The following is a 55,983-nucleotide window of genomic DNA, read 5'->3' as shown; positions in this document are numbered from 1 at the left end:
GCGGCCGGCGACCAGCCGGGCGGCGTCCAGCGTGTGGATCGCCATGTCCAGCAGCAGCACATGCCGCATCTCCTCGCGGAAGCCGCCGAAATGCGGGCCGACGAAGAAGTCGCAATGCACGCCGGTGATGTCGCCGATCAGGCCGCCGGATGCCGCCCGCTGCAGCCGGCGGATGCCAGGATGGTAGCGCCGGTTCTGCACCACCGCGTGCACCCGCCCGGCCGCCTTCGCCGCCGCCACCAGCTCGCGCGCAGCGTCCAGGCTGTCGGCCATCGGCTTCTCGCTCAGCACGTGGCAGCCGCGGGCCAGGCCGGCCAGCACCACGTCGCGGCGCGCGTCCGGCACCACCACGTCGAACAGGATGTCGGGCTGCAGCCGGTCCAGCAGGGCCGGGACGTCGGTGCCGATCTCGGCGCCAGCCAGCTCGAACTCGGCGGCGCGGCCCCGTGCCCGCTCCGAGTCCAGGTCGGCCAGGCCGACGACCTCCAGCCCCTCGATCTGGCGGGCGGCTTCGAGCCAGGCCCGGCTCATGGCGCCGCATCCGGCAAGCACAGCTCGCACTTGGGTTTCGCTCCTCGACTGCCGGCAGATTGTTCGATTGTGTCGCCGTAAACGTTTACGATATTGATGTCGGCGATATCGGGCTGTCAATCCGGTTCTGGCATTGGCGATGCGTTCGGTTGCACTCTGTCGCCGCGGAAGGGAGGGCATCGCTTGGGAATCCGCGAGCTCGCGAAGCATCTGGACATCTCGATCGGGACCGTCTCCCGCGCCTTCAACGGCCGAGGCGACGTCAATCCGGAGACACGGCGGCGCGTGCTGGAGGCGGCGGCGGAACTCGGCTATTCGCCGAACCAGTCGGGCCGCAGCCTGCGCCAGGGGTCGACGCGGGCGATCGCCTTCATGCTGCAGGCCTATAGCGGGCCGGAGCCCTATGGCGAGCCGTTCTTCATCGGCCTGTTCGACGGGGTGCAGGAGGTGCTGGCCCGGCACGGGCTCGACCTGATCGTGCTGCTGAACACGCCGGACGGCGACCACGAGGCGCAGCTGCGCCGGGTGGTGGAGCGGCGCCTGGCCGACGGCATCCTGCTGCCCTGGACCCGGCGGATCGACCCGCGGCTCGACTTCCTGGTCCAGCGCCGATTCCCTTTCGCGGCGCTGGGCCGCAGCCTGTCCGGCGGCGGCCATCCCTGGCTCGATCTCGATTTCAGCCAGGCGGCGGAGACCGCGGTCGGCCGGCTGGCCGGCTTCGGCCACCGCCGCATCGCCCTCGGCAATGCCGGGCACGACCTGATGCAGGGTCACGTGCTGCTGGACGGCTACCGCCAGGCCCTGGCCAGGCACGGCATCGGCTTCGACGAGGCGCTGGTGCAGGCGGAGGAAATGACCGAGGCCGGCGGCTACCGGCTGGTCGACGCGCTGCTGCAGCGCGGGCCGCCGCCCACCGCGCTGTTCGTGGTCAACGAGCGCATGGTGGTCGGCGCCTATCGCCGGCTGAACGAGGCCGGCCTCAGGCCCGGCCGGGAGGTCGCGGTGATCGGCGGCATGATCGACAGCCCGTTCAGCCGCTTCCTGTCGCCGGCCCTGACCTGCTTCCGCCTGTCGCTGCACGATCTCGGCGTGAGGCTGGCCGAGGCGCTGCTGGCGACCATGCCGGACCACGCCGGGGAGTATGACGGCCGCCTGGTCCAGGATCTCTGGCCGCTGGAGCTGGTGCCGCGCGAGAGCGACCGGGTGATGCTGGGCGGGTAGGAGGGCGATGTCCCTCTGCAGGAGAATCGATTCCTGCGCTAGGCTGACGTCATGGGAATCGAGTTCGTCAGGCCCTGGGCGCCGGTATCGGAGGGCAAGGTGGCGGTCGCCCTGCAGCGGCGGCTCGAGTTCGAGGTCACACCCCCTCATCCGCTATGGGGCAGACAGGCTCGAGTCATCGGCCGAAGCGATGCGAATGACGATGTTGTCGTCGCGATGCCTGACGGCGGGTTCGCCATCGTTCATCTGGTCTGGGGCGCGTCGCCGGGCGATGTCCGCTGGCCTGCGACCTCCTTCTTCTCGTCTGCCGAGGAGATTTCGCGCGCCATGGCTGAATGGTCGCGCGAGGCCGGCTATCTCGACGAGAAATAGCAAGCTCCTCGGGCCGCTTCCGGCCCTCCCGCCCCGCTGCGGGATGTCGCTGGGCTACTCCGCCGCGACCGCGTCCATCGCTCCCACCGCGGCGGCGAAGCTGGCCAGGCTGGCGGTGCGCAGCGGCACGAAGGGTTTCCGGGCTTCGCGGCACAGGCGCTTCACCTGGCCGGCCGCGTGGTGGCTGACGCAGTCGACCGGGAAGAAGGCGATATCGGCCTGGCTGACCAGGCCCGGCAGCAGCGTCGGGCTGTCCTCGACGCCGCCGTCATGGCTCAGCAGCACGCCGCCGAGCCGCGCGGCCAGGGCCCGCAGCTGCTCGACCTGCTTCGGCCGGCCACCGACATAGAGCAGGGTCTGCCCCTGAAGCGCAGGCGCCGGTCTCTGCGCCTCGCCGGGTTCCGCCCGCTCGGCCAGCGTCGCTTCCAGCGCGGCGAGCTCGCCCTGCAGCACTGCGACCCGCCCCTCCGCCTGCTCCGCCCGCCCGGTGAGCCGGGCGACGGCCTCGCCCTGCGCCGCCAGCCGTTCGGCCAGCAAAGCGGACCGCGCCTGCTCGTCGGTCAGGCGCCGGCGCAGCGCCTCGTCGTCCGCCTGGGCGGCGGGAGCCGGCGCCATGGCCTGGCGCCGCGCCGCCTGCTCCAACTCCGTCCCCCGCCGGGCCAGGGCCTCGCGCGCGGCGCCCAGTTGATGCAGCCGCTCCTCCAGCCGGGCGATCCGATCGTCGCGGGCGCCGAGCTCCTGCTCCAGATGCCGCAGCCGGGCGATGTCGGCGCGGTTCGACATGCCGACGAGATGCGACAGCATGTGCACCTCGCCATACACCTCCTGCGCCAGCGGCCCGTCGGTGGCCGGGTGGCTCAGCACCGCCCAATAGGCGCCGGGGATGTCGCCGCGCTCCAGCGCCTCCTGCCACAGCACCCGCACCTCCGCCGCCGTGCGGGCCTTGGCGAAGCGCCTGATCGCGGCCTCGTGCCGCTTGTCGAGCAGCTTGTTCAGCAGCTTGCCGGCGACCTCCTTCTGCCCGGCCGCCCGCACGGCCCGGCCGTGCAGTGCGTGGTCCGAGGCGGTCCGCGCATCGGGGTCGTTCAGCTTGACGAAGAGCTGCCGCAGGTCGCCGGTCGACAGGCAGGTGCCGACCACCGAGCAGTGCAGGTTCGGCGACAGCTCCCAGATCCGGTCGCGGCCCTTGGCCGGGAGGGCGAGATCCTCACTTGCGATCGGTGGACGCGGGATAGCCACAGGGGGCGGCATCGGCATCGAGGCCGTCCGGAACAGAGGCGCGGAAACCGGCAGGGTCGGCATGCCGGGACTCCTATCGATGTATTCGGTAGGATATCACGATGGGCCGCTGCCGAAAGGTCGTCAACGTTATATTCAATGAGATACATCGACTTTTGGCTGGGACGGCACTCAGGCCGTGGCGCCGGCGGTGGGACCGGCACGCTGTAGTCGTCAGGCGGTCATCGGCCGGGCCGTTTCGCCGACGGGGCTTCGCCGGGCGGTGTCGGCTCCGGCCGGGTGCCCAGCCGGGCCACCGGCGCCGGGGCGTAGCGGACCTGCTCGCCCAGGGCGCCGCAGGCGGCGGCGAAGCTGCCCGCGGCGCCGAGCATGGCGCCGGCGGCGAAGCGGCGGAGGAACGACAGGCTCATGGCGGCCTCCCGGGGTCAGAGCCTGGCGACGTCGAGCACGGCCTGGGCGAAGGCCTCGGGGGCCTCCTGCGGCAGGTTGTGGCCGATGCCGCCGGTGACGGTGCGGTGCTCATACCTGCCCGAGAACTTGCCGCGATAGGCGGCCGGCTCCGGGTGCGGCGCGCCGTTGGCGTCGCCTTCCATGGTGATGGTCGGCACCGTGATCACGGGGCCCTGGGCCAGCTTCTGCTCCAGCTCGTCGTAACGCTTCTCGCCCTCGGCCAGGCCGATCCGCCAGCGGTAGTTGTGGATCACGATGTCGACATGGTCCGGGTTGTCGAAAGCCGCGGCGCTGCGGTCGAAGGTGGCGTCGTCGAACCGCCACTGCGGCGAGGCGAGCTGCCAGATCAGCTTGTTGAAGTCGTGCCGGTTCTGGCTGTAGCCCTCGCGGCCGCGCTCGGTGGCGAAGTAGAACTGATACCACCACTGGAATTCGGCCTTCGGCGGCAGCGGCTTCCTGCCGGCGGCGACGCTGCTGATCAGGTAGCCGCTGACCGAGACCAGCGCCCGGCAGCGCCCCGGCCACAGCGCCGCGACGATGCACGCGGTGCGGGCGCCCCAGTCGAAGCCGCCGATGACCGCCTTCTCGATCTTCAGCGCGTCCATCAGGGCGATGATGTCCACGGCCAGGGCTGCCGGCTCGCCGTTGCGGACCGTCGCCTCCGACCGGATCCGGGTGGTGCCGTAGCCGCGCAGATACGGGATGATCACCCGGTAGCCGGCCTTCGCCAGGACCGGCGCGACGTCGACGAAGCTGTAGATGTCGTAGGGCCAGCCGTGCAGCAGCAGCACCACGGGCCCGTCGGCCGGGCCGGCCTCGGCATAGCCGACGGTCAGGTCGCCGGCGTCGATCTGCTTGATCGGGCCGAAGCTGGCGCCGGACCTGGCCGGGGCGGCCGCGGCCATGGTCTGCGCGGCAGCCGGGCCGATCGCGACGAAGGGGGCGGCGGCCAGGGCCGTCAGCGCGGTGCCGAACAGGCGGCGGCGCGGGAGATCGATGTCTTCGGGCATGGGGACTTCTTCCTTCGGGACCGGCGGAGAGCTGCGGCTCAGGCCACGGTGAGGGTCACGTCGATGTTGCCGCGGGTGGCCTTGGAATAGGGGCAGATCTGATGCGCGGCCTCGACCACCTTTTGGGCGACCTCGCGGTCCAGGCCGGGCAGGCTGACGGTCAGCCGGGCCTGCAGGAAGAAGGCCCCGTCGGTGGTGCCCAGATCGACCTCGGCATCGACGGCCCGGTCGGCCGGCAGGGTGACCTTCATCTCGCTCGCCGCCCGGCCCATCGCGCCGATGAAGCAGGCCGACCAGCCGGCGGCGAACAGCTGCTCCGGGTTGGTGCCGGTGCCCGGGCCGCCCGGGGGCGACAGCTTGATGTCCAGCCGGCCGTCCGAGCTGCGGGCCATGCCGTCGCGGCCGCCGGTGGTGTGGGTCCTGCCGGTGTACAGCACCTTTTCGATGCGGGTCATGATGGGCTCCTTGGTGATGGAAGTGGGGGCGTGACGGCCCCCGTCTGGTTGCGCCGGCGCCAGGCGCTCGGCGTTTCGCCGAGCCAGCGGCGGAACAGCTTCGACAGATGCGACTGGCTGGCCAGGCCGCAGGCCAGGGCGATCTGGCTCAGCGGGTCGCGGGTGGTCAGCATCAGCCGCTGGGCCTGTTCCAGCCGCAGCCGGATGATGTAGCCGTGCGGGGTGGTGCCGAAGCTGTCCTTGAAGGCGCGGGCGAAGTGGCTGATGCTCAGCGCCGCCTGTTCCGCCAGCTCCTCGATCCGCAGCGGCCGGTGCAGGGACCGCCGCAGGTAGCGGTCGACCCGGCGCTTCTGCCACGGGGCCAGCCCGCCGCGGGTGCCTTCCGCCACGCCCGAGAGCGTCAGCAGCGTCACCAGCCGCACCGCGGCGGCGCGAGCGGCGGCCGGGTCCCGCACCAGCCCGCGGCGGACGTCCTCGATCAGCGCCGCGGCGGCCCCCGCCGGATCGCAGGACGCGTCGGCAGGCAAGGCCGCGAGGCTTGTCTCGTCCTTCTCCATCCTTGCGTCCTCCAGGCCGTCGTCGATGCCCGATATCTAGGCGGCGGCCGGGGAGGACGCCCGTTAGGGCTTGTGAGCCGGCGTTAGCGGCTGTCGCGCCGTCAGCGCAGCGAGCGGAAGGCGGCGCGGACCTCGGTGGCGAACAGCTCGGGCTCTTCCCAGGCGGCGAAATGGCCGCCCCTGTCGACCTCGTTGAAGTGGATGAGCGTGTGGTAGGCGCGTTCGACCCAGCTGCGCGGCGCGCGATAGATCTCGCCCGGGAAGATCGTCACGCCCGCGGGCAGGGAGATGTCGACCGCGTTGAAGTTGTTGGAGTGGTCCTCCCAGTAGATCTGCGCCGCGGAGGTGGCGCTGTCGGTGAGCCAGTACAGCGAGATGTCGTCCAGGATCTCGTCCCGGGTCAGGGATTTCTCCGGATCGCCGCCGCTGTAGGTCCATTGCGCGATCTTGTCGTACATCCAGGCGGCTTGGCCGACCGGCGAATCCGCCAGGGCATAGCCCACCGTCTGCGGCCGGGTCACCATCATGGCCGAGTAGCCGGTGTTGTTCCGGTAGAAGTCGTTCAGCTGGTCATAGGCCGCCTTCTCCGGGGCCGGCAGCCCGGCCGGGGCGGGCAGGCCCTGCGCCAGCAGCGGTTGCAGCTCGGCCGGCACGGTGGCGGGCATGTTGACATGGATGCCGATCAGCCCGGGCACCTTCTCCATCGCCATCCGGTGCGAGATCACCGATCCGCAGTCGCCGCCCTGCGACACGAACCGCTTGTAGCCCAGCCGCGCCATCAGCTGACCCCAGGCGCGGGCGATGTGGTCGGAGCCCCAGCCGGTCTTCGTCGGCTTGCCGGAGAAGCCGAAGCCCGGCAGCGACGGCACGACCAGGTGGAACGCGTCCTGCGCGCTGCCGCCATGCGCCGTGGGGTCGGTCAGCGGGCCGATCGCCTTCACCAGCTCCAGGATCGACCCCGGCCAGCCATGCGTCATGATCAGCGGCAGGGCGTCGTCGTGCTTCGAGCGGACATGGATGAACTGGATGTCGAGCCCGTCGATCTCGGTCACGAACATCGGCAGGGCGTTCAGCTTCGCCTCGACCTTGCGCCAGTCGTAGCCGGTGGCCCAGTAGCGCACCAGCGCCTGCAGCCGCTCCAGCTGCACGCCCTGGGACGCGTCGGCGACGGTCTCCCTGCCGGGCCAGCGCGTCGCCGCGAGGCGCCGGCGCAGATCGACGAGCGCGTCCTCCGGAATCTCGACGCGGAACGGGCGGACCGCATCGCCCTGGGCGGCCGCGGCCAGCCGCGCGGGCAGGAAGCTCAGCGCGCCGGCGGCGGCCATTGCGGCCGCGGAGGTCGCCAGGAAGCCGCGCCGGGTGGCGGGCGGCATTGCGTCGGGCATGATCGTTCCTCTGCTGCGGGACGGACGGCCCCGATGGGCCGGTCCGTGGGCGACCCTAGCGTCGTGGCCGCGCCCGTGCTTTCACGCGAGCGCCGGGTTTGCCGCCGATTGCTGGATTCTGCAGCCGCCGGCCGTGGTGCCCCGCCGGCCCTTCCCCTAGGATGCCGCCGATTCGAAGCGTGGCGGAGATTGGCGAATGATGGCGGGGCCGGCGCAGGACGTCTTCTCCTTCGGTCCCTTCCGCCTGGCCGCGGGCGAGCGGCTGCTGACCCGGGGCGGCGTGCCGGTCGAACTCGGCGCGCGGGCGCTGGACATCCTGATCGCCCTGGTCTCCCGCCCGAACGAGCCGGTCGGCAAGCGCGAGCTGATGGCCGAGGTGTGGCCCGACGTGATCGTCGAGGAGGGCAGCCTGCGCTTCCACATCGTCGGGCTGCGCAAGGCCCTCGGCGACGGCCAGGACGGCGCGCGCTACATCGCCACCCTGCCGGGCCGCGGATACTGCTTCGTCGCGCCGGTGCTGCGGTCGGCACCGCCGGCCCAGGCACCGGACGGAGCGGCCGCGGCCCCCATCACAGGCGCCACCTTCCTGCCGGCGCGGCTGGCGCGGATGGTGGGGCGGGAGGAGAGCGTGCGGGCGCTGTCGGCCCAGCTCGTCGCCGCTCGCTTCGTCACCATCACCGGTCCCGGCGGGGTCGGCAAGACCACGGTGGCGGCCGCGGTGGCGCATGAGCTGCTGGACTCCTTCGCCGGGGCCGCCCTGTTCGTCGATCTCGGGCTGCTGACCGACCCGCGGCTGGTGCCGGTCGCGGTGGCCTCGATGCTGGGCCTGCCGATCCGGTCGGAGGATCCGGTCCCCGGTCTGATCGCCCATCTGCGCGACCGGCGCTTCCTGCTGGTGCTCGACAGCTGCGAGCATGTGATCGACGGCGCGGCCGGACTCGCCGCCGATCTCTTCCGGGCCGCGCCCGGGGTCCACATCCTGGCCACCAGCCGGGAGGCGCTGCGGATCGAGGGCGAGCAGGTCCACCCCCTGGCGCCGCTGGCCAGCCCGCCGGACGACCCCGGCCTCACCGCGGCGGCGGCGAGAGAATTCCCCGCCGCCCGGCTGTTCCTGGAACGTGCCGCCGCGGCCGGCGCCCCGCTCGAGCTCGGCGACGCGGATGCCGCGCTGGTGGCCGAGATCTGCCGCAAGCTCGACGGCGTGGCGCTGGCGATCGAGCTGGCGGCCGGGCGGGTCCAGGCCTACGGCCTGCGGCAGACCGCGGCGCTGCTGGACCAGCGCCTGCCCCTGTCCTGGCCCGGACAGCGCAACGCGCCGCCGCGGCAGCGCACCCTGCAGGCGACGCTGGACTGGAGCTACGGCCTGCTGTCGGAGGCGGAGCGCCTGGTGCTGCGCCGGCTGGCCGTGTTCGTCGGGCCGTTCACGATCGAGGCGGCGCTGGGCGTGGCGACCGGCGGGGCCGGGGACGACGCCATGCTGTTCGCCGCCATCGACAGCCTGGTCGCCAAATCCATGGTCGCGACCCGCCCGGTCGGCGCGATGATGCGCTATCGCCTGCTGGACACCACCCGCGCCTATGCCCTGCAGATCGCCGATGCCGCCGAGCGCGCCGATCTGGCCGCGCGTCATGCCGGCTATTACCGGCGCTGGCTGGGCCAGCTCCGGACCGAATGGCCGACCCTGTCGAACGTGGCGGAGCGGGGGCCGCACCTGTCCGCGATGAACAATGTGCGCGCGGCCCTGGAGTGGTGCTTCGGCCCGGGCGGCGATGCCGGTCTCGGCATCGCCCTGGCGGCCGCCGCGGCGCCGGTCTTCCTGGCGATGTCGCTGCTGACCGAATGCCGGCGCTGGTCGGAGCGGGCGATCCTCGCCCTCGACGCCACCACCCGCGGCGGCGGCGAGGAGATGCATCTGCAGGCAGCGCTGGGGATGGCGCTGATGGTCATGCAGGGCGGCAGCGGCGCGGCGCACGCGGCGCTGCAGCGGGCCTTGGCGATCGCCGAGACCCGCGGGGACGCTGCCGGCCAGTTGATGGTGCTGGGGCCGCTGCACATGTTCCATCTGCGCAGCGGGGCGTTCGGCACGGCGCTGGAGCTGGCGAGGCGGGGGCCCGCCCTGGCCGGCGCGGTCGAGGATCCGGCCGCCGCGGCGCTGGCGCAGTTCCTGCTCGGCATCTCGCTGCACCTGGCCGGCGATCTCGGCGGGGCCCGGACGGCGCTCGAGGCGGCGCTGCAGCACCCGCCGGGCCCGCCCTCGGCCGGCATGATCTCGCTCGGCTTCGAGGGGCAGAACCTGGCCGGCGTGATCCTGGCGAGGACCCTGTGGCTGCTGGGCTACCCGGCGCAGGCGGCGGAGCATGCCCGCCGGGCCGTCCGGGACGCGGAGCGGGTGGACCATCCGGTGACGCTGTCCGTCGCCACGCTCTGGGCGATCACCGTGCATCTCTGGACCGGCGACCTGCGCAGCGCGGAGCAGCATGTGGCCTGGTTCGCGGCCCGGGCGGGGTCCCATTCGCTGGGGCCCTTCGTCGCCGTCGGGCAGGCCCTGGCCGGGGCGCTGGCCCTTCGCCGCGGCGATGCCGAGGCCGGGGTCGAGGCCCTGCGCGACGCCCTCGCCTCCCTGCGCGGGGCGCGCTACGAGGTGCTGACCACGGCGCTCGAGATCGCGCTGGCCGAGGGGCTCGCGGCGACCGGCCGGGCGGCCGAGGGCCTGGCGCTGGCCAACGTGACGATCCGGCGGGGCGAGGCCGGAGGCGACCTCGTCTATGGGCCCGAGCTGCTGCGGGTGAAGGGCCGGCTGCTGGCGGCGGTCCCGGGAGCGGGCGGCGCCGAGGCCTGCTTCCGCCAGTCGCTGGACTGGAGCCGCCGCCAGGCCGCGCTGGGGTGGGAGCTGCGGGCCGCCCTCGACCTTGCCTCGCTGCTGGCCGGCCAGGGCCGGTCCGATGAGGCGGGGGCGCTGCTGCGGCCGGTGTTGGACCGCTTCACCGAGGGGGCGGAGACGGCGGATCTGCAGGTCGCCGCCCATCTGCTGGCGGCATTCGGGTAGAGGCATCGGCGGCGGCCGGGACGGAGCCCGGCCGCCGCCGATGCACATCAGGCCCCTGGACGTCAGGCGATGTGCAGCCGGACGTCGACATTGTTGCGGGTGGCGTTGGAGTACGGGCAGACGTGGTGCGCCTTCTCCACCAGCGCCTGCGCCTGGGCTTTGTCCAGGCCGGGCAGCGAAATGGTCAGGTCGACATCGATGCCGAAGCCGCCCGGGATCTCGCCGATGCCGACCTCGGCCTTGACCGAGGCGTCGGGCGAGATCTGCACCTTCTCCTTGCCGGCGACGAACCGGATCGCGCCCAGGAAGCAGGCGGAATAGCCGGAGGCGAACAACTGCTCCGGATTGGTGGCGCCGCCCTTGCCGCCCATCTCCTTCGGCACGGCCAGCGGCAGGTCGATGATGCCGTCGGACGACTTCGCGCGCCCATCGCGGCCGCCGGTCGAGGTGGCGGTGGCCTTGTAGATGATCTTCTCAGGCTTGGTCATGGCAGGCTCCTGGGTTGGGCCGCACCGGCGATGCGGCCAGGGATGACGGTACAGACATGGGGCGGCGGCCTGAAGCCGCCACCCGGACCGGCGCTCCTATTGGTCGAAGCGCCGGGGATCGACCGCGGCGAAGCCGTCGCCGCGGGTGAAGTTGTCGAACCGCACCGCCAGCGGCACCGGCGACGGGTCGCGATAGGGGCCGAACTTGAAGTACTGGTTGCCGCCGCCGGGGAAGCCGACGGGGCCGTGCACCGCGGCGATCGGCCGGCCGTCCGCCCAGACCTCCACCAGATCGTCCGGCCGGCCGGTGACGCGCAGATGCACCACCATGTCGACCCAGGCGCCGAAGGGCGAGGGCAGAGACGCCTTGCGGTCAATGGCGAGGCCGCGGCTGCATTCGGCGCTGCGGTCGGCCGGCAGCTCCGCGCCCAGCTCGTCGGCGCCGCCATGCAGGAAGCTGCGGATGCCGTTGGGGAAGTCCGAGAAGTCGTAGCCGTCCTGCCAGGCCACCAGCACTCGGCACTGCTGGCCCGGCGATGGCCCCGCCTGTTCGACGGTCAGGTGGAAGGCGCCGTTCTTGAAGCGCTGGGCCAGGAACGGGCTGCGGCTGCCGCTCTGCTTCCACTGGCCGATCACCAGACGGTTGCCGTCGGCCGTCGCGGCCGGCCCGTCGATGCGGAAGCTGAAGCCGAACCAGCTTTCGGCGCCCGGCGCCTCGGTCGATTGCAGCCACAGCTCGGCGCGCTGGTCGTCCTCCGGCTCGAACACCGCGCCCGGCGCGGTGTCGAGGCAGCCGCTGCGCCGGCGCTGCACCTCGACCGAGGGAATGGCCGGCGGCATCGTGGCGTCCGGCAGCAGGGCCATGCCGGCGGCGTAGCGGCCGGACCGCACCAGGGACTCCTCGATGAAGAAGCGGTTCTCCGCTCGCGGGCAGGGGGCCCAGATGTCCGGATCGATGCGGCCCGATTCGAATCCATCGGCGATGTCGGCGCCGGCGGGCGCGGCGGCGGTCGGGGCTGTGGCGAGGATCAGGACGGCCGGCAGCAGAAGCCGTCGCGACAGGGCTGCGAGCATGATCGTCCCGGCGGTGTCGGGGCCGCGGGCAGGATAGGCGGCCGGCCGGGCGCAGCCAAGCGGTGCGACCTATTTATCGAACCGCCGGGGGTCGACCTCCTCGAAGCTGCGGCCCAGGCCGAAATTGTCGAGATGCGCCACCACCGGCGTGTCGCCGGGGTCGCGATACGGCCCGATCTTGAAGTACTGCCGGCCGCTGTCGCGATAGCCAAGCCGGCCGCGGACCGTGACGATCTGCCGGCCGTTGGCCCAGACCTCGATCAGGTCGTCCGGCTGCGCATTCACCTTGATGTGGACCACCATGTCGACCCAGGCGCCGTAGGGCGACGGCAGCGACGCCTTGCGGTCGATGCTGAGATTGCTGCCGCAATCGGCGGTGTAGTCGGGCGGCAGCCTAGCGCCGGTCTCGTCGAAGCCGTCATGCAGGAAGCTCAGATGCGGCGGGAAGTCGGAGAAGTCGTAGCCGTCCTCCCAGGCCACCAGCACCCGGCACTGCTGCAGCCGGGCCGGCCCGTCCTGCTCCACGGTCAGGTAGAACTTCCGGTTGCGGAAGCGCTGGCCGAGGAACGGGCTGTACTGCCCGGCCTGCTTCCATTGCCCGACCAGGAGGCGCCGGCCATCGGCCTCGGGCGCCGGCGGCGCGTCGATCCGGAAGCTGAAGCCGTACCAGAGGTCGGCGCCCTTCTCCTCGGTCTCGCGCAGCCACAGCTCGGCCCGCTGGTCGCTGCCGGCCATGAAGTCCATGTCCTTGTCGGAATCGATGCAGCCGCTGCGCCGGTGCTCGGTGTTCACCGCCTCGATCTCAGGCGGCAGGTCCGGCGTCGGCAGCAGCGCCATGCCGGCGGAGTACTTGCCGGAGCGCGCCAGCGCGTCGTCGATGAAGAAGCGCCCCTCGGGCCGGCGGCAGGGCGACCACACCTGCGGCGGAATGCGCCCGCCCTCGAACCCGTCGCTGAGCGGATCGGCGGGAGCCGGGGTGGCGGCCAGCAGGAGGAAAAGGGCTGGCAGGTGCCACCGCAGGAAGGCTGGAAGCATGGATCTGTCGGGCCGCCGAATCGGGAAACGAAGCGGCAGGATAGGTCAACGCGGCGGCCGGGTGGCTCCCAGAAGACGCGGCAGGTCGCCGCGCCAGGCGACCAGCGAGAACACCAGCGCCGCCACCAGCACGAACAGCGCCGTCACCGCCGCCATCACCGGGGTGTAGCCGTAGCGCAGGGCGTTGAAGATCTTGATCGGCAGCGTCTCCACCGTCGACCCCGCCACCATGTAGGCGACGATGTACTCGTTCAGGCTCAGCACGAAGGCGAAGGCGTAGCCGGAGATGATGTAGGGCCTGACCGAGGGCAGCACGATGGTGCGGAACACCGTGCGCTCGTCGGCCCCCAGCGTGCGCGCCGCCTCCACCGCCGCCTTGTCGATCGAGGCCAGGCCGAGGGCGATGTTCACCAGCGGCAGGGTGACGAAGAAGATGCCGTGCGAGACGATGGTGGCGGCGATGTGCCCGTACAGGCCGACGATCTGCCAGAAGATCAGGAAGCCCAGGGCCGAGACCACCGGCGGCAGGATGAAGGGGGCGATGCCGAGGGTGTAGAGGGCGCGGCCCCAGCGCGGGTTCCAGCGCCAGAGATACCAGGCCATCGGCAGCGCGATCGACACCGACAGGGCCGCGGCGAGCACGGCGATGACCACGCTGTTGCTCAGCGCCCCGACCCATTCCGGGTCCTGCAGCATCTCGCCGTACCAGGCGAAGGACAGGCCCTGCGGCGGGAACAGCAGGCGCTTCTTCTCGTTCAGCGACACGCCGATGATGACGATGATCGGCGCCAGCAGCACGGCCCCGATCAGGCCCATATAGAGGCGGGAGAGGGCGCGGCCCATGGTCAGCGCCTCCGCCCTTGGCCGAGCAGCAGGGTCAGGCCGATCAGGGCCAGGCTGACCAGCACCAGGAACACCGCCAGCGCCGCGGCGAAGGGGATGTTCGACTGGTAGATCGCCTGGTCGGTGATCAGCACCGACAGGGTCCAGTGCTCCGGCTTGCCCAGCACCTGCGGCAGCACATAGCAGCCGAGGGTGAAGACGAAGACCAGGATGGCGGTCGCCAGGATCGCCTGGCGCAGCGACGGGATCACCACGGTGAAGAAACCGCGCAGCGGCGAGGCGCCGAGGGTGCGGGCGGCCTCGGTGATCTCGGGGTCGAGGCGGTTCACCGCCGGGTACAGCATCAGCACCGAATAGGGGAAGCCGATGAAGCAGAGGCCCATCAGCAGCGCGCCGAAGCTCGGCGTCCAGGCCTCGGGCGAGGACAGGATGCCGAGCGTGACCAGCAGGTTGGACAGGCCGGCCGAGCGCGACAGCAGGATCGACCAGGCGAAGCCCATGATCACTTCGGACAGCGACAGGATCGACAGGATGCAGACCAGCCAAGCCACCTGCGCCCGCCGCCGGGTGCGGCTGAGGAACCAGGTGAAGGGCACCGCGGCGGTGACGCAGATCACGGCGGCGAGGCCGCAGATCATCAGCGAGAAGCCCAGCACCCGGGTGAACAGCGGCGTCCAGAACCGGGCGTAGTTCTCCAGCTCGAAGGCCGGCTGGTACAGCCCGCCCTCGACCCGGTGATAGAAGCTGAACGCCACCATGATCACGAAGGGGATCAGAAAGAAGACGGCCAGCATCGCCGCCGGCCACAGCGCCGGAAGCCGGGCGAGGAGGCCGCGGGGGGCGGACGGGGCGGGCGCCGGGGCGGCCGATGCCGCGGTCATGGCGGGCGCGGTCATGCGGGCCTCCCGAAAGTGTCGAGGGCGCAGCCTTCCCAATTATGCGGGAGGGGTAGGGAGGGGCTGTCTCAGCCGGATCCCATGCTGCCATATTGGCCCCCGGTTCCAGGCGGCGGGATCCGGAGCATTCGCGCGCGGACGCGCGCAGACCCCTCCCCCACCCTCCCGCAAGGGGAGGGGGAGAGTGGGAAGGCAGCGGCGCCGAGGTCGGGGACATCGCGGTCATGCCGCCAGCACCACGCAGGAGTCGGGCGGCAGCTCGACCGTCACGGTCTGGCCGGCCGCGATCGGGGGCAGATCCTTGCGCGCGGCGGCGGCGACGAGGCGGGTGCCGGCGCAATCGACATAGACTTCGACCGAGTTGCCGACGTCGCGCACGAAGTCGACCGTGCCCGCCACCCGGTTCGGGCCCGCCTCGCCGGCCGGGCGCAGCTGCACCTCCTCCGGCCGGACCAGCAGGGTGGCGCCGGCGCCGGGCTGAAGCCCGTCCAGCCCCTCGCTCGCGGTCAGCACCGCGTCGCCGAGGCGCAGGGCCCCGCCGTCGACCCGGACCGGCAGCAGGTTGCCGGTGCCGATGAAGTCGGCGACGAAGGCGTTGGCCGGGCGGCGATAGATCTCCAGCGGCGCGCCGGCCTGCTGGATCCGCCCGTTGCCCATCACCACGATCAGGTCGGCCATGGTCATGGCCTCGCGCTGGTCGTGGGTGACCAGGATGGTGGTGACGCCCAGGCGCTGCTGCAGCTGCCGCAGCTCGATCTGCATCGCCTCGCGCAGCTTGGCGTCCAGCGCCGACAGCGGCTCGTCCAGGAGGAACAGGCTGGGGTCGATCGCCAGCGCCCGGGCGATGGCGACGCGCTGGCGCTGGCCGCCGGACAGCTGCGAGACGTGGCGGTCGGCCACGCCGGGCAGCTGCACCATGGCCAGCAGCTCCTCCGCCCGCCTGCGCTGCGTCGCCTTGTCGGCGCCGCGGATGCGCAGGGCATAGGCGATGTTCTCGCCGACCGTCAGGTGGTCGAACAGCGCCAGGGACTGGAACACCATGCCGAAGTTGCGCTGGTGCGTCGGCACCGGGGTGACGTCGCGGCCGTCCAGCAGCAGCTGGCCCTTGGTCGGGGATTCCAGGCCGGCGATGATGCGCAGCAGCGTGGTCTTGCCGCAGCCCGAGGGGCCGAGGAAGCAGACCAGCTTGCCGGCCGGGACGGCCAGGTCGACATCGGTGACGGCGGTGACCCGGCCGTAATCCTTGGCGATGCCCTGGAGGCGGAGCTCGTGCATGCGGCGCGGGTCCTGTCTCGGAGGTAAGGCCCCGGCCGCGGGCTCCGCAGCCGGGGCGCGCTCTCTATCAGCCGGTGATCATCGCCGTCCACTTCTCCGCGACCCAGTCGCCGCGTTCGGTGTACAGCTTGTAGTCCGGGATGATCGGCTTGATGTCGCTGGAGACGGCGGCGAACTCCTCCGCCGACAGGGTCAGCATCTCACGCGGCACGATCGGCGCCGTGCCGACCTTGCGCGACAGCAGCTCCTGCTGCGCCGGCTGGCACATGAAGTCGATGAAGACCTGCGCCTCCTCCAGCTTCTTCGACGCCTTGCTGACGGCCCAGGAGCCGCGGTCGGACACGCCGCCCTCCTTCGGGAAGGTCGAGCGCACCGGGAAGCCGTCCTTGATCGCGAGGCCGGTGACGTCGTGATAGTACTCGCCCATCGGGATCTCGCCCGACTGCAGGGCGTTCTGGAACTGGCCCTCGTCGCGGTACCACAGCGACACGTTCGGCTTCAGCTCGGCCAGCTTGGCCAGCACCTTCTCGACGCCCTCATTGGTCGACAGGATGTCGGTGTTGCCGCCGAAGAAGGTGTGGGCGGTGATCTCCAGCAGGAAGGAGTTGCTGGCCAGCGCCATCAGGCCGACCTTGCCCTCGTTCGCCTTGTCCCACAGCGCCGCCCAGCTGGCCGGCGCCTCGGCATAGGTCTCGGTGTTGGTGACGAGGGTGATGAACCAGGCCACCGCCGCGACGCCGGCGATGCGGCCGTCGTCGTATTTGTTGATGAACTCCGGGAACACCTTCTCGGCGCCCGGGATCTTCGCCGGGTCCAGCGCCTGCCACAGACCGGACTTGATGCCGCGCAGCATGGCCACCTGGGCCATCATCGACACGTCGGCCGGGGCCTCGCCGGCATTGGCCGCGGTCTGCAGCTGCACCAGCCAGGCCTCGCCGGTCGGCTCGCCGACGCCCTCGACCTTGATGCCGCTGGCCTTGGTGAACTCCGGGAAGACGTGCTTGCCGAAGCTCTCCTCGAAATAGCCGCCATAGGTGCCGATCTTGATGCTGCGCTCCTGCGCATGCACGAAGGGCGCGCGGCCGACCGTGGCCAGGGCGGCGCCGGCGGCGGACAGCTTCAGGAGCGTCCGCCGGCTCGGGGAATAGCGATAGATCTCGCGGGTCATGAAACCTCCTCGTGTTTTCTTATGACGACGCCAGGGCGGCCGTCAGCCGGTCCGCGACGACAGGGGCCGCGTCGCTGCCGACATTGGCGAAGGCGACGCGCAGGAACCGGTCCTGCCCCGGCCCGAACATGCTGCCCGGCAGGGTCAGCAGATTGTGCTCCAGCGCCAGGCCGCGGGCCACCGCGACGGCATCGCGGCTCGGGAACGGATGCTCGAGATAGGCGAAGAAGGCGCCCAGGCTGACCAGGCGCCAGCCCTGCAGCTGCGACAGGGCGGCGCGGAACACGGTCGCGCGCTCGCGCATCGACGCGGTGTTGCCCTGCACCCAGCCGCCCAGCCGCTCCAGGCCGAACAGCGCCGCCTCCTGGCCGATCCGCGGCGCGCAGATGGCGACGCAGTCCATCGCCTTCTCGACCTGCGCCATCAGCGCCGGCCCGGCGGTGATGGACCCGACGCGGTGCCCGGTGATCGCGAAGACCTTGGAGAAGCTGTAGAGGTGCACCACCGTCGAGCCCCAGTCCGGATCCTCGAACAGGTCGTGCGGCCGGGCGTCGGTCGGCAGGAAGTCGATATAGGTCTCGTCCAGCACCAGGGCGATGCCGCGGCGCTTCGCCAGGTCGTAGAAGGCGCGCAGCGTCCCGGCGGGATAGATCGCGCCGGTCGGGTTGTTCGGCGTCACCAGCACGATGGCGCGGGTGCGGTCGGTGATCAGCCGCGCGACCTCGTCCACATCCGGCACGCCGCCGGCGTCGGGCCGGAAGGCCGGGTGCAGCGCCTCGATCCCCGTCGCGTCCAGCCACATCCGGTGGTTGAAGTAATAGGGCAGGGGCAGCACCACCTGATCGCCCGGCCGGGCCAGCGCCGCCATGGCCAGGCAGAAGGCCTGGTTGCAGCCGGCGGTGATCGCCAGGTTCTGCGGGCCGATGGCGCCGCCGTAGTAGCGGGCGAAGCGCGCCGCCAGCGCCGCGCGCAGCTCGGGCAGGCCGAGGATCGCGGTGTAGCGGTGCACGGCGGGGTCGCGCAGCCGCTCCGCCAGATGCGCCGTCAGCGCCTCCGGCGGGGCATAGCCCGGCACGGCCTGGGCCAGGTCGATCAGCGGCCGGTCGGCCGGGAAGCTGCGGCCTTCGACCCAGCGCTGGGCCTCGGCGATCGGCGGCGCCGCCACGGCGGCGAGGAGGGGATTGAGCGTCGTCATCGGCCCTGATTATACCGGATCGCGCTTCAGCGGCATGGTCATGCAGTGGATGCTGCCGCCGCCGGCCGCCAGCAGGTCCAACTCGGGCTCCAGCACGTCCAGCCCCTCGGCCCGCAGCGCGGCGTTCACCCGGGCGCTGTGCTTCGGCGACAGCACCCGGTCGCGGCCCAGGGCCAGCAGGTTGCAGCCCATCCGCATCACCTCCTTGTAGGTGACGTCGATCAGCTTGATGCGATGGCCGCGCAGCCAGTCCAGCAGGCCGTCGTCCAGCACGTCCGTGCAGGCCACGGCCAAGCCGTCCGCGGCCATGCAGAAGATCACGTCGAGATGCAGGAAATGCTCGGGGAAAGGCTCGACCCGCGCTTCCCAGCCCTCGGCCTCGAACCAGCGGGCGAACTGCCGGGCGCCGGCCTCGTTGGTGCGCTCGCCGGAGCTGCCGATCAGCACCAGCCCGGGGCGGATGATGTGGATGTCGCCGCCTTCCAGCGTGCCGTCGGTGGAGTAGCGCCAGATGCCGCCATGCTGCTGATAGAACTCGATCACCGAGGCGTATTCGCCGCGCCGCTGCGGGCGGAACAGCTGGGTCACCACCGGGCCCCAGGGCGTCACCTGGCTCGAATCCCGGGTGTAGACCTGATAGGGCAGGTGCGGCTCGGTCTTCAGGTAGTGGCAGGTGACGCCGGCGCTCTCCAGCGCATCGACCATCTGCCGGTACTGGCCCTGCACCCGCTGGTGGTCATAGGCCGACCCGGCCTCCAGCGTGGCCCGGGCGATGCTGTTGGTCGGCTGCCAGGCATAGTGCTCCGGCGTCGCCAGCAGCACGTCGCGCAGCACGCCGGTCTCGGAATCCAGGGTCCAGGTCACGCGAGGCCTCGCTGTTCGTCACCGTTTCGTTGCCGGAAGGATGGCAAATGTCACGGCGCTGAAAAATAGCGGCGTCGCGACGTTCACTTCGCAGTTTCTCGATGTAATCTCGTCGCCATGAAGAACGTATCAGATGTCGAGCTGCGGCTGCTGCGAATCTTCGTCACCGTGGCCGATGCCGGAGGCTTCGCCGCGGCGCAGGCGGCGCTGAACCTCGGCGCCTCCACCGTCTCGACCCAGATGGCGCAGCTGGAGCGGCGGCTCGGCGCCCGGCTGTGCGAGCGCGGCCGCTCCGGCTTCCGGCTGACCGAGAAGGGGCGGGCGGTCTACGACGCGGCGCGCCGCCTGCTCGATGCGGTGGAGAGCTTCCGGACCGAGGCCCTGGCCCTGGACGCCCGGCTGGCGGGCGACCTGCATATCGGGCTGGTCGACGCCACGGCCGGCGATCCGGGATCACCCGTGATCGACGGGCTGCGCCGCTTCGGCGGCCGCGACCACCGGGTGCACCTGCATCTGGCGATCGACACGCCGGCGCGGCTGGAGCAGCGGCTGCTGGACGGGCAGCTGGACCTTGTGGTCAGCGCCTTCCCGCGCCACATCGCCGGACTGGTCTACACGCCGCTCTACCGCGAGAAGCAGGTGTGCTACTGCGGCGCCGGTCACCGGCTGTTCGGCGCCCCGGACAGCCCGGACGTCCTGGCCGAGATCCGGCGCGAGCGGCTGATCACGCGCGGCTACTGGAACCTCAGCGACCTGGGACGGCTGGGCCTGTCCGAGGCATCGGCAGCGGCCACGGTCGACTGCATGGAGGCGCAGGCGATCCTGATCCTGTCCGGAGGCTATATCGGGTTCCTGCCGACCCATTATGCGGCGCCATGGCAGGCGGAGGGCCGGCTGTACCAGCTGTTGCCGGCTCTCCTGTCGTATGACGCGCCGTTCGAGATCGTGACCCGCAAGGGCGTCACCGTCTCCCGCGCGGCGCAGCTCCTGATCCAGGACCTGCAGGCGTCGCGGCGGGAGCCCGCCGGCCGAGCCTGAGACTGGCGGCCTTGGGCCGGCATCCTCGTCATCGCGGGTGCGCCCCTCGGACTTGATTCGGCAGGCGCGGGGATCCGGGGGGCCGTGCCGCTGGATGGCCACGCCCCTGCGGGGCTCGCCATGACGGCTTCCCGGTCGGGGCAGCCGGTCTCGGCTGCGGCAGCTCAACTGCTGTCGGGCTTTTCGGGCAGCGGTCCGACGGCCGAAGGTCGGGGGTGCCCGGGTTCCGCCGGGGCGTCCGCTTCCTCAGGCTTGGCGTCGGGCGGCCGGGCGAAGGGCGGCCGGGGATAAGGTGATTGGGGATGCCCGCTCTCCTCGACCGCCCAGGTCTCGGCCCGCCACCGGCTCCAGTCCGGCGCGATGTCGAGCTCCCGGCAGAACCGGGCGACGACCTCGCCGACCGGCAGGTCGCCGATGTCCTCGGCGGTGTCGTCCTGCAGCCGGCGGTCCAGCTCGTGCAGCAGGTCGTCGCGCCGATCCTGCTCGTCGACGTCCAGCTCGCAGGCCTCGGCTTCGGCGGCCTCCTCGGCCTCGATCGCCTCCTTCAGGATGCGCCGGACCAGGTTGCGCCGCCGGCGCCAGCGGTCCTGCGCCGCGGCGGTGTCCCGCTCGACCGCCGCCTTCTGACTGTCCGCTGCCAGCCGGGCCTCCAGCGCCACGGTCTGGCGCACCTCGTAGGACAGGCGGGCGAACACCAGGCCGAGCCCGCGGGTGCGGTCGGCGGCGTCGTCCTCCGGCGGCCGGCGCGCGGCCTCCACGGCCTGGCCCTGCACCGCCTCGGCCAGCCCGAGGGCGAGCTCGCCGAGCCGCGCCAGCATCCGGCCGTGCCGCTCCGCCCGCTCCTGATGGGGATCGGCCGGTTCGGAGAGTGCCGGATCGGGGGCGGATGGCGCCATGTTCATGGAACATATCATGAACAAAGCCGCGAGTTAACGCAACTGAACTTTGCGTATCTCGTCCGCAGGGGGCCGGCAGGCAGTGCGCGGCATCCGCCTGTTCCGGGACGTGCATCAGCAAGCGCCCGATCGTCCGCAAGGGGCGGAAAGCGGCATTGGCTCCGGCGCTCGAGACACACGCATAGCGAACCGCCGCCCGGCTCGTGTTCAGGTGTGGTCATCGAGAACTGTTTCGCGCTGGTTCTGTGCCGAGCCCCCTTGACGAGCCTGCCGCCTCTGATTCTTTGAGCCTCTCTCCCCAATCGCGCATGCTCAGCAGCACGGGCGCGAGCGATTGGCCGAGTTCGGTCAACTCGTATTCCACCTTCGGAGGAACTTCGGGGAACACGGTCCTCTTGACGATCCCGTCCGCCTCGAGCTCGCGCAGCTGCAGGGTGATCATTCGCGGCGTGGCCGAGGGAGTGGCGCGACACAGGGCATTGAAGCGTAGTTTGCCTTGTAGCAGATGAAAGACCAAGACGGGCTTCCAAAGTCCGCCGATGACCGACAGCGTCGCTTCGACCGCGCAACCGGTCCGGCCGGCCGTCCGCCGTCTCACCCGACGGGGAACACTATCATCCATGATACTACATGTTCTGTTTGTGCGTACTCCCTGCGTCCACAATAGGCGTCTATCTTTTCGTCCGAAAGAGACGTTTCCGTGAGCGGTCATGAATGCTCGCGGCGGGGGGCAGGATGCAGGCGTTACCTAGCCCTACTCTTCCGCACATGCGAAGCGGATCAGGAGAAGATAATGATCTCGCCCTTCACCATTGCAATTCGCGACGAACGCCTCGCCGCCATTAAAGCAAAGGTCCAAGCGTACGATTGGAGCCAGCTCCCGGATGCGGGAGGTTGGAAATCGGGCGTAGGTATCAAAGACCTGAAGCGGCTCGTGGCCTACTGGCGTGACGCCTACGATTGGCGCATAGCCGAACGGCGCCTCAATCGGCTGCCCCACTTCACAACCGACATCGAAGGCGAGCGCATCCATTTCCTCCATGTGCGGGGGAACGGGTCAAAGCCGCCCGTTCTTCTTCTCCATGGTTGGCCGGGATCGTTCCTCGAATTCGAGCAGCTCCTGGAGCCCCTCGCGACGGACGGACACGATGTTGTCGTTCCGTCGCTCCCGGGTTTCGTCTTTTCCAAGCCGATCACCGGCATCATCGGTCCCCGTCGCGCCGCAGACCTCATGCACGGGCTCATGGTCAGGTTGTTCGGACAGTCCCGCTATATCGTTCAGGGTGGAGACTGGGGCGCCCACATCGCGAGCTGGATGGCCTACACGCAACCCGACGCATTACTCGGATTTCACATCAACATGGTCTACGTCGTCGCCGAAGACGTCACTCCGACGACTGCAGAGGAAAAGGATCTGATCTCTCGCCGTAACGAAATCCTCGATTGGGAGACCGGCTACAATCACGAGCAGGAAACTCGACCACAGACGCTGGGAGTAGCGATGGCCGACAGTCCCGTTGGCGTCGCCGGGTGGATACTTGAAAAATTTGGGCAATGGGCAGATCTGCCGAAGCGTGCCGACGGCAGCCCGGACATTTGGAGCAAATTTTCTGAAGAAGAATTGCTCACCAACATCATGCTTTACCTCGCCCCGTCGTCGGTTGTTACGGCGACTTGGATATATCACGGCAAGCGCCTGGAGCGATCGGATCGGTTTCCTTCGGGCTCGCGCATACGAGTACCCGCCGGCATCGCCGCGTTCCCCGACCCCGTATTTCTGCCGACGCCGCGTTCGCTCGTCGAGAAGACCTACAACGTCGTTCACTGGAGCGACATGCCCGCGGGCGGCCATTTCGCGGCCCTGGAGCAACCGGAGCTCATGCTGGCCGACCTTCGGGCCTTCATTGCCACCGTATCTGGGGAGCGGCCCTGAAGCCGGCTTTCCAGTTCCGCAGGCCGCCGCATTCGGAAATTCGGGAATGAACGAATGACGAAGCTAGAACTCCTGGAGAGATATCGGGCGTACGTAGATTGCCTGAACCGGCGGGATTGGGCGCGCCTGGGGGACCACGTCGCCGACGAGGCCCGATACAACGGCAAGACGGTCGGCCTAGGTGGCTATAGGAAGATGCTCGAAGGCGACGTCGCGGCAATCCCAGATCTGGTTTTCAACATCGACGTTCTCGTTTCCGATCCTCCCGTCGTCGGGGCCAGGCTGCTTTTTGATTGCACGCCCAAAGGCGAATTGTTCGGCCTGGCCGTCAACGGCAGGCGCGTGTCCTTTGCCGAGAACGTCTTTTATCGGTTCGCCGACGGAAAGATCGAAGACGTATGGTCCGTGATCGACCAGGCTGTAGTCCGAGCACAGCTCGGGCTCGGAGTGTAGGAGTGTCGAGCGTGAGGACAGCCCGCACCGGGACTTTGGAGATCGGCTTCCTCCATGAAGGCGCGGAAGCGGGGTGGCCGGTGGTCCTGACACACGGCTTCCCCTACGACATTCATGCCTTCGACGAGGTCGTTTCGCCCTTGGCACGGGCGGGAGCTCGCGTGATCGTGCCTTACCTGCGCGGCTTCGGGCCCACACGGTTCTTGTCCTCGAAGACCATGCGCAGCGGGCAACAGGCCGCACTCGGCCACGACCTTATCGACCTGCTCGATGCCCTGGGCATCGAGCGCGCCATCCTGGCCGGCTACGATTGGGGCGGCGTTGCGTCCTGCGTCGCCTCCGCCCTCTGGCCGGAGCGCGTGACCGGTCTCGTCTCCTATGCCGGCTACGACATCGTCGACGTCGAACGGCTTGGGCACGCCTTTGCCCCGGCGATGGAACGGGAGATCTGGTATCAGAACCTCTTCCAGCTCGAGCGTGGACGCGAGTGCCTGACACTTCACCGCCGCGAGTTGTGCCGCGCGCTTTGGGAGCGATGGTCGCCGGGCTGGACGTTCGAGGAATCCACGTTCGAGAGAACAGCCACTTCCTTCGACAACCCGGATTTCGTCGACGTGGTAATCCACGCGTACCGCTTCTGTTTCGGGACGGCGGCCGGCGACCCGGCTCTGGCCTCGTTCGAGGCACGTCTAGCCAAGAAGCCCACAATCGGCGTTCCCACGCTGACGTTGGACGGTCTGCGGGATCCCCTGAAACCCGGCGGCACGGCGCACCATGCGTCGATGTTCTCCGCTCGCCATGAGCATCGCGCCGTCGACTGCGGCCACAATCTGCCGTGGGAGGCGCCCCATGACTTTGCCGATGCTATCCTGACTGTGCGTGGGTGGACAGGCTGACGCATAATGTCTGCCCGACGGCTCTACCGGCGGCTTGTTCGACTGTACCGGTTTCCGACGTGAGATTGCCCGGCTCGGGAACCCGGCGCATCGCAACGGACCCACTGGATGATCCCGTTCGGAACAAGCCGCTTCGATCGACCGCTTCGCGAGTTGACTGACTCCAACCAGCCGTTCCTCTTTCGGCCACGCTCGGCCGTGAGGTGCGGGTCAGGTTGCCGCCAGCGGACGTTCCGAACGTCGGCACTGGGTCGAACCCGGTCCTCCGTGTCCAGGCGGGCGGGGATATCGCACAGCCAGGCTCGGACCGCGGGACGGAACAAGAAGGAGAGAGGCGCCGACGCCTCTCTCCTCCTCGGGCAGGATCCCTTATACCAGCGAGCCCGTGAAAGGGTCGTCATTGCGAGCGCAGCGAAACAATCCAGGGCAGCTCGCACCGGCCCCTGGATTGCTTCGTCGGCTCCGCCTCCTCGCAATGACGGTTCTTTCCTGGGAGAGGGAAGAGTCTGATCACGAGCTCGCCGGCATCAGACGGCCTGCCAGAGCGTCGGGCTGGTGGCCGGGGTCCAGCCGGCGCCGACCCAGGCGGTGTGCGCCTGCAGGCACCGGTAGCTCCGGCCCTGATAGGTCACGATCTGGCCGACCGCGTAGGTCCCGCCTTCGACCCAGCTGCCGGTGCCGCCGCCCCCGGACGGCGCCTGCTTGTCGACCTCGTAGGTGTAGCCGACGTAGGACTTGCTCAGATAGACGCGGTTGGCGGTGGCGGACTGGGCCGGCGCGATGCTGGCGCTCCCCGATCCCGACTGCAGCAGGCCGATCCGGAAGATCTGCGATTCCGCATTGACCTTCTGCGCCAGGGTGTACGGCCACATCGCCGCCTTGCCGGTCGCGGCGGTCAGCGTCACCGAATGCTTGCCGGCGTCGCGCCCGTTCGGATCGAAGACGCGCAGCGTCACCGTGCTGCCGGCCGCCAGGTCGCTGTTGGCGATCAGCGGCCCCTGGTCCTCCCAGCCCGTGGTCGGCACCGGCGTGCCGTCGCCCGGGAACCTGACGTCGGAGCAGGCGTAGAACGCCTCGCGGCTGTCGGCGCGCTGCCAGATGCCGTAGATGACGTGGCCGCCCTTCCTGCCCTGGGGCAGCTTCACCGTCATCCGGTACTGGTCGCCGACCTTCTGCGCGGCGGAGCCCGGCACGGTGGCGAACTCTTCCAGGTCGCTCCACTTCAGCGGCGCGTTCGGGTTCCAGCCGGACTTGGTGATGAAGTACTTGAAATAGCTGGTCGCGTGCGCGGCCGTCGCCTTCCAGACGAAGGTGTAGTCGCCCGCCGCCGTCGGCACGATCGACGACGCGGTCCAGTCGGGACGGGCCAGATCGAGGCCGCGGAACTCCGCCCCGCCGCCGGAGCAGAGCTGGCCGTCCGGCACCACCGCCTGGTGATTGCCGCCGGCGTCACCCTGACGCACCCCGTTCCAGTCGTAGAAGGCCTGCGGGCCGGCCATCGTCTTCGCGGCCTTGCAGGCCTCGGATTTCGGACTCTCCGGCCCTTCCTGGTAGCAGGCATAGACCCGGCTGATCGGCATCTCCAGCGTGCCATGGGCCCAGGCCGTCGCCGAGGCCGCGATGCCGGAAGCGGCGAGCGCCGCGATGGACAGAATTCTCACTCGATCGTCTCCCCCATTTGCAATGCAAGGCGAGGGCCGAAATCGCCGTGGGAACGGGATCCGCACCCCCGCCGCGCCGGAAAGGCGTCACGGAGGAACGGGTTCCGAATTGTTTTTTCGGAATATGAAAATTATTCGAAGGTGGAAATTTTGCTCCGGCCGATCAGACGGTTCCGCGCGACCAAGGTTGCACATTTGTTCTATCGGTCGAACACTTGTCAATTTGTCTGATCAATCTCATAGTGCCGCCGCCGGACAGGAGTCCGGACAGAATATTGCGGGAGGATCGGTTCCATGCGTGGTGTGAGAAGCTGGGCGCTGGCGGCGCTCCTGTGCGGCGTCGCCGCGGTTCCGGCCCATGCGGCGGACGGCGTCGCCACCGGCGACACCTCGGGCAAGAAGATCGCGCTCAGCAACAACTACGCCGGCAATTCCTGGCGCCAGGCGATGCTGAAGAGCTGGGACGAGGTGGCCAAGACCGCGGTCGAGAAGAAGCTGGTGGCCGAGGCCCCGGCCTTCACCACCGCCGACAACTCGCCGACCGACCAGGCGGCGCAGATCCAGAACATGATCCTGCAGGGCTACGACGCGATCGTGATCGACGCGGCCTCGCCGACCGCGGTCAACGGCGCGGTGAAGGAGGCCTGCGACGCCGGCATCGTCGTCGTCTCCTTCGACGGCATCGTCACCGAGCCTTGCGCCTGGCGCATCGCCATCGACTTCGAGGGCATGGGCCGCGCCCAGATGGACTACCTCGCCACCCGGATGAAGGGCGGCAAGCTGCTGGAGATCCGCGGCCTGGCCGGCGTCTTCGTCGACGACGAGATCCACAAGGGCATCGAGGAAGGGGTGAAGGCCCATTCCGGCTTCTCCATCGCCGGCTCGGTGCATGGCGACTGGACCCAGACCGTGGCGCAGCGCGAGGTCGCGGGCATCCTGCCGACCCTGCCGGAGATCGACGCGGTGGTGACCCAGGGCGGCGACGGCTACGGCGCGGCCCAGGCCTTCCAGGCCGCCGGGCGCAAGGTGCCCCTGATCATCATGGGCAACCGCTACGAGGAGCTGAAGTGGTGGAAGGAGCAGACGGCGAGCGGCTATGAGACGATGAGCCTGTCGATCGCCCCCGGCTCGGCCCAGGTCGCCTTCTGGGTGGCGCAGCAGATCCTGGCCGGCAAGGACGTGCCGAAGGACCTGCGCCTGCCGACCGTGGTGGTGGAGCAGGCGAAGCTCGACTACTGGCTGGCGCACACGCCGGAGGGCGGTGTCACCAACGCCACCTACCCGCAGGATTGGACGGTGAAGCTGATCGACGCCATCGCCGCGGGCAAGGAGCTGCCGGCGACGCCGACGGAGGGCTGAGCAGGCGAGAGCCAAGGCCCATGTGGCCCGGTCGCCGGCTGCCCCCACCCTGCGCTAACTCCCTCTCCTCGGGGAGAGGGAGGGGCCCATTCGCGTTGGCGAATGGGAGGGTGAGGGGGACGGCGGGCGACCGGAAGTTGGAGAGCCGTTCGGTCGGCCGGGCACGGCGCCTGCGGCAGAACGGAACCGATGCGGAGCGGAAGCTGTGGTTCGTGCTTTCCCGGCGGGGGATCGAGGGGGCGAAGTTCCGCCGCCAGCATCCCTTCGGCCCCTATGTTCTCGACTTCTATTGCGAGAAGGCCCGGCTGGCCGTCGAGGTCGATGGCAGCCAGCACACCGAGGAGCGGGACCGCGACCGCACGGCCTATCTGAACGCGCAGGGCGTGACCGTGCTGCGCTTCTGGAACCATCAAGTTCTCCGGGAAACCGAAGCAGTGGCCGAGATGATTGCGCACGAATTGCGGCACCGAGCCACCCTCACCCTCCCGCCGCCAACGCGGCGGGCCCCTCCCTCTCCCCAAGGAGAGGGAAAGCTGAGCATCCGGACATGAATTCCACACCGATCGTCGACTTCGCCGGGGTGGCCAAGAGCTTCGGGGCGGTGCGGGCGCTGGGCGGGGTCGACCTCGCCGTGGCGCCCGGCGAATGCCTCGGCCTGGCCGGGCACAACGGCGCCGGCAAGTCGACGCTGATGAACGTCCTGGCCGGCACCCTGACGCCGGACGAGGGGCGGCTGACCGTGCTGGGCGAGGACCGCACCGGCCGCTACGCCATCGGCCCGGCCCAGGCGCTGGGCATCCGCTGCGTGTTCCAGGAGCTGTCGCTCTGCCCCAACCTGACGGTGGCGGAGAATGCGCGGATCACCCATCCCGGCCTGACCGGCCCGGGCTGGCGCCGCCGCGCCGGCGACCTGATCATCGGCACGCTCGACCGTATCTTTCCCGGCCACGGCATCGCGCCGGAGGCCGAGGTGGCGGACCTGTCGATCGGCCGGCGCCAGATGGTCGAGATCGCCCGCGCCTTCAGCGTGACGGATGCACCGCTGCACCTGGTCATCCTGGACGAGCCGACCTCCTCGCTCGACGCCGTCGCGGCCGGGCAGCTGCTGGACTATGTGCGCCGGCGGGTGGCCGAAGGCCTGTCGGTGATCCTGATCACCCACATCCTGGGCGAGCTGCTGTCCACCGCCGGCCGGATCGTGGTGATGCGCGACGGCCGCGTGGTCGGCGCCTGGAAATCCGGCGAGATCGACAAGCCCGGCCTGGTCGCCGCCATGGGCCATGCCGCCTCCGCCGCCGCCGAGGTCCGGGCGGAGGCGGACCGGTCGGCGCCGGTGCGGGTGCGGGTACCGGCGGGTCCGGGGGCGGGGCTGGAGCTGGTGGCCCGCGAGGGCGAGATCATCGGCCTCGCCGGTCTGGCCGGGCACGGCCAGAGCCGGTTGCTGCAGCGGGTCTACGACGCTGCCGGCGGCTCGCGCTTCGGCCTGCGCCGCGGCGGGGCGGAGGTGCGGGGCCGCGTCGCCTTCGTCGCCGGCGACCGCCAGACCGAGGGCGTGTTCCCGCTGTGGTCGATCGAGCGCAACATCACCATCCGCTCGCTGGCGGCGCTGCGCCGCGGCGGCCTGATCTCCCCCGCCGCCGAGGCGGCGCTGGGGCGGGAGTGGAAGGAGCGGATCGGCATCCGCGCCCCGGACCTGTCCGGCGGGATCCTGACTCTGTCCGGCGGCAACCAGCAGAAGGCGCTGTTCGCCCGGGCGCTGGGCTGCGACGCCGACACGGTGCTGATGGACGATCCGATGCGCGGCGTCGATGTCGGCACCAAGCACGAGGTCTACGGCCTGATCCGGGCGCAGGCGCAGCAGGGCCGCAGCTTCCTCTGGTACACGACCGAGATGGAGGAGCTGGAGCACTGCGACCACGTCTATGTGTTCCGCAACAACCGCATCGTCGCCGATCTCAGCCGGTCGCAGCTGACCGAATCCGCCGTCCTCCAGGCCTCCTTCGCGGAAGAAGAGCGCCGCGCCTCATGACAGACCTCGCCTTGCCCCGCCCGCGGCAATCCTGGACCGCGCCGCTGACCCGCGCCTCGACCTGGCGGGCGCTGCTGCCCTTCCTCTCGCTGGTCGCGATCCTGGTGCCGATCTTCCTGATCAACCCGAGGACGATGAGCTATCTCGGGCTGAACCTGATGCTCGGCCTGGCGATCCCGATCATGTTCGCCACCCTGGCGCAGATGTGCATGCTGACGGTCAACGACCTCGACCTCGGCATCGGCGCCTATGTCGGCTTCGTCACCTGCGTCGCCGCCACCTGGCTGGTCGACGCGCCGCTGCTCGGCATCGCCGTGCTGGCCGGCGGCGTCCTGGCCTATGCCGCGGCCGGCGCGCTGATCCACTGGCGCAACGTGCCGTCGCTGGTGGTGACGCTGGGGATGAGCTTCGTCTGGCTCGGCCTCGCCATCCTGGTGCTGCCCTCGCCGGGCGGCGCCAGCCCGGCCTGGCTGCGCGCAGCGATGAGCTGGAAGCCGCCTTTCGTGCCGCTGCCGATCCTGGTCGCGGTCGCGTTGGCCGCGCTGGTGCACCTGTTCCTGATGCGCTCGGCCCTGGGCTCCGTGCTGCGCGGCGCCGGCGGCAACCCGAAGGCGATCGCCCGGGCCGGCTGGTCGCTGCTCAAGATCCGGGTCGGGCTCTATGCCCTGGCCGGGGTGTTCGGGCTGCTCTCCGGCCTGTCGCTGCTGGGCCTCTCCACCTCGGGCGACGCCAACATCGCCCAGCGCTACACGCTGCTGTCGATCGCGGGCGCGATCCTCGGTGGCTGCGACTTCGTCGGCGGCCGGGTGTCGCCGGTCGGGGCTGTGACCGGGGCGCTGGTGCTGACCCTCGCCGGGTCGCTGCTCACCTTCATGCGGATCTCGCCCGACTGGCAGATCGGCGCCCAGGGCGCGATCCTGATCATCGTCCTGGCCCTCAGGGCCCTGACCAGCCGGAGGCGGCCGCGATGACCCGGATCTCCACCTGGACGTCCGACCGGCCCTGGCTGTGGTCCTGGGCCGGGGCGGCGCTGCTGTGGCTGGCCGTCGTCGCCGTCGCGGCGGGCGAGGGCGCGGGGCAGGTGCTGACCGCCGCGCTCAGCTTCGGCGTGTTCTTCGTCGTCGTCGCCATCGGCCAGATGTTCGTGATCGCGATGGGGCCCGGGAACATCGACCTGTCGATCCCGTCCAACATCGCCCTGTCGGGCTCGGTCGCCATGATCGTCATGGCCGGACAGGATGGCATGATCCTGCCGGGGCTGGCGGCGGCGCTGGCGACGGGACTCGCGGTCGGCATCGCCAACTGGGCGCTGATCCGCGGCTTCGCCATGCCGCCGATCATTGCCACCCTGTCCTCCAGCCTGGTGTTCCAGTCGGTCGCCATCGCCTATGGCCGCGGCCTGCGCATCGCGCCGCCCGACGGTTTCGCCGCCTTCACCACGGCGCAGGTTCTGGGCGTGCCGGTGATGGCGGTGGCCGGCTTCGCCCTGGCCGCGGTGATGGCGGTGGTGCTGCAGCGCACGATCTACGGAAGGTCGGTGCTGGCGGTGGGGCAGAACCCGCGCGCCGCCCATCTGGCCGGGGTGAAGGTCGAGCGCACGCGCTTCCTGACCTACGCCCTGTCCGGCGGCTTCGCCGGGCTGGCCGGGGCGCTGATGGCCGGGTATTTCGGCGGCGCCTCGCTCGACATGGGCAAGGACTACCTGCTGAACTCGATCGCCGTGGTGGTGATCGGCGGCACCAGCGTCGCCGGCGGCCGGGCCAATCTGCCCGGGCTGTGGGGCGCGTCGCTGTTCCTGTTCCTGCTGGTGACGATGCTGAACGCGCTCGGCACCGGAACCGGGTTGCGGCTGGTGCTGACCGGCCTGATCATCATCGCCGTGATCGTCGCGGCGGGCGGCGAGAAGACGCGCTGAGACGAGGAGAGAACTTTGGCCACCCACAAGATCGCCGTCATCGGCCTCGGCAAGATCACGCAGGACCAGCACCTGCCGGTGATCGACAAGAGCGGCGCCTTCGAGCTGGCGGCCGTGGTCAGCACCCGCGGCCTCAGCCATGGCGGGGTGCCGAGCTATCGCACCCCGGCCGAGCTCTACGCCGCCCGGCCGGATATCGGCATCGTCGCGGTCAACACCCCGCCGGAGGTGCGCCACGCCCTGGCCCGCGAGGCGCTCCTGGCCGGCAAGGACGTGCTGCTGGAGAAGCCGCCGGCGGCGACGCTGACCGAGCTGGCGGACCTCGAGGCGACGGCCGCGGCACGGGGCCGGGTGCTGTTCGCCACCTGGCATTCGCGCTTCAACCCGGCGGTGGAGGCGGCGCGCGACCTGCTGGCCGCGGGCGGCGTGCGCTCGGTCCGGATCGAGTGGCGCGAGGATGTCCGGAAATGGCATCCGGGGCAGGACTGGGTGTGGGCGCCGGGCGGCTTCGGCGTGTTCGACCCCGGCATCAACGCGCTGTCGATCTTCACCCGCATCCTGCCGTTCGTGCCCTTCGTCCGCAGCGCCGAGCTGACCTATCCGGCCAACCGGCAGACGCCGATCGCGGCCCAGCTCGTCTTCGGCAGCACCGATCCCGGGGCGCCGGCCCTCACCGCCGATTTCGACTGGCGCGAGCAGGGCGACGAGAAGTGGCACATGACGCTCGAGACGGCCGACGGCCGTTCGGCACGCCTGTTCAAGGGCGGCGCCGCCCTGTCGGTCGGCGGCACGGTCGCGGCCGAGGCGCCGAGCGAGGAGTACGAGCGGATCTACGCGCATTTCGCCGAACTGCTCGCCACCCGCCGCAGCGATGTCGACGGCTCGCCGCTGCGGCTGGTCGCCGATGCGATGCTGGTGGGCAAGCGGGTGAGCACCGATCCGTTCGAGTGGTGAGGACGTTTTCCAGTCCCTGGCCGTCAAGATCTGACGCTTCGTACTCTCCTCGGTCCTTCGAGCGTGGCTGCAGACGGAGCCTGGAAACGGCCGCTCCGTTTCAACGCCGGGCCTCGTCATAGGCATGGCGGCATTGCTCGATACGGGGCCAGTTGTCCCTGATCCAGGACGTGAAGCCCTCAAGCGCAGGCAGCATGCTCGCGCCCATTTCTGTCAGCTCGTACTCGACGCGCGGCGGCACTTCCGGGAAGTAGTGACGCACCAGAAGGCCGTCACGTTCCAGATTGCGCAGCGTGAGCGTGAGCATGCGCTGAGTAATTCCCTCGATACCGGCCTTGAGACTCGAGAAGCGGAGTCGATGCCCGGGCGTCACCGCGAGATGGCTCATGACGAGGATGGTCCATTTGTCGCCAAGGCGAGCGAGGACGCTGTGGGGGGCGCAGGGCCTGAACACGGGGCCCTGGCCGGTTTCCTCGTAGGGTCGTCCGTGAATCAACGGGTCCAAGGGTGCCATCCTTGTGCCTGAGGCAGAGAAATGTGCCGTCTTCCGGCCGTTCCACAGTGGTATATATGAGTAACCCTTGTTCAAACACGAGGGTATCTCATGTCCGATCACAAGCAGCCGATCCTGGTGTTCGGCGCCACTGGTCAACAGGGCGGATCGGTCGCTTCCGCGCTTCTCAGGGCGGGCTGGCCGGTTCGTGCTTTGGTGCGCAATCCCCGGTCAGCGAAATCGATCGCGCTGAACGACGCCGGTGTCGAACTGGTGCAGGGCGATTTTGCCTGTGCCCAATCGATTCGGGAGGGAATGAAGGGCGCCCACGGCGTCTTCAGCGTGCAACCAAGCTCGGGCCAGGGGCCCGATCTCGGGCTGACCGACGAAGAAGAGTTGCGCTACGGAATCGCAATTGCCGATCTCGCCGTCGAGAGCGCCGTCCAGCACCTCGTCTACAGCTCCTCCGGGGCCGTCGGCGACGAACCGACCGGCATGGGGCATTTCGATACGAAGGCCCGCATCGAGGCCCATATCCGCACGCTGCCGATCATCGCGACCGTGATCCGGCCGGTGGCTTTCATGGAGATGCTGCTGATGCCTGGCTTCGGCCTGGACCAGGGCCAGTTCAATTTCTTCGCCAGGAGAGACCAGCCGATGCAGCTTCTGGCGGTCGAGGATATCGGCAAATTCGTCGCGGCGATCTTCGCCGACTCTGGGCACTTCGGCGGCGCGACGATCGAGGTCGCAAGCGATACCGTTACAGGTCGAGAGCTGGAGGCCTTGTTTACCGAGGCCGCGGGTCGTCCCATAACCTATGCGCGCTTTTCCGACGAGGTCCTGTCAGCCAATTCCTTCCTCGCGAAACTGACCGAACTGTTCGATGCGGGACGCCTTACGGGGAAAGCGAACCTCGATGCCCTGCGGGAGATCAACCCGAATCTGCAGTCTTTCCGTTCCTGGCTCAACGGCACAGGTCGCGAGGCCTTTCAAAAGGCTCTCGGAACGGCGGGTGCGTGGGATTACGGGTACGCGTGACGATCCAGATCGGCCGAGCCCGTCCGCTCCCGATCGCCATCGCTGAGCGGCGGGCACGTTGGGTCCGTCGCGCAGGGGGAAAGGGCCCGCGCCGGCCCGGAGACCGGCGCGGGGGAGGCATCAGGCCTGGCCGACATCGCCCATGGCGGGGTCGGAGACGCTGGGCAGGCCGTCCTCCATGCGCCCGGCGAAGCGGCGGGTGAACAGGGCGTCGCCTTCGACCCGCGCGGTGAAGTCGTACCACTTGCCCGACAGCAGCAGCGGCAGATAGGCGGTCGACTGGCCGCGCGGCGGCACCAGCTGGCGCCACGGCAGGTCGAACAGCTTGTAGGCGTTGGCCTTCAGCGTGAACACGCAAGGCGCGTTGCCGCGGTTGGTCAGCTTGACGATCAGGCCGCAGGCGCGCTTGTCGTAGGAGACCGCGATCTCCGGCACCGGCTTGCGGCCGCCGGCGACGACGGTGCCGGTGAAGTGCCGGTGGAAGCCGTTCGGCCCCAGCACCCACAGATCGTACTTGCCGTAGTCGGGCGACGTGCTCCACTCGCCGTCCAGCTCCTTGCCGGCCTCGACCGAATAGCGCCGCGGCACCCGGTCGAGATGCAGCCGGTCATAGACATGGAACACGGCGCCGGCCCTGCCGGTGTTGGCGAAGTTCAGCCGCACCCGGTTGTCCCCGGTCTCGGCGTCGACGGCCAGCTCATAGGGCAGGGCGCGGGACGGGCGGACGCCGCGCGCCTGTCGCGGCGCCGCCTGGGTCGTCTCCGACGGCACCGGCACCTGCGGCAGCGTCTCCTGCTGCGCGCGCAGGGCGTCGGCCTGCGCCTTGGTCTGGGTCGGCAGCCGCGGCGGCCGCTCGGAGTTCGGGTTGAGGAAGTTGAAGGCCGAGGTCAGGTCGCCGCAGACGGCGCGGCGATAGGGCGGGATGTTCGGCTCCTGCACCTCGAAGCGGCGTTCCAGGAAGCGCAGCACCGAGGTGTGGTCGAAGGTCTCGGAGCAGACCCAGCCGCCGCGGCTCCAGGGCGAGACGATGTAGCAGGGCACGCGCGGGCCCGGGCCGAAGACACGCCCGTCCGGCTTCGGCTGGCCGGTGGTGCCGGGCGGCACCGGGTAGTTGAAGCGCTCGAAGGCGATCGCCTGGTCCGACAGGGTCGACGCGCCGGCCGGACTGCCGTCGGGGTTCAGCGAATGCACCGCCGGCGGCGGCACATGGTCGAAGAAGCCGTCATTCTCGTCGAAATTGACGATCAGGACGGTGCGGCTCCACAGATCCGGGTCGGCGATCAGCGCCGACAGCACCTCCTGGATGTACCAGGCGCCCTGCACCGGGCTGGACGGGCCGGGATGCTCGGAATACGTCGCCGGCGCCACCACCCAGGAAACCTGCGGCAGCCTGCCGGCCTGGATGTCGGCCCGGAACTCGACCAGCCGGTTGCTGGACGGGGTGGTCAGGGCGCTCTGCGGCATGGTGTTGCCGACGCCCTTGTACAGCGGCTGGGCCTGGTCCTGCGCCTGCGTCCAGGGGACGTAGGGCGCGCCGGTCGGGCCGTTGCCGACCGCCTCGCTGGCGCGGCGGTACTGCTTGAAGCCGACCAGCGGGTTGTCGCCGAAATTCTCCGGGATGTTCTGGTAGACCTTCCAGCTGACCCCAGCCTTCTGCAGCCGCTCGGGATAGGTCGTCCAGGTATAGCCCAGGCTGGACGGGCCGAAATCGTCCCACTCGTTGACCACGGCGGCGACGCCGGCGCCGGTCGCGCCGTTGGTGCCGGTCCAGTGGTACAGCCGGTTCGGGTTGGTGCCGCCGTGCAGCGAGCAGTGATAGGCGTCGCAGAGGGTGAAGGCGTTGGCGAGGGCGAACTGGAAGGGGACCTCCTCTTCCATGTAGTAGCCCATCGACTGGTTCTGCTTGAACAGCGGCCACTGGTTCATCTGGCCGTTCGCCCAGGCGTCCTGCGCGTCGTTCCAGCTGTGCGGCGTGCCGGTCACGCGCTGGGCGTTGCCGCGCCGCTCGTCCAGGTGATACGGCATCACCACCCGGTTGCCGTTCCACTGCTGGAACACGCTGCGCCCGTTCGGCAGCGGGATGGTGAAACGGTCGCCGAAGCCGCGGACGCCCGGGAAGGTCCCGAAGTAGTTGTCGAAGGACCGGTTCTCCTGCATCAGGATCACCACATGCTCGACATCCTTGATCGAGCGGGTGGCGTTGTGCGCCGGGATGGCGAGCGCCTGGCGGATCACCGGCGGGAACATCGACAGCGCGGCGGCGCCGCCGGCCGCGGCACCGGCCATCTTCAGGAAGTCGCGCCTGCTTTCGGATGTCATCTCGGGTCCTCGAAGAGAAACTCGACGCTCCGGTCGCGTCGGGGCAGTGGTCGCCGGACATGCACAACGGACAGCGCCACCCTCCGTCATGAATCCAAGGGATTCCGACGTTTGGTAATGCGCTGATCGAAATGAGGACCGGACCCTAGTCGAGGTTTGTTGCAGGCAGATGTCGCTTCGCTGGGTTTTCTTGAGAATGTTGTGGACGATTTCTGTTGCCGATGATGGCGAAAGGCTTGCGGATGCTTTTCGAATCTGGTTTCGTACTGGATCTCGATGATATTAAGAATGATTTGCAGAATATTGTTGACGTTTCGCCGCTGCCGCGGATAACTCACAGCCGGTCGCACGGGGTCGGCACAGCCGGACGCCGCGCCGCCATCCCGGTTTCGCCAGGTCGGATTGCCCCCAGCCGCCGGACTCGTTCTCGCGGAGTTGGGGGAAGTCGGCATGGTCGGAAGGGTTCGCGGCGCGCTGCGCCTGGGCGTGGCGCTGGGCGCATTCGGTCTGGGCGGCGGGGCCGTCCTCGCGCAATCGGCGCCGGACGCCGGGCCGTCGGCCGGGACGGTCCAGCCGGCGCCGGCCGGGGCGCCGCTGCAGCTGGAGCCGATCCCGGTCGCCGGCGCCGCGGCCGAGGACCAGCCGGCCTGGACCGACAGCACCGACCGGGAGGAGCTGGACCAGCGCTTCGTGCGCAGCTGGACCGATCTCGGCCGCCGCGTCGACGCCGGCGTGACCTTCAACCGCGCCAATGACAGCATCAACATCCGCGGCCTGGATGGTGACCGGGTGCTGACCACGATCGACGGCATCCGGCTGCCCTATCTGAACGACGGCGCCCGCGACGTGCGCGGCGGGCTGCGCAGCTTCGACTTCGACTCGCTGTCCAGGGTCGAGGTCATCCGCGGCGCCGATTCCAGCCGCTACGGCTCGGGCGCGCTCGGCGGCGTGCTGGCGCTCCGGACCTTCGATCCGGAGGACCTGCTGCTCGATGGCCGCGACTATGGCGGCCTCGCCAAGTTCGGATATCAGGGCGACGACGACAGCGTCGGCGGCAGCGCCGCCGTCGCCGGCCGCATCGGCAGCGACACCACTCTGATGCTGCAGGGCGGCTTCCGCATCGGCCATGAATTCGACAATCGCGGCAATGTCGGGGGCTATGGCGCCGACCGCACCAAGCCGAACCCGGACGACTACGACCAGCAGAACATCCTGGTGAAGCTGGCGCATCATTTCGAAGGCGGCCACAGGCTCAGCTTCACCGGCGAGTATTTCCGTCGCCAGGACAACATCGACATCAGGACCGACCAGGGGCCCGGCGAGAGCTATCTGATCGGCCATGACGACGGCATCGAGCGCAGCGAGCGCAAGCGGGCCTCGATCGACTACGACTACACGGCGCCGAAATCGGGCGGGCTGCTCGACCGGGCGCATCTGACGCTGTACTGGCTGCAGACCGAGCGGCTGGACGGCAATGACGGGCTGCGCAGCGTCGATTCCCGCGCCGGCATCATTCCGGGCGACCCGTTCCAATACGGCTATCCCAGCGGCCGCTACGAGCGCCGGAACCGGATCGAGCAGACGCTGTGGGGCCTGAACGGCGAGGCCGAGAAGTCGGTCGACCTGGCCGGCCTGCCGAACCGGCTGACCCTCGGCGGCGAGTACTACCACATCGGGGTCGAGCAGCATTCCGGCGGCTATGACAACTGCCCGACGACGACCCGACCGGCGATCTTCGGCCCGCGGCTGTGCGACTTCCTGCACAGCAACCAGGCCGACATGCCGGAGGTGCAGGGCAACACCGTCGGCCTCTACGCCGAGGACGAGATCGCCATGTTCGGCGGCAAGGTGAAGATCACCCCCGGCCTGCGTTTCGACTGGTACGAGCTGAACCCGCAGGAGACCGCGGCCTATCGCGATAATCCGAATGCCGGCGACCTGCCGTCATCGTCGTCCGACAGCGCGCTGTCGCCGAAGGTGATGGTGTCCTGGCAGGCGCTGGAGGAGGTGACCTTCTATGCCCAGTGGGCGAAGGGCTTCAAGGCGCCGACCGCCGACCAGCTCTATCTCGACTACGGCGGCCCCGGCACCTATCTCCGGCTCGGCAACCCGGACCTGAAGCCGGAGACCAGCAGCGGCTACGAGATCGGCGCGCGGCTCGGCGACGACGATCTCGGCGGCTCGATCACCTGGTTCGACAACTGGTACCGCAACTTCATCGACGCGGTCGACGTCGACCCCGAAAGCGTCGGAGTGCCGTCCGGCAGCTACCCGCTCGGCGTCACCGCCTATCAGAACCGGGCGCGGGTGCGGATCTACGGCATCGAGGCGGCGGCGCATTGGCGCTTCGGCGACGGCTGGCGCAGCTGGGCGTCGCTGGCCTGGGCGGTGGGCCGCGACGAGGGGGCGGACGTCTATCTGAACTCCGTGCCGCCGCTGCGCGCCATCGTCGGCCTCGGCTACGACGCCGCCAGCTGGGGCGCGGACGCCTCGGTGACCATGGCGACGAAGCGCGACAAGGTCGAGGAGGACACCCAGTTCAAGGCGCCGGGCTACGCCATCGTCGACGTGACCGGCTGGTGGGAGCCGGAGCGGCTGAACGGCGTGCGCATCCAGGCCGGCGTGTTCAACCTGTTCGACCGGAAATACTACGACGCGCTGAACGTGCCGGACGACCCGACGCAGCCGCTGCGCTATTACACCGAGCCGGGCCGCAGCGTGCGGCTGAACCTGACCTACCGGTTCTGATCGGCGAGGGGGCCGTCGCAGCCGATCGCCTCTCAGAGACCGTTTGGAAATACTACTGGCGCGGCCGTCTGACGGCGAACTCGAAGCTTCCGGTGCTCACGCACCAAACGTGCGCTGCGCTCCGGTTCTCGAAACCACCACCAGCCGACTCACGCCAGCGCATTTCCAAACGGTCTCTCAGGAGGTCGGGCAGACACCGCGGCAGGCCCACGCGACCGCGACGAAGGACCGGGGGCCGTCGGGCTGGCCGCCCTCATAGGCGGCTCTGACCGCGGCATCGGCCTCGGCGCGGTCGGCCTGGCCCAGCGCGGAAACGAACTTGCCCAGGGGGCCTTCACCCGCGGCGATCGGTTCCCAATAATCGTCGAACGACCGATAATCCATGCGGATCGCCAGCGACGTCTCCTGCACGTCCAGCAGCCCCTGCCCGATGAAGCACTGCCTCATTTCACCGGGCCGCATCATCGGCTGGAACAGGTATCGGCTGCGTGCCTCACGGGCGGCACTGCTTTGCGCGGCGAGGGTGTCCCACGTCATCCGCATCGACGGCAACCCTCCGAGATGGTCCCAGACCGCCGCGGCCACGACGCCGCCCGGCCGGACCACGCGGCGCATCTCCGAGACCGCCTTCGCCGCGTCGGGGACGAAGTGCAGGACGAGCAGCGACAGCGCGCGGTCGAAGCCGCCGTCCGGGAAGGGAAGGGCGCAAGCGTCCGCCTGCCGGATGCCGATCCGCGGATCCTTGTTGCGGCGTGTCGCTTCCTCAACGAAGACGGGCGAGTAGTCGATCCCGACGACCTCCCGCACCGCCGCCGCCCGCGGAAGCGCAAAAGTCAGGCTGCCCGTCCCGCAGCCGACGTCGAGAACCCGCTCGCCGTCCTCCAGGCCCGCGAATTCGATGAGAAGGGGCGCGAGCTTCCGGCTCCAGCGCCCCATGAGCTGCTCGTAGCCAGCCGCGTGCTTGACGGTGAAGCTCGATGGCATCTTGGCCTCCAGCCGGAGCCCTCAGTCTAGCTCATCCGTTGGCCCGGCATAGGACGTTCCAGCAGGATCACCGGATGGTCCTTGTAGGTGATGCGGCCGATCTCGCGATAGCCGCAGGCGCCGGCCAGGCGCAGCGACGGGGCGTTGTCCGGGTCGATGATGCAGACGCTGCGGGCCCAGCCGCGGGCGTCGGCCCAGGCCAGGGCGGCACGCACGGCCTCGCCGGCCAGGCCGCGGCCCTGGGCCCAGGGCGCCAGGATCCAGCCGCCCTCCGGCGCGCCGTCGAAATCCGGGCCCAGGCCGCGCCGGAAATCGGCGAAGCCAACCTCGCCGACGAAGCGGCCGGTGGCGCGGTCGCGCACCGCCCAGTAGCCGAAGCCCAGCAGCCCCCACAGCCCGCCATAGCGCAGCAGCCGCGCCCAGCTTTCCTCGGGAGTCGAGGGGCGGCCGCCGATGAAGCGGGTCACCCCCGGATCCGCCCACATCGCCGCGAGGTCGTCGAAATCCTCCGCCCGGTGCGGGCGGAGGATCAGGCGTTCGGTCTCGATGGTTCGGTCAGTCATGGTCGTCATATGATGGCTCTCGGGCGATGTCACCTGCCGCCACAGTCATCGCGAGGAGCGAAGCGACGTGGCGATCCAGGGGCCGGTGCGAGCGGCCCTGGATCGCCACGCCCCTGCGGGGCTCGCCATGACGGTGAAGAGCAGCCGGCTCTCAGTTCTTCGTCACCAAGCGATAATAAATCTGGTCGGTGGTCGCTCCGTTGGCGTAGCCCTGCACGGACTTCGCCATCGCCACCTGGCTGACCGCCTGGAACATGATCACGATCGGCGAGGATTCCTGCACCTTGCGCTGCAGGTCGACATACATGGCGTCACGCCTGGCCGCATCGCGCTCCTTCAGCGCCGCCTCGGTCTCGGCGCTCAGCTCCGGCACCAGCCAGCTGTTGCGCCAGGTGGTGGTGCTCTGCGGCGCGTCGTCCGCGTTGTTCACGTTGTAGGCGAAGGCGCCGGCGTTGGAATGCGGGTCCATGAAATCCGGGCCCCAGTACAGCAGCACCGCCTCATGGTTGCGGGCGCGGTACTTGGTGATCACCTGGCTGCCGGTGCCGGGCACCAGCTCCAGCGTGATGCCGGCCTGGGCGAAGGTCGACTGCAGCGACTGCGCGATCTCGGTGAAGGGCGGGCTGGAGATCACGTCCATCTTGATCGTCAGCCCGTCCTTGACGCCGGCCTCGGCCAGGAGGGCCTTGGCCTTGGCGACGTCGAGCTTGAACGGCGTGTCGTTCACCGCGCCGGGGAAGCCTTCGGGCCAGAAGGCCTGGTGCACCTTCATCTGACCGCGCAGGAAGCTCTTGGTCATGCCGTCATAGTCGACCAGGTACCGCACCGCCTCCCACAGCTTCGGGCTGCGCAGCGCCTCGACCTTCTGGTTCAGGGCGAAGAAGTGCACCGCCGCCTGCGGGTAGGTGCCGATGGCGATGCCGTCCTTGCCCTCCAGCGCCGCCACCTGGTCCGGCGTCAGGTCGCGCGCCAGGTCGGCATCGCCGGCCTCCAGCAGCAGGCGCTGGGTCGCCGGCTCGGCGACATGGCGGTAGATCACCGACTTCATCGCCGGCGCGCCGCGGAAATAGGACGGGTTGGCGCGCAGCATGATCGATTCGTTCGGCTTGTAGGCGCGCAGCGAGAACGGGCCGGTGCCGGCCGAGTTCTGGCCCAGCCAGGCATTGCCCAGGTCGCCGTCCCTGGCGTGCTCCATCACCGTCTTCTCGTCGACCACCGAGGCGGGGCGGGAAGCCAGGACGTTGAGCACGAAGCTGGGGGCGAAGCCGCCGCTGACGGTGACCGTGACCTCGGCCTCGCCGGTCTTGCGCACCATCTGCTCGACGTTCTCCGGCGTCCAGCCCAGCTGGGTCAGCAGGAAGGCCGGCGCCTTGTTCAGCTTGACCGTGCGGGCTAGCGAGAACACCACGTCCTCCGGCCGCACCGGATTGCCGCTCTGGAACGCCACGCCCGGCCGCAGCTTGAAGATCAGGGTCTTGCCGTCGTCCGACACCGCCCAGCTCTCGGCCAGCCCGCCGACCAGCTTCTGCATGTCCTCGGCCTCGTACTGTACCAGCCGGTCATAGGTGTTGGTGACGATCTCGCCGGAGGTGAACTCATAGGCCTGGGCCGGATCCAGGCTGACGATGTCGTCGATGTTCTTGGCCACCACCAGCGCATCGGCCGGCGTCGCCGCGACCGCGGGAAGCGGCGCCAGGAGCGCCGTGGCGAGGAGGGCGGATATGAGGCTGCGCATGGTCTGTCTCCCTGTTGTTATTCGCGAATTCCGTCAGAGCAGGGCCGGCACCAGCAGCGGGGTCAGCCAGCGGCCGCGCTCGGCGGCGGCCTCGTCGTAGCGGCCCTCGGCGTCCAGCACGTTGACGGTGCCCAGCACCTTGCCGTCATAGACCACCGGGAAATTCAGCACCGCGCCGCAGCCCAGCGAGCCGATCAGCTCATGGTCCGGGAACACCTCGGCGATCTCGGCCAGGGTCCGGCCCAGGAACACCTCGCGCCGGCCGATCACCTGGGCCGACCAGCGGTTCTCCTGCATCGGCTTGCGGCCGGTGACCGGGTAGGCGGCGGCGTCGTTGGTGTAGACCCGCTCCGCCTCCGCGGTCTCCGCCCGGAGCGCCATGATGGTGAACAGCTTGTGGCCGAGCAGCGCCCCGTAGGCGGCGTCGGCGGCGCGGAACAGCGCCTGCGGCTGGCCCGGCTCCGCCTGGGCGGCGGCCAGCGCCGCGACGGAAGCGGCCACCTTCGGGTCGGTCAATGTCGTCATGGCTCGTCTCGCAATCGGTCGAAGATCGGGGCCGTCCCGGTCCACAGCACCCGGGTCCAGCCGTCATGGGCGTTGCTCCAGCGATGCGCCCGGCCGGCCGGGTAGTGCAGGCTGTCGCCGGCGTCGAGGCGGATGCTCTCGCCGCCGATGCCGACCAGCAGCGATCCCTCCAGCACGAAGGCGATCTCCTCGCCCTCATGCTGCACCGCCTCCGACGCATAGCCGGGCGGCACGTGCACCAGCACGGCGTTCAGCGCCTGGCCGGGGAAGGCGGCGCTCAGCCGCTCGTAGCGGATGCGGTCGGGCGGGGCATCGGCGTCGCCGATGGCGAAGACCGGACGCTCGCCGCGGCGGGTCAGGCCGCTCGCCGGGCGCGGCGCGGCGAGGAAGGCGTCGAGCGGGACGCCGAGGGCGCCGGCGATGCCCGACAGGGCGCTCAGCGACGGCGTCGCCAGGTCCCGCTCCAGCTGCGACAGGAAGCCGACCGACAGGCCGGCGCGGCGGCCGAGGTCCTTGAGGGTGAGGTCGAGCGCTCGGCGCCGGGCCCGGATCGCCCGGCCGAGATGCGGCACGGCCGCCCGAGCATCGGCTGTCTCTGCTGCCGCGTCCCCCGCCATGAGCCCCCCGTTGTTGTCAACGAGCCTAGTCGGAATTTAGCTGCCATCAAAATTTTTTTGATGGCAGGATGCCGGCGCAGGGAACGTTACCCGGAGGACCGGGGCTGCGGCTTGACTCCGGTTCGACACGGCCCGGAAGATGGGCCGACCCCGGAGGCCTGCGGGCCGTCCGGTCTCGTTCCGTGGTCATGGACATAACGAACAGGGAGGGGAAAACGTGTTGAAGCGTTTCACCCGCAACATACTCGCAGCGACGATCCTGGCCTGCGCCAGCCTTCCGGCGATGGCGGAGACGCCGAAGGACACCTTGGTCGAAGCGTGGCAGATCGACGACATCATCTCACTCGACCCGGCCGAGATCTTCGAGTTCTCGGCGGCCGAGTACCAGGCCCAGGTCTATGAGCGGCTGATCGGCTACGACGTCAAGGACGTCAGCAAGATCCTGCCCGGCGTGGCCGAGAGCTGGACCGTCTCCGACGACGGCCTGACCTACACCTTCAAGATCCGCGACGGGGTGACGTTCCACTCCGGCAACAAGCTGACCGCCCAGGATGCGGCCTGGTCGCTGCAACGCGCGGTGAAGCTGAACCTGTCCCCGGCCTTCATCCTCGGCCAGTTCGGCCTGACTGCGGAGAATGTCGACCAGATGGTCACGGCGCCGGACGACCGGACCCTGGTGTTCAAGACCGACAAGGCCTATGCGCCGACCTTCGTGCTGAACTGCCTGACCTCGGGCGTCGCCTCGGTTGTCGACAGCAAGGAGGTGAAGGCGCATGAGGCGAACGGCGATTTCGGCCATGAGTGGCTGAAGACGCATTCCGCCGGGTCCGGCCCGTTCAAGCTGTCCGCCTGGAAGCCGAACGAGTCGCTTGTGCTGGAGCGCAACGACGACTACTGGCAGGGCAAGCCGGCCTTCCGGCGCGTCTTCATCCGGCACGTGGCCGAGGCGGCAACCCAGCTGCTGCTGCTGCAGAAGGGCGATGTCGACGTCGCCCGCAACCTCAGCGCCGAGCAGCTCAAGTCGCTCGACGGCAACCCCGACATCAGGCTCGAGAACGCGCCGAAGGGGTCGGTCTGGTACATCAGCTTCAACACGCTGCACCCGCCCTTCGACAAGCCGGAGGTGCGGCAGGCGCTGAAATACCTGATCGACTATGACGGCATGGCCAACAGCTTCATGCGCGGCATCGCCGTCAAGCACCAGAGCTTCATCCCTCAGGGCATGCTGGGCGAGATCTCCGACCAGCCGTTCAAGCTGGACGTCGCCAAGGCCAAGGAGCTCCTGGCCAAGGCCGGGCTGCCGGACGGCTTCAAGACCACTTTCGACGTCTGGAACGCCTCGCCGTCGATGGACATGGCGCAGTCGATCCAGGGCACCTTCGCCCAGGCCGGCGTGCAGGTGGAGATCATCCCCGGCGACAACAAGCAGACCCTGACCAAGTACCGGGCCCGCAACCACGACATCTATATCGGCCGCTGGGGCACCGACTATCAGGACCCGAACTCGAATGCCGAGACCTTCGCCATCAATGTCGATAACGGTCCCGACGCCAAGTCGAAGACGCTGTCCTGGCGCAACGGCTGGCAGGACGCGGATCTGACCAAGCTGGCGCAGAGCGCGGTGACCGAGCGCGACGGCGCCAAGCGGGCGAAGATCTATGAGGACCTGCAGCGCAAGCACATGGAGATCTCGCCCTTCGCCGTGATGTTCCAGCAGACCGAGGTGCCGGCCATGCGCAAGAACGTCGAGGGCATCACCTGGGGCCCGGCCTTCGACAGCAACTTCTACTGGACCGGCAAGAAGTCCTGACATCCGGCGAGGACCGCAACCGTGCTGAAGACGTTCGCCTGCGGCGTCCTCGCGGCGATGATCGCCTGCTCCGGCCTCGCGGCCAGGGCAGGCACGCCGCCCGATACGCTGGTCGAGGCCTGGGTGATCGACGACCTCGTCTCGCTCGACCCGGCCGAGATCTTCGAGGCCTCCTCGACCGAATATCTGGCCCAGGTCTATGACCGGCTGATCGGCTACGACCGCACCGACGCCAGCAAGCTGGTGCCGCTGCTGGCCGAAAGCTGGACGGTGTCCGACGACGCCCGGACCTACACCTTCAGGATCCGCGACGGGGTCAAGTTCCACTCCGGCAATCCGCTGACCGCCCGGGATGCCGCCTGGTCGCTGCAGCGCGCGATCAAGCTGAACCTGGCGCCGGCCTATATCGTCGGCCAGCTCGGCCTGACCCCGGACACCGTCGACCGGATGGTGACGGCGCCGGACGACCGGACGCTGGTGATCGAAACCGACAAGGCCTATGCCCCGACCTTCGTGCTGAACTGCCTGACGGCCACGGTCACCGCCGTGGTCGACAGCAAGCTGGTCCGGGAGCATGAGGCGAATGGCGATTTCGGCCATGAGTGGCTGAAGACGCATTCCGCCGGCTCCGGCCCGTTCAAGCTGGCATCCTGGAAGCCCAACGAGCTGCTGGCGCTCGACCGGAACGACGACTACTGGCAGGGCCAGCCGGGTTTCCGCCGCGTCTTCATCCGGCATGTGCCGGACTCATCGAGCCGGCTTCTGCTGCTGCAGAAGGGCGATGTCGACGTCGCCCGCAACCTGACGCCGGACCAGCTGAAGTCGCTGCAGGGCAATGCCGACATCACGCTCGAGCCGGTGCAGAAGATGTCGATCTTCTATGTCAGCTTCAACGTCCTGCACCCGCCCTTCGACAAGCCGGAGGTGCGGCAGGCGCTGAAATACCTGATCAACTATGACGGCATCGTCGCCACCATCATGCATGGCCTCGCCACCGTCCATCAGTCCCTGGTCCCGGCGGGGATGCTGGGAGCGATCGACGACGCGCCCTTCAAGCTCGACGTCGACAAGGCCAGGGCGCTGCTGGCCCAGGCCGGGCTGCCGGACGGGTTCAAGGCGACGATGGATGTGATCAACCAGTCGCCCTATATCGACATCGCCCAGGCGATCCAGGCCAGCTTCGCCCGGGCCGGCGTGACGGTGGAGCTGATCCCGGGTGACGCCCGGCAGGTCCTGTCCAAGCAGCGTGCCCGCAAGCACGAGATCTATATCGGCCGCTGGGGACCGGACTATGAGGACCCGGACTCCAATGCCGGGACCTTCGCGGTCAATGCCGACAACAGCGACGCCACGGCTTCGAAGACCCAGGCCTGGGCCAATGGCTGGCAGGATGCGGCCATGACCGCCGATGCCCAGCAGGCGGTGCTCGAGACCGACGGCGCCAGGCGGGCGCAGATCTATGCCGACCTGCAGCGCCGCCACCAGCAGGCGTCGCCCTTCGCCTTCATGTTCCAGCTGTCCGAGGTGATCGCCAGCCGCAAGCCGGTGGAAGGCCTCACCTGGTCGGCGACCTATGACAGGAACCAGTATTGGACCGGCAGGAAGTCGTGACCCCGTGACCGCCACCAACCTCCAGCCGGTTTCCGCCCGGCCCGGCGGGGCCCGACGCCGGCGGCGGCGCGGCCTCGCCCTCCGCATCGCCGGCGTGGTCGCCTCGCTGGCGACCACCTTCTTCGGCCTCCTCCTCGTCACCTTCTTCATCGGCCGGGTGGTGCCGATCGACCCCGTGCTCGCCGTGGTCGGCGACCGGGCGCCGCGCGACGTCTATGAGAAGGCGCGGCTGGAGCTCGGCCTCGACAAGCCGCTGTGGGACCAGTTCGCCCGCTATGCCGGCGACGTGCTGTCGGGCGACCTCGGCACCTCGGTGCTGACCTCGCGGCCGGTCTTGGAGGATATCGGCCGGGTGTTCCCGGCGACGCTGGAGCTGGCAACGCTGGGCGTCCTGTTCGGCATCGTCATCGGGGTGCCGGCGGGGGTGCTGGCGGCGGTCCATCGCGGCCGATGGCCCGATCATCTGGTCCGGGTGGTCGGGCTGATCGGCTATTCGGTGCCGATCTTCTGGCTCGGCCTGGTCGGCCTGCTGCTGTTCTACGCCAAGCTCAGCTGGGTCGGAGGGCCGGGGCGGCTCGACGTCTTCTATGACGGGCTGGTCGATCCCGTGACCGGCGTGATCACGCTCGACGCCGCGCTGGCCGGCGAATGGGACGTGTTCTGGAACGCGATCGACCATTTGATCCTGCCGGCGGCGCTGCTGGGCTATTACAGCCTCGCCTATATCAGCCGGATGACGCGGTCCTTCATGCTGGACCAACTGCGCCAGGAATACGTCACCACGGCGCGGGTCAAGGGCGTGTCGGAGCGGGCGGTGATCTGGCGCCACGCCTTCCGCAACATCCGGGTGCCGCTCTTGACCGTGGTCGCGCTGTCCTATGCCGGGCTGCTGGAAGGGGCGGTGCTGACCGAGACGGTCTTCGCCTGGCCGGGCCTGGGCCAGTACATCACCAACTCCCTGCTCAACGCCGACATGAACGCGGTGCTTGGCGGCACCATCGTCGTCGGCGCCGTCTATATCGGGCTGAACATGCTGTCCGACCTGCTGTACCGCGTGCTGGACCCGAGGGCGCGATGACCGATCTGACATCCCCACGCCCCGACAGCTGGCGCGGCTGGCTCCTGTCCGACACGCCGCATTCGCGCGGCCAAGCCCGGCTCGGGCGGCTGTACCTGCTGTGGCTCGGCCTGGCCCGCAACCCGCTGGCCATGGTCGGGCTCGTCATCGTCCTGCTGCTGCTGGTCGCCGCCGCGATCGCGCCGCTGCTGGCGCACCAGTCGCCGATCGAGCAGAACCTGGCGGAGCGGCTGCAGCCCTTCAGCGCCGCGCACTGGCTGGGCACCGACGAGCTCGGCCGGGACATCTGGTCCCGCATCATCTACGGCACCCGGCTGACGCTGCTGATCGTCGTGCTGGTGGCGATCACCGCGGCCCCGGTCGGCCTGCTGATCGGCACCGTCTCGGGCTATCTCGGCGGCTGGGTCGATGCGGTGCTGATGCGCATCACCGACATCTTCCTGGCCTTCCCGAAACTGATCCTGGCTTTGGCCTTCGTCGCGGCGCTCGGGCCGGGCATCGAGAACGCGATCATCGCCATCGCCATCACCTCCTGGCCGCCCTATGCCCGCATCGCCCGGGCCGAGACGCTGACCATCCGCAACGCCGACTTCATCAGCGCGGTGCGGCTGCAGGGCGCCTCCAGCGCCCGCATCGTCGCCCGGCACATCGTGCCGCTGTGCCTGTCCTCGGTGATCGTCCGGGTCACGCTCGACATGGCCGGCATCATCCTGACCGCGGCGGGCCTCGGCTTCCTCGGCCTCGGCGCCCAGCCGCCGCTGCCGGAATGGGGGGCGATGATCTCCAAGGGCCGCAGCTTCATCCTCGACCAGTGGTGGGTCGCGACCATGCCCGGCATCGCCATCTTCGTGGTCAGCCTGGGCTTCAACCTGCTCGGCGACGGGCTGCGCGACATCCTCGACCCGAAGCAGGGGGGGCAGTCATGAGCGGCCCGCTGCTGGAGGTTCAGAACCTCTCGGTCACCTTCGACACGGCCAAGGGCCCGGTCCGCGCCGTGCGCGGCATGAGCTTCACCCTGGGCCGCGAGAAGCTGGGGATCGTCGGCGAGAGCGGCTCCGGCAAGTCGATGACCGGCCGGTCGATCCTGCGGCTGGTCGGGCCGCCCGGCCGGGCCCGGGCCGACCGGCTGGTGTTCGACGGCATCGACCTGCAGCGCCAGAGCGAGCGGCAGATGCGCGCCATCCGCGGCCGCCGCATCTCGATGGTGATGCAGGACCCGAAATTCTCGCTCAACCCCGTCGCCACGGTGGGCGAGCAGGTGGCCGAGGCCTACCGCATCCACAAGCGCGCCTCGGCCCGCGAGGCCAAGCGCCGGGTGCTGGAGATGTTCGAGGCGGTGCGCATCCGCGATCCGGAGCGGGTGTGGAGCCTGTACCCGCACGAGGTCTCGGGCGGCATGGGCCAGCGCATCATGATCGCGATGATGCTGATCCCCGACCCGGACCTGCTGATCGCGGACGAGCCGACCTCGGCGCTGGACGTCACCGTGCAGATGCAGGTGCTGGCGATCATCGACGACCTGGTGACCCAGCGCGGCATGGGGCTGATCTTCATCAGCCACGACCTGAACCTGGTCGCCAGCTTCTGCGACCGCATCCTGATCATGTATGCCGGCCGGGTGGTGGAGAGTTGCCGGGCGGCGGAGCTGCGCCAGGCCAGGCACCCCTACACCCGCGGCCTGCTCGAATCGCTGCCGCAGATCGGCGACACAAGGCCGTTCCTGCCGGTGCTGCAGCGCGACCCGGCCTGGCTGGAGGCGTGACGATGGATCCGATGATCGCGATCAAGGGCCTCGACGTCGTGTTCGGCGACACCCATGCGGTGCGCGACGCCTCGCTCACCGTCGCGCGCGGCGAGAGCTACGGCCTGGTCGGCGAAAGCGGCTCCGGCAAATCCACCATCCTGCGCGCGCTGTCCGGCCTGAACTGGGACTGGACCGGCCGGATCGCGGTCGACGGGCGCGAGCAGGGGCGGCACCGCGACAAGGGCTTCTTCAAGCTGTGCCAGATGGTGTTCCAGGACCCCTACGGCTCGCTGCATCCGCGCCAGACCGTGGACGCGACGCTGATGGAGCCGCTGGCGATCCACGGCTTCGACGGCCGCGACGCGCGGGTCGAGCGGGTGCTCAAGGAGGTCGGTCTCGGCCCCAGCTTCCGCTTCCGCTATCCGCACCAGCTGTCGGGCGGGCAGCGCCAGCGAGTCGCCATCGCCCGGGCGCTGATCCTGGAGCCGCGGGGGCTGCTGCTGGACGAGCCGACTTCGGCGCTCGACGTCTCGGTGCAGGCGGAGATCCTGAACCTGCTGAAACGGCTGCGAGCGGAGCGGGGGCTGACCTATCTGCTGGTCACCCACAACCTTGCCGTGGTCTCGGTGATGTGCGACCGGCTGGCGGTGATGAACCGCGGCCGCATCGTCGAGACGCTGACCGCGGCGCAGCTGCATGACGGCACCGTGACCCAGCCCTATACCCGCCAGCTGCTCGAGGCCAGCCGAGGCTACGACCGCGCCGCGGCCGACCGGATCGAGGACTTCGCCGCCTGACTGCGGTCAGAGCACGAAGTCCCCGGCCTCCGGCGCCGGCCCCGGCGAGAGGCAGAGGATCGCGACGTCGGCATCGCCGTCGCCATCGATGTCGCCCTCGACCTGGATGCCCGGCCCGACGGCCTGGCAGCGCAGCTGGCCGGCGACGCCGGTGAAGGCGCCGGCGCCGATGAAGGCGAAGGCCTGGTCGCCGGCCGCACCGATGTCGGCGTCGATCGCCGACAGGTCGATGTGGTCGTCCTCGTCCCGGCTGAAATCGGTGATGATGTCCGGAACCGGCGCGGGCCGGGCGTCGTTCGGATCGGTGTAGACGAAGGCGTCCGACCCGGCGCCGCCCGACAGCACATCCTGCCCGGACCCGCCCAGCAGCCGGTCCCCGCCGTCGCCGCCCAGAAGCGTATCGCGGCCGCCGCCGCCGGCGAGCGTGTCGTTGCCTCCCTCTCCCAGCAGGACATCGTCGCCCGCCCGGCCGGAGAGGTCGTTGCCCGTGGCCGAGCCGATCAGCAGATCCTCCTGGCCGGTGCCGAGGAGGTTCTCGATCCCGGTCAGCGTGTCGCCCTCGGCCTCGCCGCCGCGGCCGGTGCCGGCGCCGAGATCGACCACCACCCCGGCCTCGCCGTCATAGGCGGCGGTGTCGATGCCGTTGCCGCCGTCGAGCCGGTCGGCGCCGGCCCCGCCCTGCAGCAGGTCGTTGTTCCGGTCGCCTTCGAGGGTGTCGTCGCCGTCCCGGCCGAACAGCTGGTCGTCGCCGCCGGACCCGTCCAGCAGGTTGGCGCCGGCATCGCCGCGCAGGATGTCGCCGCCCCAGTAGGAGCCCGAAAGGTTCTCGATGCCGACCAGGACGTCGCCTTCGGCCTCGGCGCCATGGTTGATGCCGGTGGCGAGGTCGACCTCGACCCCCTCCTCGTTCAGGTAGAAGGCCGTGTCGATCCCGTCCCCGCCGTCGAGCAGGTCCGCGCCGGTGTCGCCGGCGAGCCAGTCGTCGCCGCCCAGGCCGTACAGCTCATCATCGGAGTCGAAATCGCCATACAGGACGTCGCGCTCATACTCGTCGCCGATCACGATGATGCCGGCGATGCTGGGGATATTTTCCATCGCGCTCTCCCGCGTCAGAGATGGAAACGTCTGATCCGCAATCCGGTGGGCCATCCTGCCAGGTGCCGCAGGCGGCTGGCGGAGGATCCGGGACATCGAACGATGGTGGAGACTGCTCAGGAAAGTATTCAGCTGGGGCGGGACTGCCGTGTCAATCGCGGGAATGTGACCGTTGCCCGGGGGGAGGCCGGAGGCGCGGGGCCGCCCCTCCGGCCTCAGGATGGGAAACCCTCTCAACCCCGGGGATTGGGCGATTGCCGGGGCTGCGGCTACGGATCGAGCAGGCCGAGGCTGAGGGCGCTGGCCACGGCCTCGCTGCGGCTGGACGCCTGCAGCTTGCGCATCGCCGATGCGACATATTCGTTGACGGTGTAGACCGACAGCGCCAGGCGCTGGGCGGCCTGCTTGCTGGAGGCGCCGCGGGCGATCCAGGCCAGGCAGTCGCGTTCGCGCGGCGCCAGCAGCGACGCCGCGTCGCCATTGCGCGTGCCGGCCGCGCCGAGCCGGCCCTGGATCTTCAGCGCCCGGCCGATATGCGGCCCGATATGCTGCAGCAGCCGGACCTCCTCGTCGCTCCAGTCGGGCCGCCGCCGCGACCGCCAGAGCGACAGATGCGCCCCCAGGCCGTGCCGGCCGAAATCGATCCAGTACAGGCCGCTGTGGCCGCCCTGCGGCCGGGCATAGTCGTTGTAGAATTCGGTGCGGATGAAGTCGTCCTGCGGCACCAGCATGCGGTCGACAAAGACCGGCCGGGCCTGCAGCCGCTGCATCATCGGCAGGATCGGCCAGGTCTGGTGATAATGGGCGTTGTAGAGCGGGATATAGGCAGGATCGCAGCCGACGCGGACGGCGATGTCGGTCGGCATCGGGCTGCCGGTCGGGTGCAGCGCCGCAGCCTCGCCGCCCAGCAGCGCCAGGGCGTGGCGCAGCACGACCGTCCAGTCCTCGTCGCCGAGGGCGGCGTCGTAGGCCTGGCCGACCAGCTCGGCGATGGCGCGGTCATCCGGCATGGCGAAGCAGGGCAGGGACGCAGCAAACCGCCGGCACGACGCCGGCGGTTGATCGGGACTATAGCAGGTTTGTGATCTTTTGACGGCTCCCGCCGAAGCGGCACGCGTCGCGCCGTGCCGGCCGATGCCATCCGGCACGCTGCCCGCCCCGATGACGCGGTCAGTGCAGGGTCAGGAGCAGCGCCGCCGCCGACAGGGCCGCGCCGCCGGTGACCGCGGCGAAGCCCGCCCCGGCGCGCCACAGCAGCACCGCGATCAGCCCGAAGGCCGCCATCAGAACCGGATTCATCTGCACCTCCCACCCCAATGGCGATCCCGCATCGTGCCCGGCGGCCGCTCCACAATCAAAACAGGATTTGCGTCGAATTGTTTCCGTTTCGGCGCAAAAAAGCCGGAATCGCGGCGGGCACACCGCGCGACACTCCACGGCAAGAGTCCCGGATCGGGCGGTCCGCCTCAATCCCCGAGGATTAGGGGATCATTCGTCGAGCAGGTCGAGGACCAGCGCCTTGGCCACGGCCTCGGTGCGGCTGGTCGCCTCCAGCTTCCGCATCGCGGATTCGACATATTCGTTGACCGTGCGGAGCGACAGCTCGAGCTGGCGCGCGATCTCCTTGCTGGAGGCACCGCGGGCGATCCGGGCCAGGCAGTCGCGCTCGCGCCAGGTCAGCTCCGCGGCGCTGCGAACCAGCTGGGCCGCCACCCGATGGACCGCGCTGGCGCCGAGACGGCGCTCGATCTCCAGCGCCTGCTCGAGATGCGGGCCGAGGCGATGGAGCAGGCGGAGCTGCTCCGGCCCCCACTCCGGCTGCCGCCGCGAGCGCCAGACCGAGATCAGGACCGGGGTGGCCCCGGCGCCCTGCCGGTTGCGGGCCAGCCAGGACAGGCTGGCATGCTGGTCCTGCGGCGTCAGGAAGTCGGTGTAGAACTCGGTCCGGACATAGTCCCGGTCCGCCACCAGCATGCGGTCGGCGAAGACGGATCCGCCGGGCATCCGCGGCAGCCAGGACCGGATCGGCAGCAGCCTGTGGTAATGGGCACCGTACAGCCCGACATAGTCGGGATCGATGCCGCTGACCAGCGTCTGCACCGCCTGGCCGGGGGCATGGGGCCGCTGCAGCACGGCGGCATGGCCGCCCAGCATCTGCGACAGGCCGCCCAGGATCCGGGTCCAGTCCTCGTCGCCGGTCGCGGCGTCGTAGATCTGGCCGATCAGGTCCAGGAACTGCTGCTCGTCCGGCATGGCGGGCATCGCGATGGGCGGGCTTCGGCCGGAAGGCCGGGGCGGCATCTTATAGCACGGCCGCCGGTCCCCGGCCCCTGTCGTCCCGGCGCGGCCCCTATTCCCCGGCGGCGGGGGTGGAGGCGAGCTCGGACCGCAGCCGCGCCGCGCCGAAGGCGACGCCCCGCTTCTCCGGCCCGAGGGCGATCAGCAGCGCGATTACCACCGCCACCACGCCCGTCACCAGCGCCATGGCCAGGGCGTAGTCGTTGCCGTTGGTGACGGCGATATGGGTCTGCAAAGTCAGGTTGATCGCGGCCAGCAGGTTGCCGGTCTGGTAGACGAAACCGGGGAAGGTGCCGCGCGCCTCCTCCGGCGACAGCTCGTTCAGATGCGCCGGGACCACGCCCCAGGCGCCCTGCACCGCGACCTGCATGACGAAGGCGCCGGCGGCGAGCAGCACCGGGCCGGAGGAGAAGGCCCAGAGCGGCAGCGCCGGCAGGGCCAGCAGCGCCGCGATCACGATCACCCGGCGCCGGCCGAAGCGTTCCGACAGCATGCCGCAGGCGAGGCCGCCGAGGATGGCGCCGATGTTGTAGACGATTGCGATCAGGCTGACCTCGTGCGGGCCCATGCCGTGCTGGACCTTGAGGAAGGTCGGATAGATGTCCTGGGTGCCGTGGCTGAAGAAGTTGAACGCGGTCATCAGGAGGATGGCATAGAGGCCGAGCCGCCAGTGCCGCCGCACCGTGTCGCCGAGCGAGATCCGGTCGCGCTCGACCCGCGTTTCCGCCCAGGCCGGCGATTCCGGCACGCTGCGGCGGATGTACAGCACCAGCAGGGCGGGCACGACGCCGATCATGAACATGCCGCGCCAGCCGATCGAATCGTAGAGCAGCCCGTAGACGATCGAGGCCAGCAGGTAGCCGGTCGGATAGCCCGCCTGCAGCAGGCCGGAGACGAAGCCGCGCGAGCGGACCGGCACGGTCTCCATGGTCAGCGACGCGCCGACGCCCCATTCACCGCCCATGGCGATGCCGTACAGCATGCGCAGGATCAGCAGCACGGTGAAGGTCGGGGCGAAGCCCGAGGCGAATTCCAGCAGCGAATAGGCCAGCACGTCGACCATCAGCGTCGGCCGGCGGCCGAAGCGGTCGGCGGCGCGGCCGAACAGGAAGGCGCCGACCGGCCGCATCGCCAGGGTCAGCGTCACCAGCCAGGAGGTGGTCTCGGCCCCGGTGCCGAACTCCTGGGCGATGTCGGTGAGGATGAAGACGAGAAGGAAGAAGTCGAAGGCGTCGAGGGTCCAGCCGAGGAAGCTGGCGACAACGACGCTCCGCTGCTGGGGAGTCCATCCCTGCATGTCGGGCCTCTGAGCCGTGGCTGCGGCGGGCAGCGCCCCTTCCCTTCGCCCCGTCGCCGGGCGTCAGCTTCCTCCCGCTCCGGCGCCTGCGTCTCGCGCCGATCGGGCATGGCTCATGTGTGGGAACGGACTCTCTGGCACCTCGAAATCGTCAATCGGTCGGCATCTTGTCGATGCCGCCATGCGCGGCGGACCAGGAGACCGGGTCGTGCAGGAATGTCTCGACCTCGTCCAGCGTCTTCGGGTCGAAATGGTTGCCGGCCTTGCAGACCTCCAGCACGTCCCACCAGGTGGCCAGCGCGTGCAGTTCGACCCCGATCGACTCGAAGAACTTCGGCGTGTCCTTGAAGATGCCGTAGTTGAAGACGACGAAGACGTGCTCCACCACCGCGCCGGCGTCGCGCAGCGCCTGGCAGAACTTGGCCTTGCTGCGGCCGTCGGTGTTCAGGTCCTCGACCAGCAGCACCCGCTGGCCCTCGGTCAGCACGCCCTCGATCTGGGCGTTGCGGCCGAAGCCCTTCGGCTTCTTGCGCACATACTGCATTGGCAGGGCCAGGCGGTCGGCGATCCAGGCGGCGTAGGAGATGCCGGCGGTCTCGCCGCCCGCCACCGCGTCGATCTTCTCGAAGCCGATCTCGCTCAGGATCACCGAGGTGGCGAAGTCCATCAGCACGCCGCGGATGCGGGGATAGGAGATCAGCCGCCGCGTGTCGGTGTAGACCGGGCTGGCCCAGCCCGAGGTGAACTTGTAGGGCGTCTCGGCGTTGAAGCTGACCGCGCCGGCCTCGAGATAGGCCTGTGCGGTCAGACGGGCGATGGTCTTGCGGTCGGGGAAGCTGGTCGAGAGGATCATGGCGGGCTCCGGCGGTTAAGCCTGCATTTCTCACACCCCTTGCGCCCTGCGCCGGTTCAACATGCCGGCAGGGCAGGAGAGCGGCGCAGCGCGATGCCTTTGCATCGGGCAAGCCGTTCGACGCCCCCTGTCGGCATGTT

53 protein-coding genes (1 of these 53 running past the window's edge) are annotated in these 55,983 nt (G+C 69.7%); 21 read left to right on the top strand and 32 right to left on the bottom strand.

The window, feature by feature from the left end:
* Positions 1-711 carry the 5' portion of a Gfo/Idh/MocA family protein gene (locus tag LG391_RS08800; protein ID WP_225767654.1) on the bottom strand. 471 nt of this gene lie to the left of the window's left edge, so the window shows 711 of its 1,182 coding nt (coding positions 1-711); its start codon is at positions 709-711; the stop codon falls past the left edge of the window.
* A gap of 3 nt (positions 712-714) precedes the next feature.
* Here LG391_RS08800 and LG391_RS08795 point away from each other — a divergent pair, with 3 nt between their 5' ends.
* Entirely contained in the window at positions 715-1,752 is a 1,038-nt protein-coding gene (locus tag LG391_RS08795) for a LacI family DNA-binding transcriptional regulator (protein WP_225767600.1), read from the top strand.
* A 51-nt stretch (positions 1,753-1,803) separates the two neighbouring features.
* Positions 1,804-2,124: a hypothetical protein gene (locus LG391_RS08790; protein ID WP_225767599.1), complete on the top strand. Its 321-nt coding sequence runs from the start codon at positions 1,804-1,806 to the stop codon at positions 2,122-2,124.
* Between the two features lie 54 nt (positions 2,125-2,178).
* Here LG391_RS08790 and LG391_RS08785 read toward each other — a convergent pair whose 3' ends face one another.
* From LG391_RS08785 to LG391_RS08760, 6 genes are all read right to left on the bottom strand, one after another.
* Complete coding sequence (locus LG391_RS08785) at positions 2,179-3,426, bottom strand: DUF2325 domain-containing protein (protein WP_225767598.1); 1,248 nt, start codon at positions 3,424-3,426, stop codon at positions 2,179-2,181.
* Between the two features lie 158 nt (positions 3,427-3,584).
* On the bottom strand, positions 3,585-3,773 hold the full coding sequence (locus LG391_RS08780; RefSeq protein ID WP_225767597.1) for a hypothetical protein: 189 nt from the start codon (positions 3,771-3,773) through the stop codon (positions 3,585-3,587).
* Positions 3,774-3,788: 15 nt separating this feature from the next.
* On the bottom strand, positions 3,789-4,823 hold the full coding sequence (locus tag LG391_RS08775; RefSeq protein WP_225767596.1) for an alpha/beta fold hydrolase: 1,035 nt from the start codon (positions 4,821-4,823) through the stop codon (positions 3,789-3,791).
* A gap of 38 nt (positions 4,824-4,861) precedes the next feature.
* Positions 4,862-5,278: an organic hydroperoxide resistance protein gene (locus tag LG391_RS08770; RefSeq protein WP_225767595.1), complete on the bottom strand. Its 417-nt coding sequence runs from the start codon at positions 5,276-5,278 to the stop codon at positions 4,862-4,864.
* A complete protein-coding gene (locus tag LG391_RS08765; RefSeq protein WP_225767594.1) occupies positions 5,275-5,835 on the bottom strand; it encodes a helix-turn-helix domain-containing protein in 561 nt (186 codons plus the stop codon). Before LG391_RS08765 ends, LG391_RS08770 begins: the two co-directional genes overlap by 4 nt.
* Positions 5,836-5,936: 101 nt before the next feature.
* On the bottom strand, positions 5,937-7,220 hold the full coding sequence (locus tag LG391_RS08760) for an epoxide hydrolase family protein (RefSeq protein ID WP_225767593.1): 1,284 nt from the start codon (positions 7,218-7,220) through the stop codon (positions 5,937-5,939).
* Between the two features lie 196 nt (positions 7,221-7,416).
* On the opposite strand from LG391_RS08760, the gene LG391_RS08755 reads away from it, so the two are divergent.
* The gene (locus LG391_RS08755; protein ID WP_225767592.1) at positions 7,417-10,266 is read left to right on the top strand and encodes a winged helix-turn-helix domain-containing protein; all 2,850 of its coding nucleotides are present in this window, start codon (positions 7,417-7,419) and stop codon (positions 10,264-10,266) included.
* Between the two features lie 62 nt (positions 10,267-10,328).
* Here the strand turns inward: LG391_RS08755 and LG391_RS08750 are convergent, their stop codons facing one another.
* From LG391_RS08750 to LG391_RS08710, 9 genes are all read right to left on the bottom strand, one after another.
* Positions 10,329-10,754, bottom strand: coding sequence for an organic hydroperoxide resistance protein (locus tag LG391_RS08750; RefSeq protein WP_225767591.1), 426 nt, complete (start codon positions 10,752-10,754; stop codon positions 10,329-10,331).
* Between the two features lie 96 nt (positions 10,755-10,850).
* Complete coding sequence (locus LG391_RS08745; RefSeq protein WP_225767590.1) at positions 10,851-11,828, bottom strand: heparin lyase I family protein; 978 nt, start codon at positions 11,826-11,828, stop codon at positions 10,851-10,853.
* A 69-nt stretch (positions 11,829-11,897) separates the two neighbouring features.
* Complete coding sequence (locus LG391_RS08740) at positions 11,898-12,863, bottom strand: heparin lyase I family protein (RefSeq protein ID WP_225767589.1); 966 nt, start codon at positions 12,861-12,863, stop codon at positions 11,898-11,900.
* A 45-nt stretch (positions 12,864-12,908) separates the two neighbouring features.
* The gene (locus tag LG391_RS08735) at positions 12,909-13,706 is read right to left on the bottom strand and encodes an ABC transporter permease (RefSeq protein WP_225767588.1); all 798 of its coding nucleotides are present in this window, start codon (positions 13,704-13,706) and stop codon (positions 12,909-12,911) included.
* A gap of 2 nt (positions 13,707-13,708) precedes the next feature.
* Positions 13,709-14,602 (bottom strand): ABC transporter permease, encoded by an 894-nt coding sequence (locus LG391_RS08730; RefSeq protein ID WP_225767587.1) that lies wholly within the window; start codon positions 14,600-14,602, stop codon positions 13,709-13,711.
* Between the two features lie 222 nt (positions 14,603-14,824).
* The gene (locus LG391_RS08725; protein ID WP_225767586.1) at positions 14,825-15,877 is read right to left on the bottom strand and encodes an ABC transporter ATP-binding protein; all 1,053 of its coding nucleotides are present in this window, start codon (positions 15,875-15,877) and stop codon (positions 14,825-14,827) included.
* A 67-nt stretch (positions 15,878-15,944) separates the two neighbouring features.
* Positions 15,945-17,045 carry a PotD/PotF family extracellular solute-binding protein gene (locus LG391_RS08720; RefSeq protein ID WP_225767585.1) on the bottom strand — a complete coding sequence of 367 codons (1,101 nt, stop codon included), beginning with the start codon at positions 17,043-17,045 and terminating at the stop codon, positions 15,945-15,947.
* A gap of 19 nt (positions 17,046-17,064) precedes the next feature.
* Positions 17,065-18,240, bottom strand: a complete 1,176-nt coding sequence (locus LG391_RS08715; protein ID WP_225767584.1) for an aminotransferase — start codon at positions 18,238-18,240, stop codon at positions 17,065-17,067.
* A gap of 9 nt (positions 18,241-18,249) precedes the next feature.
* On the bottom strand, positions 18,250-19,104 hold the full coding sequence (locus tag LG391_RS08710; protein WP_225767583.1) for a dimethylarginine dimethylaminohydrolase family protein: 855 nt from the start codon (positions 19,102-19,104) through the stop codon (positions 18,250-18,252).
* 117 nt (positions 19,105-19,221) lie between these two features.
* On the opposite strand from LG391_RS08710, the gene LG391_RS08705 reads away from it, so the two are divergent.
* On the top strand, positions 19,222-20,142 hold the full coding sequence (locus tag LG391_RS08705) for a LysR family transcriptional regulator (protein WP_225767582.1): 921 nt from the start codon (positions 19,222-19,224) through the stop codon (positions 20,140-20,142).
* Positions 20,143-20,306: 164 nt separating this feature from the next.
* Here LG391_RS08705 and LG391_RS08700 read toward each other — a convergent pair whose 3' ends face one another.
* The gene (locus tag LG391_RS08700) at positions 20,307-21,044 is read right to left on the bottom strand and encodes a hypothetical protein (protein WP_225767581.1); all 738 of its coding nucleotides are present in this window, start codon (positions 21,042-21,044) and stop codon (positions 20,307-20,309) included.
* Positions 21,045-21,255: 211 nt separating this feature from the next.
* Entirely contained in the window at positions 21,256-21,660 is a 405-nt protein-coding gene (locus LG391_RS08695) for a helix-turn-helix domain-containing protein (protein ID WP_225767580.1), read from the bottom strand.
* A gap of 171 nt (positions 21,661-21,831) precedes the next feature.
* On the opposite strand from LG391_RS08695, the gene LG391_RS08690 reads away from it, so the two are divergent.
* The 3 genes from LG391_RS08690 to LG391_RS08680 are packed head-to-tail and all read left to right on the top strand — an operon-like array spanning position 21,832 to position 24,320.
* Positions 21,832-22,971 carry an epoxide hydrolase family protein gene (locus LG391_RS08690; protein WP_225767579.1) on the top strand — a complete coding sequence of 380 codons (1,140 nt, stop codon included), beginning with the start codon at positions 21,832-21,834 and terminating at the stop codon, positions 22,969-22,971.
* 54 nt (positions 22,972-23,025) lie between these two features.
* Positions 23,026-23,424 carry an ester cyclase gene (locus tag LG391_RS08685; RefSeq protein ID WP_225767578.1) on the top strand — a complete coding sequence of 133 codons (399 nt, stop codon included), beginning with the start codon at positions 23,026-23,028 and terminating at the stop codon, positions 23,422-23,424.
* 11 nt (positions 23,425-23,435) lie between these two features.
* A complete protein-coding gene (locus tag LG391_RS08680) occupies positions 23,436-24,320 on the top strand; it encodes an alpha/beta fold hydrolase (RefSeq protein WP_225767577.1) in 885 nt (294 codons plus the stop codon).
* A 527-nt stretch (positions 24,321-24,847) separates the two neighbouring features.
* Here the strand turns inward: LG391_RS08680 and LG391_RS08675 are convergent.
* Complete coding sequence (locus LG391_RS08675; protein ID WP_225767576.1) at positions 24,848-25,981, bottom strand: lytic polysaccharide monooxygenase; 1,134 nt, start codon at positions 25,979-25,981, stop codon at positions 24,848-24,850.
* A gap of 294 nt (positions 25,982-26,275) precedes the next feature.
* Here LG391_RS08675 and LG391_RS08670 point away from each other — a divergent pair, with 294 nt between their 5' ends.
* The 6 genes from LG391_RS08670 (at position 26,276) to LG391_RS08645 (ending at position 32,238) form a co-directional block, all read left to right on the top strand.
* Positions 26,276-27,340: an ABC transporter substrate-binding protein gene (locus LG391_RS08670; protein WP_225767575.1), complete on the top strand. Its 1,065-nt coding sequence runs from the start codon at positions 26,276-26,278 to the stop codon at positions 27,338-27,340.
* 137 nt (positions 27,341-27,477) lie between these two features.
* Positions 27,478-27,891 carry an endonuclease domain-containing protein gene (locus tag LG391_RS08665; protein ID WP_225767574.1) on the top strand — a complete coding sequence of 138 codons (414 nt, stop codon included), beginning with the start codon at positions 27,478-27,480 and terminating at the stop codon, positions 27,889-27,891.
* Positions 27,888-29,369, top strand: a complete 1,482-nt coding sequence (locus LG391_RS08660; protein ID WP_225767573.1) for a sugar ABC transporter ATP-binding protein — start codon at positions 27,888-27,890, stop codon at positions 29,367-29,369. The genes LG391_RS08665 and LG391_RS08660 overlap by 4 nt, the downstream gene beginning before the upstream one ends.
* On the top strand, positions 29,366-30,340 hold the full coding sequence (locus LG391_RS08655; protein WP_225767572.1) for an ABC transporter permease: 975 nt from the start codon (positions 29,366-29,368) through the stop codon (positions 30,338-30,340). The genes LG391_RS08660 and LG391_RS08655 overlap by 4 nt, the downstream gene beginning before the upstream one ends.
* Positions 30,337-31,284 (top strand): ABC transporter permease, encoded by a 948-nt coding sequence (locus tag LG391_RS08650; protein ID WP_225767571.1) that lies wholly within the window; start codon positions 30,337-30,339, stop codon positions 31,282-31,284. The genes LG391_RS08655 and LG391_RS08650 overlap by 4 nt, the downstream gene beginning before the upstream one ends.
* Positions 31,285-31,299: 15 nt before the next feature.
* A complete protein-coding gene (locus LG391_RS08645) occupies positions 31,300-32,238 on the top strand; it encodes a Gfo/Idh/MocA family protein (RefSeq protein WP_225767570.1) in 939 nt (312 codons plus the stop codon).
* A gap of 100 nt (positions 32,239-32,338) precedes the next feature.
* Here the strand turns inward: LG391_RS08645 and LG391_RS08640 are convergent, their stop codons facing one another.
* Positions 32,339-32,743 (bottom strand): helix-turn-helix domain-containing protein, encoded by a 405-nt coding sequence (locus LG391_RS08640; protein WP_225767569.1) that lies wholly within the window; start codon positions 32,741-32,743, stop codon positions 32,339-32,341.
* A gap of 99 nt (positions 32,744-32,842) precedes the next feature.
* Here LG391_RS08640 and LG391_RS08635 point away from each other — a divergent pair, with 99 nt between their 5' ends.
* A complete protein-coding gene (locus LG391_RS08635; RefSeq protein WP_225767568.1) occupies positions 32,843-33,769 on the top strand; it encodes an NmrA/HSCARG family protein in 927 nt (308 codons plus the stop codon).
* 120 nt (positions 33,770-33,889) lie between these two features.
* Here the strand turns inward: LG391_RS08635 and LG391_RS08630 are convergent, their stop codons facing one another.
* On the bottom strand, positions 33,890-36,088 hold the full coding sequence (locus LG391_RS08630) for a phosphocholine-specific phospholipase C (protein WP_225767567.1): 2,199 nt from the start codon (positions 36,086-36,088) through the stop codon (positions 33,890-33,892).
* A gap of 450 nt (positions 36,089-36,538) precedes the next feature.
* Here LG391_RS08630 and LG391_RS08625 point away from each other — a divergent pair, with 450 nt between their 5' ends.
* Complete coding sequence (locus tag LG391_RS08625) at positions 36,539-38,836, top strand: TonB-dependent hemoglobin/transferrin/lactoferrin family receptor (RefSeq protein ID WP_225767566.1); 2,298 nt, start codon at positions 36,539-36,541, stop codon at positions 38,834-38,836.
* A gap of 177 nt (positions 38,837-39,013) precedes the next feature.
* On the opposite strand, the gene LG391_RS08620 is transcribed toward LG391_RS08625, so the two are convergent.
* The 5 genes from LG391_RS08620 to LG391_RS08600 all read right to left on the bottom strand — a co-directional run bounded on the left by LG391_RS08620 (position 39,014) and on the right by LG391_RS08600 (position 43,260).
* A complete protein-coding gene (locus LG391_RS08620; RefSeq protein WP_225767565.1) occupies positions 39,014-39,820 on the bottom strand; it encodes a class I SAM-dependent methyltransferase in 807 nt (268 codons plus the stop codon).
* Positions 39,821-39,846: 26 nt separating this feature from the next.
* Positions 39,847-40,392, bottom strand: a complete 546-nt coding sequence (locus LG391_RS08615; protein WP_225767564.1) for a GNAT family N-acetyltransferase — start codon at positions 40,390-40,392, stop codon at positions 39,847-39,849.
* A 142-nt stretch (positions 40,393-40,534) separates the two neighbouring features.
* The gene (locus tag LG391_RS08610; RefSeq protein ID WP_225767563.1) at positions 40,535-42,118 is read right to left on the bottom strand and encodes an ABC transporter substrate-binding protein; all 1,584 of its coding nucleotides are present in this window, start codon (positions 42,116-42,118) and stop codon (positions 40,535-40,537) included.
* 33 nt (positions 42,119-42,151) lie between these two features.
* Positions 42,152-42,643 carry a GAF domain-containing protein gene (locus LG391_RS08605; protein WP_225767562.1) on the bottom strand — a complete coding sequence of 164 codons (492 nt, stop codon included), beginning with the start codon at positions 42,641-42,643 and terminating at the stop codon, positions 42,152-42,154.
* Positions 42,640-43,260, bottom strand: coding sequence for a helix-turn-helix domain-containing protein (locus LG391_RS08600; protein WP_225767561.1), 621 nt, complete (start codon positions 43,258-43,260; stop codon positions 42,640-42,642). The genes LG391_RS08605 and LG391_RS08600 overlap by 4 nt, the downstream gene beginning before the upstream one ends.
* Before the next feature lie 220 nt (positions 43,261-43,480).
* Between LG391_RS08600 and LG391_RS08595 the strand changes: the two genes are divergently transcribed.
* The 6 genes from LG391_RS08595 to LG391_RS08570 are packed head-to-tail and all read left to right on the top strand — an operon-like array spanning position 43,481 to position 50,300.
* On the top strand, positions 43,481-45,070 hold the full coding sequence (locus LG391_RS08595; RefSeq protein ID WP_225767560.1) for an ABC transporter substrate-binding protein: 1,590 nt from the start codon (positions 43,481-43,483) through the stop codon (positions 45,068-45,070).
* 21 nt (positions 45,071-45,091) lie between these two features.
* On the top strand, positions 45,092-46,681 hold the full coding sequence (locus LG391_RS08590; protein ID WP_225767559.1) for an ABC transporter substrate-binding protein: 1,590 nt from the start codon (positions 45,092-45,094) through the stop codon (positions 46,679-46,681).
* A gap of 4 nt (positions 46,682-46,685) precedes the next feature.
* Positions 46,686-47,759, top strand: a complete 1,074-nt coding sequence (locus LG391_RS08585; protein ID WP_374200727.1) for an ABC transporter permease — start codon at positions 46,686-46,688, stop codon at positions 47,757-47,759.
* Positions 47,756-48,685: a nickel transporter permease gene (nikC, locus tag LG391_RS08580; RefSeq protein ID WP_225767558.1), complete on the top strand. Its 930-nt coding sequence runs from the start codon at positions 47,756-47,758 to the stop codon at positions 48,683-48,685. The genes LG391_RS08585 and nikC overlap by 4 nt, the downstream gene beginning before the upstream one ends.
* Complete coding sequence (locus LG391_RS08575) at positions 48,682-49,521, top strand: ABC transporter ATP-binding protein (RefSeq protein ID WP_225767557.1); 840 nt, start codon at positions 48,682-48,684, stop codon at positions 49,519-49,521. The genes nikC and LG391_RS08575 overlap by 4 nt, the downstream gene beginning before the upstream one ends.
* Positions 49,522-49,532: 11 nt before the next feature.
* Positions 49,533-50,300, top strand: a complete 768-nt coding sequence (locus LG391_RS08570; protein ID WP_225767653.1) for an ABC transporter ATP-binding protein — start codon at positions 49,533-49,535, stop codon at positions 50,298-50,300.
* 6 nt (positions 50,301-50,306) lie between these two features.
* On the opposite strand, the gene LG391_RS08565 is transcribed toward LG391_RS08570, so the two are convergent.
* The 6 genes from LG391_RS08565 to LG391_RS08545 form a co-directional block, all read right to left on the bottom strand.
* Positions 50,307-51,395 carry a calcium-binding protein gene (locus tag LG391_RS08565; protein ID WP_225767556.1) on the bottom strand — a complete coding sequence of 363 codons (1,089 nt, stop codon included), beginning with the start codon at positions 51,393-51,395 and terminating at the stop codon, positions 50,307-50,309.
* Positions 51,396-51,664: 269 nt separating this feature from the next.
* Positions 51,665-52,405, bottom strand: a complete 741-nt coding sequence (locus LG391_RS08560; RefSeq protein WP_225767555.1) for a helix-turn-helix transcriptional regulator — start codon at positions 52,403-52,405, stop codon at positions 51,665-51,667.
* A gap of 160 nt (positions 52,406-52,565) precedes the next feature.
* Positions 52,566-52,694, bottom strand: a complete 129-nt coding sequence (locus LG391_RS34685; protein ID WP_255646473.1) for a hypothetical protein — start codon at positions 52,692-52,694, stop codon at positions 52,566-52,568.
* Positions 52,695-52,883: 189 nt separating this feature from the next.
* A complete protein-coding gene (locus LG391_RS08555) occupies positions 52,884-53,648 on the bottom strand; it encodes a helix-turn-helix transcriptional regulator (RefSeq protein ID WP_225767554.1) in 765 nt (254 codons plus the stop codon).
* A 97-nt stretch (positions 53,649-53,745) separates the two neighbouring features.
* A complete protein-coding gene (locus LG391_RS08550) occupies positions 53,746-54,990 on the bottom strand; it encodes an MFS transporter (RefSeq protein ID WP_225767553.1) in 1,245 nt (414 codons plus the stop codon).
* Between the two features lie 151 nt (positions 54,991-55,141).
* Positions 55,142-55,843 carry an orotate phosphoribosyltransferase gene (locus LG391_RS08545; RefSeq protein ID WP_225767552.1) on the bottom strand — a complete coding sequence of 234 codons (702 nt, stop codon included), beginning with the start codon at positions 55,841-55,843 and terminating at the stop codon, positions 55,142-55,144.
* Between the last annotated feature and the right edge of the window lie 140 nt (positions 55,844-55,983).

The sequence above is a fragment of the Inquilinus sp. Marseille-Q2685 genome, assembly GCF_916619195.1.
In the GTDB taxonomy this organism is placed as follows: domain Bacteria; phylum Pseudomonadota; class Alphaproteobacteria; order DSM-16000; family Inquilinaceae; genus Inquilinus.
The sequence above is the reverse complement of the archived record's forward strand: the minus strand, read 5'-3'. Positions and strand labels throughout refer to the sequence as shown.

Bases quoted from the DNA above. Each gene is read 5' to 3' on its own strand.
- LG391_RS08790 (WP_225767599.1), top strand. From the start codon at position 1,804: ATGGGAATCGAGTTCGTCAGGCCCTGGGCGCCGGTATCGGAGGGCAAG.
- LG391_RS08785 (WP_225767598.1), bottom strand. From the start codon at position 3,426: ATGCCGACCCTGCCGGTTTCCGCGCCTCTGTTCCGGACGGCCTCGATG.
- LG391_RS08780 (WP_225767597.1), bottom strand. From the start codon at position 3,773: ATGAGCCTGTCGTTCCTCCGCCGCTTCGCCGCCGGCGCCATGCTCGGC.
- LG391_RS08775 (WP_225767596.1), bottom strand. From the start codon at position 4,823: ATGCCCGAAGACATCGATCTCCCGCGCCGCCGCCTGTTCGGCACCGCG.
- LG391_RS08770 (WP_225767595.1), bottom strand. From the start codon at position 5,278: ATGACCCGCATCGAAAAGGTGCTGTACACCGGCAGGACCCACACCACC.
- LG391_RS08765 (WP_225767594.1), bottom strand. From the start codon at position 5,835: ATGGAGAAGGACGAGACAAGCCTCGCGGCCTTGCCTGCCGACGCGTCC.
- LG391_RS08760 (WP_225767593.1), bottom strand. From the start codon at position 7,220: ATGCCCGACGCAATGCCGCCCGCCACCCGGCGCGGCTTCCTGGCGACC.
- LG391_RS08755 (WP_225767592.1), top strand. From the start codon at position 7,417: ATGATGGCGGGGCCGGCGCAGGACGTCTTCTCCTTCGGTCCCTTCCGC.
- LG391_RS08750 (WP_225767591.1), bottom strand. From the start codon at position 10,754: ATGACCAAGCCTGAGAAGATCATCTACAAGGCCACCGCCACCTCGACC.
- LG391_RS08745 (WP_225767590.1), bottom strand. From the start codon at position 11,828: ATGCTCGCAGCCCTGTCGCGACGGCTTCTGCTGCCGGCCGTCCTGATC.
- LG391_RS08740 (WP_225767589.1), bottom strand. From the start codon at position 12,863: ATGCTTCCAGCCTTCCTGCGGTGGCACCTGCCAGCCCTTTTCCTCCTG.
- LG391_RS08735 (WP_225767588.1), bottom strand. From the start codon at position 13,706: ATGGGCCGCGCCCTCTCCCGCCTCTATATGGGCCTGATCGGGGCCGTG.
- LG391_RS08730 (WP_225767587.1), bottom strand. From the start codon at position 14,602: ATGACCGCGCCCGCCATGACCGCGGCATCGGCCGCCCCGGCGCCCGCC.
- LG391_RS08725 (WP_225767586.1), bottom strand. From the start codon at position 15,877: ATGCACGAGCTCCGCCTCCAGGGCATCGCCAAGGATTACGGCCGGGTC.
- LG391_RS08720 (WP_225767585.1), bottom strand. From the start codon at position 17,045: ATGACCCGCGAGATCTATCGCTATTCCCCGAGCCGGCGGACGCTCCTG.
- LG391_RS08715 (WP_225767584.1), bottom strand. From the start codon at position 18,240: ATGACGACGCTCAATCCCCTCCTCGCCGCCGTGGCGGCGCCGCCGATC.
- LG391_RS08705 (WP_225767582.1), top strand. From the start codon at position 19,222: ATGAAGAACGTATCAGATGTCGAGCTGCGGCTGCTGCGAATCTTCGTC.
- LG391_RS08700 (WP_225767581.1), bottom strand. From the start codon at position 21,044: ATGAACATGGCGCCATCCGCCCCCGATCCGGCACTCTCCGAACCGGCC.
- LG391_RS08695 (WP_225767580.1), bottom strand. From the start codon at position 21,660: ATGGATGATAGTGTTCCCCGTCGGGTGAGACGGCGGACGGCCGGCCGG.
- LG391_RS08690 (WP_225767579.1), top strand. From the start codon at position 21,832: ATGATCTCGCCCTTCACCATTGCAATTCGCGACGAACGCCTCGCCGCC.
- LG391_RS08685 (WP_225767578.1), top strand. From the start codon at position 23,026: ATGACGAAGCTAGAACTCCTGGAGAGATATCGGGCGTACGTAGATTGC.
- LG391_RS08670 (WP_225767575.1), top strand. From the start codon at position 26,276: ATGCGTGGTGTGAGAAGCTGGGCGCTGGCGGCGCTCCTGTGCGGCGTC.
- LG391_RS08660 (WP_225767573.1), top strand. From the start codon at position 27,888: ATGAATTCCACACCGATCGTCGACTTCGCCGGGGTGGCCAAGAGCTTC.
- LG391_RS08655 (WP_225767572.1), top strand. From the start codon at position 29,366: ATGACAGACCTCGCCTTGCCCCGCCCGCGGCAATCCTGGACCGCGCCG.
- LG391_RS08650 (WP_225767571.1), top strand. From the start codon at position 30,337: ATGACCCGGATCTCCACCTGGACGTCCGACCGGCCCTGGCTGTGGTCC.
- LG391_RS08635 (WP_225767568.1), top strand. From the start codon at position 32,843: ATGTCCGATCACAAGCAGCCGATCCTGGTGTTCGGCGCCACTGGTCAA.
- LG391_RS08630 (WP_225767567.1), bottom strand. From the start codon at position 36,088: ATGACATCCGAAAGCAGGCGCGACTTCCTGAAGATGGCCGGTGCCGCG.
- LG391_RS08625 (WP_225767566.1), top strand. From the start codon at position 36,539: ATGGTCGGAAGGGTTCGCGGCGCGCTGCGCCTGGGCGTGGCGCTGGGC.
- LG391_RS08620 (WP_225767565.1), bottom strand. From the start codon at position 39,820: ATGCCATCGAGCTTCACCGTCAAGCACGCGGCTGGCTACGAGCAGCTC.
- LG391_RS08615 (WP_225767564.1), bottom strand. From the start codon at position 40,392: ATGACGACCATGACTGACCGAACCATCGAGACCGAACGCCTGATCCTC.
- LG391_RS08610 (WP_225767563.1), bottom strand. From the start codon at position 42,118: ATGCGCAGCCTCATATCCGCCCTCCTCGCCACGGCGCTCCTGGCGCCG.
- LG391_RS08605 (WP_225767562.1), bottom strand. From the start codon at position 42,643: ATGACGACATTGACCGACCCGAAGGTGGCCGCTTCCGTCGCGGCGCTG.
- LG391_RS08600 (WP_225767561.1), bottom strand. From the start codon at position 43,260: ATGGCGGGGGACGCGGCAGCAGAGACAGCCGATGCTCGGGCGGCCGTG.
- nikC (WP_225767558.1), top strand. From the start codon at position 47,756: ATGACCGATCTGACATCCCCACGCCCCGACAGCTGGCGCGGCTGGCTC.
- LG391_RS08575 (WP_225767557.1), top strand. From the start codon at position 48,682: ATGAGCGGCCCGCTGCTGGAGGTTCAGAACCTCTCGGTCACCTTCGAC.
- LG391_RS08570 (WP_225767653.1), top strand. From the start codon at position 49,533: ATGATCGCGATCAAGGGCCTCGACGTCGTGTTCGGCGACACCCATGCG.
- LG391_RS08565 (WP_225767556.1), bottom strand. From the start codon at position 51,395: ATGGAAAATATCCCCAGCATCGCCGGCATCATCGTGATCGGCGACGAG.
- LG391_RS08560 (WP_225767555.1), bottom strand. From the start codon at position 52,405: ATGCCGGATGACCGCGCCATCGCCGAGCTGGTCGGCCAGGCCTACGAC.
- LG391_RS34685 (WP_255646473.1), bottom strand. From the start codon at position 52,694: ATGAATCCGGTTCTGATGGCGGCCTTCGGGCTGATCGCGGTGCTGCTG.
- LG391_RS08555 (WP_225767554.1), bottom strand. From the start codon at position 53,648: ATGCCGGACGAGCAGCAGTTCCTGGACCTGATCGGCCAGATCTACGAC.
- LG391_RS08550 (WP_225767553.1), bottom strand. From the start codon at position 54,990: ATGCAGGGATGGACTCCCCAGCAGCGGAGCGTCGTTGTCGCCAGCTTC.
- LG391_RS08545 (WP_225767552.1), bottom strand. From the start codon at position 55,843: ATGATCCTCTCGACCAGCTTCCCCGACCGCAAGACCATCGCCCGTCTG.